General features: G+C 68.4%; 44 protein-coding genes and 3 pseudogenes (2 of these 47 cut by a window edge). 19 read left to right on the top strand and 28 right to left on the bottom strand.

All coding sequences use genetic code 11. The features are described from left to right. The 13 genes from ACSQ9E_RS04745 to ahpC form a co-directional block, all read right to left on the bottom strand. Positions 1-1,054: the beginning of an efflux RND transporter permease subunit gene (locus ACSQ9E_RS04745; protein ID WP_436217037.1), read on the bottom strand. The gene continues 2,066 nt to the left of window position 1, outside the view; the window shows 1,054 of its 3,120 coding nt (coding positions 1-1,054); its start codon is at positions 1,052-1,054; its stop codon lies off the left edge, out of view. A 10-nt stretch (positions 1,055-1,064) separates the two neighbouring features. Continuing rightward, positions 1,065-2,186, bottom strand: coding sequence for an efflux RND transporter periplasmic adaptor subunit (locus ACSQ9E_RS04740; protein WP_436217036.1), 1,122 nt, complete (start codon positions 2,184-2,186; stop codon positions 1,065-1,067). Then, positions 2,183-2,731, bottom strand: a complete 549-nt coding sequence (locus ACSQ9E_RS04735; RefSeq protein ID WP_436217035.1) for a hypothetical protein — start codon at positions 2,729-2,731, stop codon at positions 2,183-2,185. The genes ACSQ9E_RS04740 and ACSQ9E_RS04735 overlap by 4 nt, the downstream gene beginning before the upstream one ends. 35 nt (positions 2,732-2,766) lie before the next feature. Then, entirely contained in the window at positions 2,767-3,975 is a 1,209-nt protein-coding gene (locus ACSQ9E_RS04730) for a TolC family protein (protein ID WP_436217034.1), read from the bottom strand. A gap of 183 nt (positions 3,976-4,158) precedes the next feature. Then, a complete protein-coding gene (locus tag ACSQ9E_RS04725) occupies positions 4,159-4,536 on the bottom strand; it encodes a hypothetical protein (protein WP_436217033.1) in 378 nt (125 codons plus the stop codon). Between the two features lie 115 nt (positions 4,537-4,651). Then, positions 4,652-5,464, bottom strand: coding sequence for a heme ABC transporter ATP-binding protein (locus ACSQ9E_RS04720; protein WP_436217032.1), 813 nt, complete (start codon positions 5,462-5,464; stop codon positions 4,652-4,654). Next, positions 5,461-6,546: a FecCD family ABC transporter permease gene (locus ACSQ9E_RS04715; RefSeq protein ID WP_436217031.1), complete on the bottom strand. Its 1,086-nt coding sequence runs from the start codon at positions 6,544-6,546 to the stop codon at positions 5,461-5,463. The genes ACSQ9E_RS04720 and ACSQ9E_RS04715 overlap by 4 nt, the downstream gene beginning before the upstream one ends. Beyond that, a complete protein-coding gene (locus ACSQ9E_RS04710; RefSeq protein WP_436217030.1) occupies positions 6,543-7,418 on the bottom strand; it encodes a heme/hemin ABC transporter substrate-binding protein in 876 nt (291 codons plus the stop codon). Before ACSQ9E_RS04710 ends, ACSQ9E_RS04715 begins: the two co-directional genes overlap by 4 nt. After that, positions 7,408-8,538 (bottom strand): hemin-degrading factor, encoded by a 1,131-nt coding sequence (locus ACSQ9E_RS04705; RefSeq protein ID WP_436217029.1) that lies wholly within the window; start codon positions 8,536-8,538, stop codon positions 7,408-7,410. Before ACSQ9E_RS04705 ends, ACSQ9E_RS04710 begins: the two co-directional genes overlap by 11 nt. Next, on the bottom strand, positions 8,535-8,891 hold the full coding sequence (locus tag ACSQ9E_RS04700) for a hypothetical protein (protein WP_436217028.1): 357 nt from the start codon (positions 8,889-8,891) through the stop codon (positions 8,535-8,537). Before ACSQ9E_RS04700 ends, ACSQ9E_RS04705 begins: the two co-directional genes overlap by 4 nt. Positions 8,892-8,928: 37 nt before the next feature. Continuing rightward, positions 8,929-11,166 carry a TonB-dependent hemoglobin/transferrin/lactoferrin family receptor gene (locus ACSQ9E_RS04695; RefSeq protein ID WP_436217027.1) on the bottom strand — a complete coding sequence of 746 codons (2,238 nt, stop codon included), beginning with the start codon at positions 11,164-11,166 and terminating at the stop codon, positions 8,929-8,931. A 204-nt stretch (positions 11,167-11,370) separates the two neighbouring features. Next, the gene (gene ahpF, locus ACSQ9E_RS04690) at positions 11,371-12,978 is read right to left on the bottom strand and encodes an alkyl hydroperoxide reductase subunit F (protein ID WP_436217026.1); all 1,608 of its coding nucleotides are present in this window, start codon (positions 12,976-12,978) and stop codon (positions 11,371-11,373) included. 182 nt (positions 12,979-13,160) lie between these two features. Beyond that, the gene (ahpC, locus tag ACSQ9E_RS04685) at positions 13,161-13,736 is read right to left on the bottom strand and encodes an alkyl hydroperoxide reductase subunit C (RefSeq protein ID WP_007854684.1); all 576 of its coding nucleotides are present in this window, start codon (positions 13,734-13,736) and stop codon (positions 13,161-13,163) included. A gap of 359 nt (positions 13,737-14,095) precedes the next feature. On the opposite strand from ahpC, the gene bfr reads away from it, so the two are divergent. The 14 genes and pseudogenes from bfr to ACSQ9E_RS04615 all read left to right on the top strand — a co-directional run bounded on the left by bfr (position 14,096) and on the right by ACSQ9E_RS04615 (position 32,004). Then, the gene (bfr, locus tag ACSQ9E_RS04680; RefSeq protein ID WP_436217025.1) at positions 14,096-14,572 is read left to right on the top strand and encodes a bacterioferritin; all 477 of its coding nucleotides are present in this window, start codon (positions 14,096-14,098) and stop codon (positions 14,570-14,572) included. Between the two features lie 607 nt (positions 14,573-15,179). After that, complete coding sequence (locus tag ACSQ9E_RS04675; protein ID WP_436217024.1) at positions 15,180-15,488, top strand: DUF3649 domain-containing protein; 309 nt, start codon at positions 15,180-15,182, stop codon at positions 15,486-15,488. Then, positions 15,485-17,206, top strand: coding sequence for a PepSY-associated TM helix domain-containing protein (locus ACSQ9E_RS04670; RefSeq protein WP_436217023.1), 1,722 nt, complete (start codon positions 15,485-15,487; stop codon positions 17,204-17,206). The genes ACSQ9E_RS04675 and ACSQ9E_RS04670 overlap by 4 nt, the downstream gene beginning before the upstream one ends. A gap of 10 nt (positions 17,207-17,216) precedes the next feature. Further along, the gene (locus ACSQ9E_RS04665; RefSeq protein WP_436217022.1) at positions 17,217-17,549 is read left to right on the top strand and encodes a DUF3325 domain-containing protein; all 333 of its coding nucleotides are present in this window, start codon (positions 17,217-17,219) and stop codon (positions 17,547-17,549) included. 74 nt (positions 17,550-17,623) lie between these two features. Beyond that, positions 17,624-19,786 carry a TonB-dependent receptor gene (locus ACSQ9E_RS04660; protein ID WP_436217021.1) on the top strand — a complete coding sequence of 721 codons (2,163 nt, stop codon included), beginning with the start codon at positions 17,624-17,626 and terminating at the stop codon, positions 19,784-19,786. Positions 19,787-19,892: 106 nt separating this feature from the next. Next, complete coding sequence (locus ACSQ9E_RS04655; RefSeq protein WP_436217020.1) at positions 19,893-21,977, top strand: TonB-dependent siderophore receptor; 2,085 nt, start codon at positions 19,893-19,895, stop codon at positions 21,975-21,977. A 212-nt stretch (positions 21,978-22,189) separates the two neighbouring features. Next, positions 22,190-23,377 (top strand): PepSY-associated TM helix domain-containing protein, encoded by a 1,188-nt coding sequence (locus tag ACSQ9E_RS04650; RefSeq protein ID WP_436217019.1) that lies wholly within the window; start codon positions 22,190-22,192, stop codon positions 23,375-23,377. Beyond that, a complete protein-coding gene (locus tag ACSQ9E_RS04645) occupies positions 23,374-23,607 on the top strand; it encodes a hypothetical protein (RefSeq protein ID WP_436217018.1) in 234 nt (77 codons plus the stop codon). Before ACSQ9E_RS04650 ends, ACSQ9E_RS04645 begins: the two co-directional genes overlap by 4 nt. Before the next feature lie 28 nt (positions 23,608-23,635). Continuing rightward, the gene (locus ACSQ9E_RS04640; RefSeq protein ID WP_436217017.1) at positions 23,636-25,861 is read left to right on the top strand and encodes a TonB-dependent receptor; all 2,226 of its coding nucleotides are present in this window, start codon (positions 23,636-23,638) and stop codon (positions 25,859-25,861) included. Between the two features lie 154 nt (positions 25,862-26,015). Further along, a complete protein-coding gene (locus ACSQ9E_RS04635) occupies positions 26,016-26,732 on the top strand; it encodes a TonB-dependent receptor (protein WP_057202324.1) in 717 nt (238 codons plus the stop codon). 282 nt (positions 26,733-27,014) lie between these two features. After that, a pseudogene (locus ACSQ9E_RS04630) lies at positions 27,015-27,485 on the top strand (TonB-dependent receptor plug domain-containing protein); the annotation flags it as partial. Positions 27,486-27,749: 264 nt separating this feature from the next. Further along, positions 27,750-29,393 (top strand): annotated as a pseudogene (locus ACSQ9E_RS04625) (TonB-dependent siderophore receptor); the annotation flags it as partial. A gap of 334 nt (positions 29,394-29,727) precedes the next feature. Next, positions 29,728-29,817 (top strand): annotated as a pseudogene (locus ACSQ9E_RS04620) (MHYT domain-containing protein); the annotation flags it as partial. Further along, positions 29,809-32,004 (top strand): diguanylate cyclase domain-containing protein, encoded by a 2,196-nt coding sequence (locus ACSQ9E_RS04615; RefSeq protein WP_436220184.1) that lies wholly within the window; start codon positions 29,809-29,811, stop codon positions 32,002-32,004. The pseudogene ACSQ9E_RS04620 and the gene ACSQ9E_RS04615, both read left to right, overlap by 9 nt. Before the next feature lie 46 nt (positions 32,005-32,050). On the opposite strand, the gene ACSQ9E_RS04610 is transcribed toward ACSQ9E_RS04615, so the two are convergent. From ACSQ9E_RS04610 to ACSQ9E_RS04580, 7 genes are all read right to left on the bottom strand, one after another. After that, complete coding sequence (locus tag ACSQ9E_RS04610) at positions 32,051-32,725, bottom strand: GNAT family N-acetyltransferase (RefSeq protein ID WP_436217016.1); 675 nt, start codon at positions 32,723-32,725, stop codon at positions 32,051-32,053. Next, positions 32,722-33,243, bottom strand: coding sequence for a MarR family winged helix-turn-helix transcriptional regulator (locus ACSQ9E_RS04605; RefSeq protein ID WP_436217015.1), 522 nt, complete (start codon positions 33,241-33,243; stop codon positions 32,722-32,724). Before ACSQ9E_RS04605 ends, ACSQ9E_RS04610 begins: the two co-directional genes overlap by 4 nt. A gap of 171 nt (positions 33,244-33,414) precedes the next feature. After that, positions 33,415-34,851 carry an NAD-dependent succinate-semialdehyde dehydrogenase gene (locus tag ACSQ9E_RS04600; RefSeq protein ID WP_057202313.1) on the bottom strand — a complete coding sequence of 479 codons (1,437 nt, stop codon included), beginning with the start codon at positions 34,849-34,851 and terminating at the stop codon, positions 33,415-33,417. A gap of 153 nt (positions 34,852-35,004) precedes the next feature. Then, on the bottom strand, positions 35,005-36,489 hold the full coding sequence (locus ACSQ9E_RS04595; protein WP_436217014.1) for an efflux transporter outer membrane subunit: 1,485 nt from the start codon (positions 36,487-36,489) through the stop codon (positions 35,005-35,007). A gap of 19 nt (positions 36,490-36,508) precedes the next feature. After that, complete coding sequence (locus ACSQ9E_RS04590; RefSeq protein WP_436217013.1) at positions 36,509-39,742, bottom strand: efflux RND transporter permease subunit; 3,234 nt, start codon at positions 39,740-39,742, stop codon at positions 36,509-36,511. 52 nt (positions 39,743-39,794) lie between these two features. Continuing rightward, the gene (locus ACSQ9E_RS04585; RefSeq protein ID WP_157422057.1) at positions 39,795-41,036 is read right to left on the bottom strand and encodes an efflux RND transporter periplasmic adaptor subunit; all 1,242 of its coding nucleotides are present in this window, start codon (positions 41,034-41,036) and stop codon (positions 39,795-39,797) included. A 439-nt stretch (positions 41,037-41,475) separates the two neighbouring features. Beyond that, positions 41,476-42,357 carry an alpha/beta hydrolase gene (locus ACSQ9E_RS04580; RefSeq protein ID WP_235516173.1) on the bottom strand — a complete coding sequence of 294 codons (882 nt, stop codon included), beginning with the start codon at positions 42,355-42,357 and terminating at the stop codon, positions 41,476-41,478. A gap of 173 nt (positions 42,358-42,530) precedes the next feature. On the opposite strand from ACSQ9E_RS04580, the gene ACSQ9E_RS04575 reads away from it, so the two are divergent. Together ACSQ9E_RS04575 and ACSQ9E_RS04570 are read left to right on the top strand one after the other, a co-directional pair. Continuing rightward, on the top strand, positions 42,531-43,448 hold the full coding sequence (locus tag ACSQ9E_RS04575; RefSeq protein ID WP_436217012.1) for a LysR family transcriptional regulator: 918 nt from the start codon (positions 42,531-42,533) through the stop codon (positions 43,446-43,448). 45 nt (positions 43,449-43,493) lie between these two features. Beyond that, on the top strand, positions 43,494-43,796 hold the full coding sequence (locus tag ACSQ9E_RS04570) for a VF530 family DNA-binding protein (protein WP_057202303.1): 303 nt from the start codon (positions 43,494-43,496) through the stop codon (positions 43,794-43,796). Between the two features lie 2 nt (positions 43,797-43,798). On the opposite strand, the gene ACSQ9E_RS04565 is transcribed toward ACSQ9E_RS04570, so the two are convergent. After that, positions 43,799-44,416, bottom strand: a complete 618-nt coding sequence (locus ACSQ9E_RS04565) for a DJ-1/PfpI family protein (RefSeq protein WP_436217011.1) — start codon at positions 44,414-44,416, stop codon at positions 43,799-43,801. 89 nt (positions 44,417-44,505) lie between these two features. Between ACSQ9E_RS04565 and ACSQ9E_RS04560 the strand changes: the two genes are divergently transcribed. Continuing rightward, positions 44,506-45,837: a PLP-dependent aminotransferase family protein gene (locus ACSQ9E_RS04560; protein WP_436217010.1), complete on the top strand. Its 1,332-nt coding sequence runs from the start codon at positions 44,506-44,508 to the stop codon at positions 45,835-45,837. On the opposite strand, the gene ACSQ9E_RS04555 is transcribed toward ACSQ9E_RS04560, so the two are convergent. Next, positions 45,834-46,757: a carbon-nitrogen hydrolase family protein gene (locus ACSQ9E_RS04555; RefSeq protein WP_436217009.1), complete on the bottom strand. Its 924-nt coding sequence runs from the start codon at positions 46,755-46,757 to the stop codon at positions 45,834-45,836. The two genes, ACSQ9E_RS04560 and ACSQ9E_RS04555, sit on opposite strands and share 4 nt — an antisense overlap. 82 nt (positions 46,758-46,839) lie before the next feature. Here ACSQ9E_RS04555 and ACSQ9E_RS04550 point away from each other — a divergent pair, with 82 nt between their 5' ends. Beyond that, positions 46,840-47,772, top strand: coding sequence for a LysR family transcriptional regulator (locus ACSQ9E_RS04550; protein WP_436217008.1), 933 nt, complete (start codon positions 46,840-46,842; stop codon positions 47,770-47,772). A gap of 42 nt (positions 47,773-47,814) precedes the next feature. Here ACSQ9E_RS04550 and ACSQ9E_RS04545 read toward each other — a convergent pair whose 3' ends face one another. The 3 genes from ACSQ9E_RS04545 to ACSQ9E_RS04535 form a co-directional block, all read right to left on the bottom strand. Next, a complete protein-coding gene (locus tag ACSQ9E_RS04545) occupies positions 47,815-48,774 on the bottom strand; it encodes an alpha-E domain-containing protein (protein WP_057202295.1) in 960 nt (319 codons plus the stop codon). Next, entirely contained in the window at positions 48,774-50,231 is a 1,458-nt protein-coding gene (locus ACSQ9E_RS04540; RefSeq protein ID WP_007854621.1) for a circularly permuted type 2 ATP-grasp protein, read from the bottom strand. Before ACSQ9E_RS04540 ends, ACSQ9E_RS04545 begins: the two co-directional genes overlap by 1 nt. A 92-nt stretch (positions 50,232-50,323) precedes the next feature. Further along, complete coding sequence (locus ACSQ9E_RS04535; RefSeq protein WP_436217007.1) at positions 50,324-52,891, bottom strand: DNA internalization-related competence protein ComEC/Rec2; 2,568 nt, start codon at positions 52,889-52,891, stop codon at positions 50,324-50,326. A gap of 147 nt (positions 52,892-53,038) precedes the next feature. On the opposite strand from ACSQ9E_RS04535, the gene ACSQ9E_RS04530 reads away from it, so the two are divergent. Then, positions 53,039-53,497, top strand: coding sequence for a RidA family protein (locus tag ACSQ9E_RS04530; protein ID WP_305745779.1), 459 nt, complete (start codon positions 53,039-53,041; stop codon positions 53,495-53,497). A gap of 40 nt (positions 53,498-53,537) precedes the next feature. Here ACSQ9E_RS04530 and ACSQ9E_RS04525 read toward each other — a convergent pair whose 3' ends face one another. The 3 genes from ACSQ9E_RS04525 to parC form a co-directional block, all read right to left on the bottom strand. Next, positions 53,538-55,289 carry a methyl-accepting chemotaxis protein gene (locus ACSQ9E_RS04525; RefSeq protein ID WP_057268200.1) on the bottom strand — a complete coding sequence of 584 codons (1,752 nt, stop codon included), beginning with the start codon at positions 55,287-55,289 and terminating at the stop codon, positions 53,538-53,540. A gap of 189 nt (positions 55,290-55,478) precedes the next feature. Further along, the gene (locus ACSQ9E_RS04520) at positions 55,479-56,780 is read right to left on the bottom strand and encodes an IS4 family transposase (protein WP_436220183.1); all 1,302 of its coding nucleotides are present in this window, start codon (positions 56,778-56,780) and stop codon (positions 55,479-55,481) included. A gap of 131 nt (positions 56,781-56,911) precedes the next feature. Next, a protein-coding gene (gene parC, locus ACSQ9E_RS04515; protein WP_436179315.1) for a DNA topoisomerase IV subunit A crosses the window boundary here: on the bottom strand, positions 56,912-57,671 show its 3' end. The gene runs 1,595 nt beyond the window's last position; only the last 760 of its 2,355 coding nucleotides appear in the window; its start codon lies beyond the right edge, outside the window — the gene reads right to left on this strand; its stop codon occupies positions 56,912-56,914.

Genomic DNA, 57,671 nt, shown 5'->3' with positions numbered 1-57,671 from the left:
AAATCACCGCCACGAACACCGATGCGCCCATGAGCTTGCCCTGTAAGGTGGTGACCGAGGCCTCGATGAAGCTGGCCTGGCGGAAGGTGACGCGCGGCGCCTCCATGCCTGCGGGCAACGACTTCTTCAAGTCCCCAAGTGCTGCCTCGATGCTGCGCGTGAGCGCAATCGTGTCGGCCGTGGGCTGCTTCTGGATACCCAGGATCACGGCCGGCTTGCCCTCGAAGCCCGCGTCGCCGCGCTTGAGTGCGGCGGCAAACGTCACCTCGGCCACCTGGCGCAGCAGCACGGGCTGGCCGTTCTTCGCGGTGAGCGCCAGGTTCTGCAGGTCTTCCAGGCGCGAGGTGCGGCCCAGGTGGCGGATCAGGTACTCGCGCCCGTTGAGCTCCAGAAAGCCCCCCGAGGTATTGGCCGAGAAACCCTTGAGCGCACCCGTGAGCTGATCGTGCGTGATGCCCAGCTCGGCCATGCGCGCCGTCTGCGGCTGCACCTGGAACTGGCGCACCTCGCCGCCGATGGGTATCACCTGCGCCACGCCGGCAATCGCCAGCAGGCGCGGGCGCAGCACCCAGTCGGCGTACTCGCGCACGGCCATGGGCGTGGTGCGCTGCACGTCGATGGGGATCGCCACCTGCATGATCTCGCCCATGATGGAGCTGATGGGCCCCATGCGCGGCGTCACGCCCACGGGCAGCCCCTCCTCCATGGACGACAGGCGCTCGGACACCATTTGGCGCGCACGGAAGATGTCCGTGCTCCAGTCGAAGGTGACGTAGATGAAGGACAGGCCGGCACTGGAGGTGGAGCGCACGCTTTCCACGCCGGGCAGCCCGTTCATCGTGGTTTCCAGCGGGAAGGTGATGAGCTGCTCCACCTCCTCGGCGGCCATGCCGCCGGCCTCGGTCATCAGGGTGACAGTGGGTTTGTTGAGGTCGGGGAACACGTCCACCGGGGTGCGCGAGAGCGTGAAGGCGCCATAGGCCATGAGCACGCCGGCGGCGATGAGCACCAGCAGCCGGTTGGCCAGGCTGTTTTCGAGTAGCCACTTGAACATCGGGTGGCTCCTAGCGGACCTGGTTGATCAGCGTGGCGCCCTGCGTGGCCACGCGGTCACCGGCCTTGAGGCCCGAGGTCACGGCCACCGAGGCACCGTCGAGCGGCACGAAGGTGACCACCCGGGGCGCGAAGCGCTCGGGCGACTCCTTGACCCAGACGATGGTCTGGTTCGCGGGGTTGCGCAGCAGCGAGGCCACGGGCACCTGCACACCGGCGGCCTGCTCGGTGGACTGCACGAACACGCGCACGGGCTGGCCCAGGGCCAAAGTGCCGAGCACCGCCGAGTCGCCCGCAAACTGCAGCGGCAGCGCCTGGTCGCGCAGGCTGCGCGCCGCGCCCAGAAAGCGCAGCGGCACGCGCTGCCCGCCCACGGCAAGCGCGGCACCGGCCACGCTGTGGGCCTGCGCCGTGTCGTAGGCCAGGGCTTCGACGCGCAAGCGCGAAGGGTCCACCACCTCGAACAGCAGTTCGCGCGCATCCACCACCTGCCCTGCCACGGCGTTGGCCGAGGCGATCACGCCCGAAACAGGCGCCACCAGCGCATCGCGCGTGGACAGACCCGCCCCCACGGCGCCCAGGCGCTGGGTGAAGCTTTGCAGCTCGCTCTCGGCCGCCTCGATGTCCTTGCGCGGCACGGTGTCCGCCAAGTCCTTCAAACGTGCCACGCGGCGTGCAGCCAGGTCGCGCGCAGCGCGCAGCTCGGCCTGCTGGGCCAACTGGTTGGAGCGCTCGATGGCTCCCGCCGTAGGCACCACATAGGCCAGCACCTCGCCCTTGCGCACCGCCTGGCCCACGCCGGGCAGGCCCTTGGGCCCCGCCTCCAGCCGGCCGGCCAGCGCGGCCTGCACCTTGCCACCGGCATTGGGGTCCATCACCACCGTGCCGGCCAGCTCGAAGGCCTTGGGGTGCCGGCCCTCGGCCGCCACCAGGGTGCGCACGCCCAGCTGGCGCTGCGCGGGCTTGGGTAAAAAAACGCTGCCATCGGGCTGGCGCTTGGGGCCGTTGCCCTCGGCGGCCGGTGGGGCGTCGCCATGGTCATGGCCTTCGCCAGCCACTGCGCCCAGCGGGGCGTACAGGCCGGCGGCCACCAGCAAGGCCGCCAGGGCGCGGGTTGGAAGTGAGTGCTTCATGCTGCACCTCCCACGCGGGCAGCGCGGCTGCGCCGCAGACCCCATACGGCGGCCAGGGCCAGCAGCACGGCAGCCACGGCACCCGCCACCAGCGCATAGCGCCGGCCCGCGGGCTCGGCATGGGCATGCGCTGCGGCGTGCACATCGATCTCGCCGGCCAGCAGGTCGGTCTCAGTGCCGGCCACCACGGTGGCGGTGACAGGGCTCACGCCCTCGGCCAGCGGTGCCGCCAGCGCAGCCTGGAACTCGCCCTCAGCGACGCGGGTGACAGGCACGCGCGTGCCGGCAATGTCCAGCTCCAGCTGGGCCTCCTTCACGGGGCGGTTGTCACCCGCATGGTCGAGGTAGAGCGCCAGCTTTTGCCCATCGAGCACGCCCACGAGCTCGAACAGGTCGGAGGTGGCGGCAAAGCGCGGCAGGGCGAGGCCCGCGGCGGCGGCGGGGGCTTCGCCATGGTCATGGCCGGCATCGGCATGGACTGCTGGCGGCAGCAGGCCCAGCACAAGGGCCAGCCCCAGCGTGGAAAAGAGAGAAAGGAATTGCATGGTGATCACAAAAATTAAGGGGATAGGCGGGGCGCTCACTGCGGCAGCAGGCCCAGGGCCTGGCGCAGGGTGGAAACGGCGGCGGCGGCATCGATGCGGGCACGTGCGCGCTGGCGCTCGGCCTGCACGGCTTCGAGCTCCACGCGCAGACGCGTGGGCCAGTCGGCTTCGCCCAGGCGGAAGGCCTTGTCGATGAAGCCGCGCGTGTCACGCGCCAGTACCGCATGGCGGTCCATGGCCTCGCGCTGGGCCTGGGTGGCCTTCACGCGCGCCATGGCGGCGGCCACGTCGGCGGCCAACCGGTCCTGCTCCACGCGGGCGCGCACCTCGGCATCGAGTGCGTCGGCACGTGAGGCGGTCTCCTTGGCCCGCGCCCGGTCGCCACCGCCCAGGGGAACGCGCAGGCCGACGGTGAAGCTTTGCAGGTAGCGTTCGCCCGCCTGCTCACGCCCGCGCGTGGCGGCCACGGTCAGTTCGGGGTTGGCACGGGTCTGCACGGCGGCCAGGTCGGCGGCGCGGCGCGCCACCTCGGCCTGGTCCTGCCAGTCGGCCACGGCGGGGTGGTCGGCGGGCAGGCCGGCGCCGGGCAAGGCCTCGGGCTCTGCCCCGTCGGCCAGCTCCACGCCACCACCCCAGACAGCCAGGGCCGTCTGCGCCACATCGCGCGCTCCGGTGGCTTCGGCTAAGGCGGCTTCGGACTGGGCCACGGCGCCGTCGGCCTGGGTCTGGTCGGCACGCGACATGTCGCCGGCCTGGAAGCGCCGGGCCACGTCGGCCGCCAGGCGCTGGGCGTTCTGCAACCGGTCCTGGGCCAGGCCCATTTCCGCCTGCGCACGCTGCAGGGCCCACCAGGCCTCGCGCACGCTGGCGGCCAATTGCAGCTGCGCGGCCAGCCGGCGGCTCTCCACGGCCTTGATCTCGGCATCCCCGAGTGCGGCCTTGCGCGAGCGCTCGCCGGGCAGCCACAGCGGCAGGGCCACGCCCACCTCCACTTCGCGGTTGCCCTGGTTGCTACCGGGGCGGTCGGTCCTGGTGGACAGCTCCAGCGCGGCGGGCTCGGCCGTAAAGGACGATGCGCCGCTGCGCGCGGCCTGCGCCGATTCGCGCCGCAGCGCCGCCGACTGTGCCTCAGGCTGGCGCTCCCAGGCCCTGTCGAACAAGGCCTTGAGCGTGAGCGGCGGCGGCGACTGGGCCAGCGCCGCACTGCCGGCCAGCGCCCACGCCAGGGCGACCGCGGCTGCCATGCACAGCCGTGGGGTGTGATTGGTTCTTCTCGTTCGTTGCATTCGATTCCTCTGCAGTGGCCGAAGGCCACATGGTTGAAATCGGCAAGGCACGATGCCCGGCACGCAAGCGCGCACCGCTGCGGCCCGCCAGGGCCGCGAGGAATCGTCAGGAAGGGGCTACCCGGTACCCCGCCTCGCCGCTCAGGCGAGGACGGACCAATTGGGGCGTTCGGGGCGGGGGAGGGGTGGGTGGACCCAGGCTGGCGCCGCCTGGGACGCAGGGCGGCCCACCGACACCACGATGGCCTGGGCGCTGGCGCTCAGCGCCATGCCGCTGCCCGCGCCGTGGCAGGCGTGGCAATCCATGTCGGCCGTGCCAGAGGTGGCAAGGCCCCTATGGTCGGGCGTTTCACTGGTCTGGGATGGCGCGGCTTGCTCATCGGCCTGGTGCTCGTGCACATGGTGGCCAAAATGCGAGGCCTGCGGCGCTGCCTCGTGCCCGCAATACGGCGATGCCGCCGCCCAGATGGACTGGAGCGGCATGAACAGCAGCAGGAATGCGAGGAGCAGGCGGCGCATGGTGGTGTGCGCGCATTCTAGTGACAAGATGGCGCGGCGCAGCATGCGCCACTGCGCATATCCCCATGGGCCCAAGGACAAGGCCCCGCCAGATGACCGAATCGTCATCTGCGCTTCATCCCGCCGCCACCAGGAACTGCGGCACACCGTCGCTGGCGCGCACTTCGGAGCATTCCACTCCCCACACGCGCGCAATGGCCGCAGCATCCAGTGTCTTACCCGTGGGCCCCACGTCACTGCGCCCCGCGCCCATCAGCACAGTGTCGTGCGCATAGCGCAGCGCCAGGTTCAGGTCGTGCAGCACGGCCACCACGCCGATGCCCTGCTCCACGGCCCAGCGGCGCACCAGGGCCATGGCCTGGTGCTGGTGGGCGAGGTCGAGCGCGGCCGTGGGCTCGTCGAGCAGCAGCCAGCGCGTGGCGCCATCGGGCCGCGGCTCCCAGATCTGGGCCAGTGCCCGGGCGAGGTGGGCGCGTGCCCGCTCGCCGCCCGAGAGGGTGTTGACGCCACGCGTGGCCAGGTGGCCCACGCCGGTGGCCTGCATCGCATCGTGGGCAATGCGCGCCTCCTGCCGACTGGGCAACTGGCGGTGGGGGAAACGCCCCATCTCCACCACCTCCTGCACCGTGAAGTCGAAGGCCACGGCCGTCTCCTGCGGCAGCACGGCGCGCAGGCGCGCCAGTTCGGGCGCGGCAATGGCCGAGAGCGCCCTGCCCCCCAGACTCACCGAGCCCGAGCGCGGCGCGCGCTGGCCCGAGAGCATGGACAGCAGCGTGGACTTGCCCGCCCCGTTGGGCCCGAGGATGGCGGTGAAACGGCCAGGCGCCAGGCGTGCATGCACGGTGGCCAGCAGCGGCCGGCCAGGCAAGCCGACCCCCAGTTGATCGCACACCAGCGGATCGCCGGAATGGAGAGGGTTCGCGCTCAAACTTTGCTCCGGAACTGGCGCAGCATGGCCAGAAACAGCGGCACGCCGATGAAGGCCGTGAGCACGCCGAGCGGCAGCTCGGCCGGCTTGACGATGGTGCGCGCCACCACGTCGGCCACCAGCACCAGCGTGGCGCCCAGCAGTGCCGAGCAGGGCAGCACCACGCGGTGGTCCGGTCCGGCCACGAGCCGCACCCAGTGCGGTGCCACCAGGCCGATGAAACCGATGATGCCGGTGGCAGCCGTCACGGCACCCACCGCCAGCGCCGTCACCAGCACGGCCAGGCGCTTGGTGCGCTCCACCGGCACGCCGAGCAGCGCGGCCTGCGCCTCGCCCAGGGCAATGGCATTGAGCGGGCGCGCCAGCGCCAGGCCCAGGCCGCAGGCCACCGCGACCAAACTGCCCACCAGGGCCACGGCGCTCCAGCGCGCCCCGCCCAGGCTGCCCAACAGCCACATCTGGATGTTGCGCAACTGCTCGTCGGTGGAGATGAAATTGAGGTAGCCGATCCCCGCCAACGCCAGCGCATTGACGGCCACGCCGGCCAGCAGCATCAGCCCCATGCGCGTGCCGCCATCGGCCTGCGCCAGGCCGTAGATGAGCGCGGTGACCAGCAGGCCGCCGCCAAAGGCCATGAGCACCAGGGTCCAGCTGCCCAGGGTGCGCGGCAGATCGGGCAGAAAGTGGCTGCCCAGCACGATGGCCAGGGCCGCCGCCAGCGCGGCACCGCTGCTCACGCCGATGAGGCCGGGGTCGGCCAGCGGGTTGCGGAACAGCCCCTGCATCAGCGCACCGGCCAGGCCCAGGCCGGCCCCAGCGGCCACGCCCATCAGCAGGCGCGGCAGGCGGATGTTGATGAACACCAGGTACTCGGGCGCATGCTCGGGGGCGGGCACTGCACCCACGGCCTGCAGCAGCACCTGCCACAGCTGGGCGGTCGTGATCGCATAGGCGCCCTGCGTGCTGCCCCAGACAAAGGCCCACAGCACCAGGGCCAGGCCCAGCGCCAGCGCAGCGCGCGGGGACAGGCGCCCAGGCGCACGCTGCGGGAGGTGCTGCACGGCGGCTGCCAACCCGCTCACGCGGTGATCGCCTGCATGCGCGCCTGGATCTCCCGCACGGTGCCAGGCAGGCGCGGCCCGAAGCCGAGCAGTTGGCTGGCCTCCATCGTCACCAGGGCCTTGCGGCGGAAGGCTGGGGTAAGCGCCAACTCGGGCCGCTGCCAGAACGCCGCCTCGCCGCCCAGCGCCTCGATGCCCTGGGTGCTGTTGAGCAGCACCTCGGGTGCGGCGCTGGCCATGGCTTCGGCCGTGAGCGGCCGGTAGCCAGCGAACTGGGTGATGGCGTTGGTGCCGCCGGCAAAGCGGATCAGCGCATCGGCCGCCGTGCCGGTACCGGCCACCATGGGGCTGCCACTGTGCGAGAGGATGAAGAGCGCGCGCGGGCGCCGTGCGGCAGCGGCCACGCTTTTCTGCACGCCGGCCCACTGGGCATCGAGCTCGGCCTGCAGGGCCTGGGCCTCGCGTTCGCGGCCCGCCACGCGGCCCACGGCAGCCACCTTGCGCTGCACCTCGTCCCAGGTGTGGTCGGCCTTGACCAGCTCCACGCGCACACCGGCGTTGCGCACCTGGTCCAGCACCACGGGCGGGCCCGCCTCGGTGGTGCCCACCACCGCATCGGGCCTGAGGGACAGCAGCCCTTCGGCCGAGAGCTGGCGCATGTAGCCGACCTTGGCGGTCTTGAGCGCGGCCTCGGGAAACAGGCTCGTCGTGTCCGTGCCCACGAGCTGGCTCTGCGCGCCCAGCAGGTAGACCACCTCGGTCAGCGCGCCGCCCAGCGAGACGATGCGGGCAGCCCCTGCGGCATAGACCTGGCCCAGCGCGAAGGACAGCGGCAACGCCGCAGCACCCCGCAGCAGATGGCGGCGTTCGATCCAACGGGTATCAAGCGGCATGGGCCAGCTCCTGCAATCGTGGCAGGCGTGCCGCCAGATCGCGCCAACCCTGCAGCTCGGGCTTGCCGGGCTTGCGCGCACCAAAGAACATGGCCATCAATTCGCCCGCAGGGTCGAAGGCCTCGACCGAAGTCACCACGCCGTCGGCCGTGGGCTTTTCCACCAGCCACACGCTGGCCACCATGTCGGTGCGCAGGTGCAGGTTGAAGCCGGGGTCGAGCACATTGATCCACTGCGCTCCGGGTGTGTCCAGTGGTTTGATGTTGTTCACGGGGCCGGTATGGATCTGAATGCAACCGCCGCTGCTGACGAAGACCATGATGGGCAGACCGCTTGCCGCCGCGCCCTGCAGCAGCGTCGTTACGGACTCCTTCGCCAGGCGCCAGGCAAACTGCCCCTCGACCAGGCGAAAGCTCTGCTGGCGCTCCACCGTGAACTTCTTCGTGAGGCCGAAGAACTCGTGCGTGTCCTGCATCCCGGCCCAGGCCTCGCGCAGGCCGGCGGCGTCAATCTCGGTGTCGGGTCGCAGCACTTCGGCCAGCGGTTCGGCACCGAACACATAGCCCGCGCTCGGCTGGGCAAAGCGCTGCACCACGGCATCGAGCGCGGCCAGGTCGGTGGCTTCGCGCACGAACACCTTGTGCACCGCACGCCCGTGGGCGTTGAAGAACTGCAGGCTGCGCTGGGGCGCGCGTGCCGGATCGCTGGCGGCCTCGGTCACGGCAAAGCCGGCATGCCACTGGGCGAAGAAGAGGCGCAGGTCGATGTCCTCGCCCAGCGCCAGGCCCAGCGGGCCGGTGGCCGAAATCTTGGTGTAGATACCGGTCTTCTCGTGCACCACGCCTTCATTGCGCGTCAGCGCCATCAGCGGGCCGCAAACTTCCAGCGACTGCAGCAATTGCAGCCACGAGCCCTGCAGCGGCACGGCCTTGAGCGGGTATTCATGCTCGCCCGCATGGGCCGCGATGGCCGCGCCCTCGGACAGGCCCAGGGCTTCGGCCGCGTCCTTGGCGCGCTTGCCCGTGGCCCGCACGGCGGCGAACTGCTCGCGGATGGAGGGCGCCGTCTGCAGGCGCATGCCGTTCGGGTCGGCGTTGTTCGTCATCGGTACATCGCTCATTGCACGGTCTCCGGTGCGGTCAGCCACAGCGCGCGGCGCTGCTCGGCGGCCGACAGGGCGGCGCTGGCGGCATCGCCCCCCTGCCCTGCACCCTGCTGGGCCCAGCGGCCCTGCAGGCTCCAGACCACGGTGCGAAAGTGCGGCGTGAAGCCCTCGGCGTCGGCCAGCATCTGCAGGTTGGCGGTGATCTTGCGGCCCATCGCATCGCGGTGGCTGTCGCAGCAGGCCTGCACATAGCCCGTCATCAGGGCCAGGGTGCCGGCCAGAAGCGCCTCGGCGCAGGGCAGGCTGTATTCCTCGTCGCAGTGGGCGCCGGAGGCTGGGGTATCCGGCGTATCGTTGGCGTGGCTCATGGTCTGTCTCCTTCCGCGATAGATTTGAGAAAGTGGCTCAGAAGTCCGCCACCAGCGAGACGCGCACAGCGCGGCCCGGCTGGCTGTAGGCGTCGATGAAGCTGGCGTTGGCGGCCAGGCCGCGCACGTCGGCCCAGCGCCAGTGCTTCTTGTCGGTCAGGTTGTAGATGCCGGCGTTCAAGCGCAGGTCCTTGCGGATGCGCCACTGGCCCGACAGGTCGAGCACCGTGTACGAGGGCGTGAGGTACTGCGTGCTGCCCGTGGCCAGGGTCACGTCCTCGGCCTTCTTGGCGGCGGCGTGCGTCAGGTCCAGGCGGGCCATCCATGCGCTGGTGTCGTAGCGCAGGCCGGCCGTCAGGCGCGAGGGGTCCACGGTGTTCACCGGCTTGCCGGTGGCGGTGTCGCGGCCGCGCGTCTGGCCGTAGGCGAACGGCGTGCTCAGCTGGCCGCCGGCGATGCTGCCCCAGCGCATGTCGCCCTTGACCTCGAAGCCATTGAGCTTGACGCGGCCGATGTTGACCGACTGGAACACCAGCGGGTTGCCCGGCGCGCCCGTGCCGCCGACCTGGCGCAGGTCCTCGATGAAGTCCTTGTAGCGGCCGGTGAAGGCCGCTGCCTCGATGGACAGCGCGTCCATGCGGCCGCGCACGCCGAGCTCGAAGTTCTGGCTCTTCTCGGGCTTGAGGTTGCCGTTGGGCACCGTCTTGTAGTTGCTGACCGGGTTCTCGAAGAAGGCGTTGACCTGGCCGGCGTTGGGCGCACGGAAGCCCGCAGCGTAGTTGCCGAACACGCTCCAGGCATCGGTGGCGCGGTACAGCACGCCGAGCTTGGGCGAGGTGGCGTTGCCCGACAGCGACACCGCCTGCGCGCCGAAGCCGCTCTGGTCGGCCTTGATGCGGAAGGTGTCGAAGCGCACGCCGGGCGTCACGCTCCAGGGGCCGCTCATGATCTCGTCCTGCACATACAGGGCGGTGCTGGTCTCGTTGGTGTCGGGAAAACGCTTGAGCGGGAAGGTCTCGCCCACGGGCGGCGTCACGCCGTCCTGCAGGTTGGTGACCTTGGCGGACGAATGGTCGATGCCATAGGTGATCTTCTGCACCCAGTTGCCGCCCGTGCGCAGCAGCTTGCTGCCCTGCACATTGGCCTGCCAGCTGCGCTCGTCGTAGGTCACGTCGCGCACCCGGTCGGCCGCGGTGTTGCGGTCCTCGAAGGCGTACTCGCGCGAATGTGCGTCCTGGAAGCTCAGGGTGGCCTTCACGTCGTCGGCAAAGCCGGTGTTCAGGCGCCAGCGGCCCTCCCACGTGGCGCGCGTGCGCTGCATGTCGGTGGAGGAGTTGGACGACAGCGTGGACGTGGCCGCCAGCGGCGGCTTGGAGCGCGCGGTCAGCAGCTCGTAGTCGGAGGTCTTATCCACGTGCTCCACCGTGAAGGCGTGGCGCTGGCCGCCGCCGGGGGTGAGCACCACCTTGGCCAGCAGCGCGCCGCCCTGGTCTTTTTGCGGGTTGGGCAGGGTGCGGTCGGCGTTGGCCGAGTCGTTGGTGCCCATGTTGTCGAGCTCGCGCGCACGGTTCACGCTGCCACTGACCAGCCACTGCACTGTGTCGTTGACGCGGCCGGCCACCGTGGCGCCCAGGCGCTTGCCATGGTCGTCGCCGTCGTAGCCCGCGCTCACCTGGCCGCCCAGGGTCTTGCCGTCCTTGAGAAAGTTCTCGGGGTCTACGGTGATGAAGTTCACCAGGCCGGCCATGCCGTCCGAGCCGTACAGCGCCGAAGTGGCACCGCGCACCACCTCGATGCGCTGCAGCAGGCCCATGTCCAGGTAGTCGCGGCCAAAGGCGTTGGCGCTGAACACATAGCTGCGCGGCAGGCGGATGCCGTCCACCATCATCAGCACGCGGTTGCCATCCAACCCGCGGATGTTGAAGCCCGCGTTTTGCTCGCGGCCCGTGGAGCCGCTGGCCAGCGAGAAGCGCGCGGGCGAGCGCGTGACCGACACGTTGGGCAGCTCGCGCACCGCATCGCGGATGTCGCGCACCTGGCCCTCTTCGAGCGCGCGGGCGTTGATCACGTCGATGCTCATCGGCAGGTCGTCAGGGTTCTGCTCGCTGCGTGAGCCGCTGATCACCACCTCCTTGAGCGCGGGACCGGCCGCCACGAGCTGTGCGTCGGCCGTGGCCTGCGCATGGGCGCCGGTGAGGGAGGCACACGCCAGCGCGGCCAGCAAGGCCAGCGGACGGAGTGTGAAACGGGGGGATTGGTCGATTGGTTGCGCCACGGCAGGAAACCCTTTTTCTCTGAGACGGATGGAAACAGAGCTGGCTTCGGACGCCGGAAGACCCTTTCAACGGGCTGGCAGTGGCTGGCTACAGATGCATTATATGAGAATAGTTATCAATACACATTGGCCCTGCCAATGCCAAGCCCAAAAGCAGAAACGGGAGCCCGAAGGCTCCCGTTCATCACCAATGGGCGTGCAAGGTCACGCAGCCACGGCTTCCGGAACCGCTTCGGCCGTGGCCTTGGCCACCACCGGCATGCGGATCAGGTGGTCGAAGGCGGCAAGGGCGGCCTTGGAGCCATCGCCTGCGGCAATCACGATCTGCTTGAACGGCACCGTGGTGCAGTCGCCGGCGGCAAACACGCCAGGCAGGTTGGTGCGGCCATGCGAGTCGACGATGACCTCGCCGAACCTGGACAGCTCCACCGTGCCCTTGAGCCATTCGGTGTTGGGCACCAGGCCGATCTGCACAAACACGCCTTCGAGCGCTACCAGGTGCTCTTCGCCCGTGGCGCGGTCCTTGTACTTCAGGCCGTTGACCTTGCCGTCGGCACCGGTGATCTCGGTGGTCTGCGCGTTGGTGTGGATGCTCACGTTGGGCAGGCTCTTGAGCTTGTTGACCAGCACGGCGTCGGCCTTGAGCTGGTCGGCGAACTCGACCAGCGTGACATGGGCCACCAGGCCGGCCAGGTCGATGGCGGCCTCGACACCCGAGTTGCCGCCGCCGATCACGGCCGTGCGCTTGCCCTTGAACAGCGGGCCGTCGCAGTGCGGGCAGTAGGCCACGCCCTTGTTTTTGTACTCGGCTTCGCCGGGCACGTTGACGTTGCGCCAGCGCGCGCCGGTGGACAGAATCACCGTCTTGGAATGCAGCGTGGCACCGTTGGCCAGTTGCACGCCGATCAGGCCGCCAGGTTCGCTGGCCGGGATCAGCTTGTCGGCGCGCTGCAGGTTCATGATGTCCACGTCGTAGGCACGGGTGTGGGCTTCCAGGGCAGCGGCGAACTTGGGGCCGTCCGTCTCCAGCACCGAGATGTAGTTCTCGATGGCCAGCGTGTCGTTCACCTGGCCGCCGAAGCGCTCGGCCGCCACGCCGGTGCGGATGCCCTTGCGGGCGGCGTACACGGCGGCTGCGGCGCCGGCAGGGCCGCCGCCGACGATCAACACGTCATAAGGTGCCTTGGCCGACAGCTTGGCTGCGTCGCGGGCCGCCGCGCCGGTGTCGAGCTTGGCGATGATCTCCTCGACCGACATGCGGCCCGAGGCGAAGACCTTGCCATTCATGAACACCATGGGCACGGCCATGATCTCGCGGTCGGCCACTTCCTGCTGGAAGGCACCGCCTTCGACCACGGTGGTCTTGATCTTGGGGTTGAAGATGGACATCAGCGACAGCGCCTGCACCACGTCCGGGCAGTTGTGGCAGGTCAAGCTCATGTAGACGTCGAACTCGAAGTCGCCATCCAGCGCGGCGATCTGCTCGATCACCTCGGGCTCGACCTTGGGTGGGTGGCCGCCGGTCCACAGCAGGGCCAGCACCAGCGAGGTGAACTCATGGCCCAGGGGCAGGCCGGCAAAGCGCAGCGAATTAGTGCTGCCCACGCGCTGCAGGCTGAACGAGGGCTTGCGTGAGTCCTGGCCATCGGTGCGCAGGCTGATCTTGTCGCTGCGCAGGGACTGGATGGTGGTCAACAGTTCCAGCATCTCGCGCGAGGTCGCGCTGTCGTCCAGGGAGGCCACCAGTTCGAACGGCTGCGTCACGCGCTCCAGGTAGGCGGCAAGCTGGGTCTTGAGTTGGTCGTCGAGCATGGTGGTGTCCTTTCGAGTTCTGGCTTATAGGGTGGGGGCCAAGGCCGCTTGTGGCAAGCCTGGGTCCGCAACAGAGCGTAAAAAATGGGCGAAAAAAAGCCGGACGGCATGGCGCACGCGCGCCATGACGCTGTCCGGCTGGGGAGCGGCCCCAAGGCCGCTCTGCCGATGCAATCAGCCGATCAGATCTTGCCGACCAGGTCCAGCGAAGGAGCCAGGGTCTTGGCGCCGTCGTTCCACTTGGCGGGGCACACTTCACCGGGGTGGGCGGCGGTGTACTGGGCGGCCTTGAGCTTGCGCACGGTTTCCTTGACGTCGCGGGCGATTTCGTTGGAATGCACTTCGGCGGTCTTGATGATGCCGTCGGGGTTGATCACGAAAGTGCCGCGCAGTGCCAGGCCTTCTTCAGGGATGTGCACGCCGAAGGCATTGGTCAACTGGTGCGTTGGGTCGCCAACCAGGGGGAACTTGGCCTTGCCCACGGCGGGCGAGGTTTCGTGCCAGACCTTGTGCGAGAAATGCGTGTCGGTGGTGACGATGTAGACCTCGGTGCCAGCCTTCTGGAATTCGGGGTAATTGTCGGCCGCGTCTTCGATTTCGGTGGGGCAGTTGAAGGTGAAGGCGGCAGGCATGAAGATCAGCACGGACCACTTGCCTTTGAGATCGGCTTCGGTCAGGTCGATGAACTCGCCCTTGCCATTGCGGTTGACGAAAGCGGTGGTCTTGAAGGGTTGAACTTGCGTGTTGATCAGGGACATTGCTGTTTCCTTAAGGGTGGTTGAACTGACTACGGAATGAAGTTTAGGCCTTCTGAGGCCATCAATCCAATTAATTGATTTGATTGAATCAATTGCCTGTGACTATACTTAGAAACCCGGCCCTGCGTCTGTTGCGGGTTGAAAGCGGCTGTTTCAGGCGCCTGGGTCCCCGGCATGACTGTGGGCAGCTTCTGTGAATTTTTGGCGAAAACCCCTGGCCGAGGCACCGCGAAGAGCACCGAACGCGAACACAACTCAGCATCACACGCAGCCAATGCAAAGGTACGGGGGCTTGCCTTGCGTGCGGCGCCCGCGCTCACGACAATCAGCGGCGAATCACATAACAAGGAGGTCTCCCCATGCAAGGCGACGCACAGGTCATCGGCCATCTGCAGGCCCAGCTCAAGAACGAGCTCACCGCCATCAACCAGTACTTCCTGCACTACCGCATGCTCAAGCACTGGGGCTTCGACAAGCTGGCCAAGAAGGAATACCAGGAGTCGATCGGCGAGATGAAGCACGCCGACGTGCTCATGGACCGCATCTTCATGCTCGACGGCCTGCCCAACCTGCAGGACCTGGCCAAGCTGCAGGTCGGTGAGGACGTGCCGGAGATCCTGGCCTGCGACCTGAGCTCCGAAAAAGGCGCCCAGGCCACCATCAAGGAGGGCATTGCCCACTGCGAGACTGTGCGCGACTACGTCTCGCGCGACATCCTGCAGAAGATCCTCGACGACACCGAAGAGCACATCGACTTTCTGGAAACCCAGATCGAGCTGGTGGCCAAGGTCGGCCTGCAGAACTACCTGCAGTCGCAGATGAGCGAAGAAGACTGAGCTTTCCCCATTCACGAGTCGCCCCACGAAGACAGTAGAAGAAGCAGACTCGACCATAAAAAGACTGACAAACCAGCGCCAACGACAAGTACCCCACACCTTCCACAACGGGCCTCGGCCCGTTTTTTTATGTCCGCTCGCCGGACAACAGTGGCCCGATGGCGCCAACGTTGTTGCAAACGCACACAAATTGTAAACAAATAATGAGAACTGTTCGCAATTAGGTAAACTACGGCCCCAGCCAGCAGCTCGTCTCCACAGCGCGCGCCCAGCACCGGGGTGCGTTCGTTCACGCACCCTCTCCTGCCAGCCAACCATGAATTCCGGGATGCCCCCGCATCCCGCGCCGCGCCTGTGCGCGGCTTTCATCCGTTGGCTGCGCACCGTCGTCATGGCGCCGCCGCCTTCGGATACCACGCCTTGGGTGTCGCCGTGCCTGCCATGCAGGCACTACCAACACCCCTGGCCGCAAGCAACCACAGAACGCGACACCAGGAAGTACCGACATGCACCGCCGCTTGCCCCACCAGCACGACCGCCACCGCCTGGCTCGGTGCACCGCCTCGCCCACACGGCGCGACGGCTTCTGAGGCAGGGAGGCTCGGCCATGAAAGCGATCCATCCCGGCTGGCGCTACCGCCTGGCCATCACCTCGCGCGCCCTGGCCGCCACGGCGGGCGGGTATGCGCTGGCCGCCGCCTTCACCGCCGCCCTGTCCCTCGCCCTGGCCCAGGCCATGCCGCGCGTGGAAGCGGTGCTCACCGCCACCATGCTGGCCTGGCTGGTCTACGCGGGCGCCGCAGGCTGGGCCTTCTACGCCCGCACGGCCTGGGGCGCCTGGGGCGGCACCCTGCTGCCCGCGCTGGTGCTGGGCGCCTGCGCCATGGCGCCGCGCTGGCTGGAGACATTGCAATGACCGATACCACCACCCCTGCTTCCCCCGCGCCGCGCGCAGCGCGCGAACAGGCCCGCGAGGGCTTTCGCCAGGCCATGTCGTGGCTGCACACCTGGGCCGGGCTCGTCCTGGGCTGGCTGCTGTTTGCCATCTTCCTCACGGGCACGCTGTCGTTCTTCAAGACCGAGCTGAACCTGTGGATGCGGCCCGAGCTGCACGGCATGCCGCCCGCCACCGCCGACGTGGCCGAGCGCGCCGTGGCCGCCATGAACCGCAAGGTGCCCGACGTCACACAGTGGATCCTGCGCATGCCCGACGAGCGCCAGAATGCCGTCACGCTGCTGTGGCGCGACACGGGCAATGGCCGCTTCGAGACCCTGCTCATGAACCCGCAGACCGGCGAGACGGTGGACGCGCGCAAGACCATGGGCGGCGAGTTCTTCTACCGCTTCCACTACGAGTTGCGCACCGCGCAGAAAAGCCGTTGGGCCATCGAAGGCCGCTGGGTGGTGGGCGTGGCCACCATGCTGATGTTCATCGCCCTGCTCACTGGCGTGGTCACGCACCGGCGCATCTTCAAGGACTTCTTCACCTTCCGCCCCGCCAAGGGCGGGCAGCGCGCCTGGCTTGACGCGCACAACGTCACCGGCGTGCTGGTGCTGCCGTTCTACCTGATGATCACCTTCAGCGGGCTGATGATCTTCCACACGCTTTACATGCCCTCGGGCATCGCTGCGGCCTACCAGGGCCCCAAGGGCGTGGATTCGCAGACCTACTTCGCCGACCTGCAGGGCGAAAAGCCCGAGCGCCGCGTGCGCCGCAACCCCGGCGACAAGGTGGAACCGCTGCCCGCAGCCATGCCGCTTGCCGCCATCCTGGAAACCGCGCGCCAGCGCTGGGAGGGCGGGCGCATCGGGGGCATCCAGGCGCGGCGCGACGCGCAGGGCACTCCCGTCGTGGAGGTCACGCGCCACGAAGGCGACCGCCTGCAGTACCGGCCCGAGCGCATGCTGTTCCACGGCACCACCGGCGCCGTGCTGGAACAGACCGACGCCACCACGCCCGCCGCCGTGACCTATGGCGTGCTCTATGGCCTGCACCTGGGGCGCTTTGCCGGCCCGGGCATGCGCTGGGTGCTGGTGGGCTTTGGCCTCTTGGGCAGCCTGATGATCGCCACCGGCATGGTGCTGTGGTCGGTCAAGCGCAGCGCGCAGGACCAGCGCAAGGGCAGCGCTGCAGCCGACGGGCCGCTGCGCCTGCCATTCGGCCAGCGCCTGGTGGCCAGCCTCAACATCGCCTCGCTCGCGGGCCTGCCACTGGCCTGCGCCGTGTACATGGCGTCCAACCGGCTGATTCCACTGGACGCGCCCGAACGGCCCGATGCCGAGCTGTCGTACTTCTTCGGCGCCTGGGGCGTGGCCCTGCTCTGGGGGGTGCTGTTCCCCAACCGGCGCGGCTGGTCGCTGGTGCTGGCCCTAGCCGGCGCCGCCTGGGCAGCGCTGCCGCTGCTCAACGCGCTGACCACGTCCACCCACCTGGGCATCAGCCTGCCTGCGGGCGACTGGCTGTGGGCCGGCATGGACCTCAGCTTCCTGGCCACCGGTGCGCTGCTCTCCTGGCTCGCCTGGCGCCTGCGCCCGGGCCGGCCGCTGCCGGGCAAGGCAGGCCGCAAGGCCGAGGTACCCACCCGCGCCGCAGCCATGGCCACACCCGATGCCCTGCCGGCCTCCCAGGCCTGAACGAGTCGCCATGTCCGCCTTTTTCTTCTGCTTTGCCGCCTGGTCTGCCATTGCTCTGGGCATGGACCGCCACCACGAGGATGCCCTGGGCCGCGAGACCGCCACACCCCGCCTGGCGCAACTGCGTCGCGTGGGCTGGCTGCTGCTGGCCCTCTCGCTGTGGCTGGCCGCGCGGCCCCACTCGGGCACCCCCTCATCGCTGGGTCTGACGGCCTGGACCATCGCACTGTCGGTGGCCGCCGTGGCCGTCACCGCAGTGATGACCTGGCAGCCCCGTCGCGCGCCAACGCTGGCCGGCGCAGCCCTGCTGGCCGGGCTGGCCGCCTGGGCCGCCGGGTGGTGATGGGCTATCCATCCCCGCCCGCCCCCTCTCCGGTTTCGTTTTCTTCCATCGCTGTGTCCCGCCCAAGGTATCCCATGCCCCTGCATCCCCTGCTCTCTGACGTACGCACGCCTGTGGCTGCGGCCCTGATCGCCGCCTTCGGCACCCCTGTTCTGGCCCAGTCCGTCCCCGCGCCCCGCGCGCCCCAGACGCTGGGCGAGGTCACCATCAAGTCGGGCGCTGCGGACGACGCCTACGCCCCCGCTGCCAGCACCACGGCCACCAAGGGCAGCGCCCCGCTGCGCGATGTGCCCCAGGCCGTCAACGTGGTCCCCGGGCAACTGCTGCGCGACCAGGGCGCGCGCTCCATGGAAGACGCGCTGCGCAACGTGCCCGGCGTGGCCATGAGCCATGGCGACGGCCAGCGCGACCAGGTGGTGATCCGCGGCTTCACGGCCATCGCCGACCAGTTCGTCGATGGCGTGCGCGATGACGCGCTGTACTTCCGCGACCTGGCCGACATCGAGCGCATCGAGGTGCTCAAGGGCCCCGCCGCCGTGCTCTACGGGCGCGGCTCGTCGGGCGGGCTCATCAACCGCGTGACCAAGAAGCCCGTCTTCGGCACCACCTTTGGCGAAGCCACCCTGGGCCTGGGCAGCCACGACTACCGCCGCGCCACGGCCGATGTGAACCTGGGCATCAACGATGCCGCCGCCTTGCGCCTGAATCTGGCGGGCGAGGATTCGGGCAGCTACCGCGACCAGCAGTTCGTCAAACGCCACAACTTCGCCCCCTCGCTGGCGCTCAAGCTCGCACCCGAGACCCAGTTGCTGCTGCAGTACACCAACGCCCGCGACCAGCGGCTCACGGACTTCGGCATCCCCGCGCTCAACGGCCGCCCCGTCAACGTGCCGGCCGGCACCTACTACGGCTCGGGCACGGCGCTGAAGGACGACATCAGCACCAGCAACGTCCAGTCCTTCACGGCCACCCTCAACCACCGCTTCAACGACGACTGGTCGGTGCGCAACGTCACCCGCGTGTACGACTACACGCTGGACCGCTACAACACCCTGCCCAGCGGCACCACCGACCCGGTCACGATGACCGTGGGCCGCACCCGCAGCCTGGTCTTTCGCGACGAGAGCGGCGTGTTCAACCAGACCGACGTGACCTGGCGCAACCACCTGGGCGGGCTGCGCCAGGAATGGCTGATGGGCATGGAGCTGGGCCAGCAGAAAAAGCGCGCCGAATCCATCTCGGGTGGCGTGGTGGACCGCGTGAGCATCCTGAACCCCGGCAACGTGCCTACGCCTGCCATTCCCGCCAGCGCCTACACCGCCACCGGCGCCATCCCCAGCCACACCGAACAGGGCACCATGGGCCTGTACCTGCAGGACCAGATCACCCTGGCACCGCAGTGGAAGGCCCTGGTAGGCGCGCGCTACGACGTCTTCAAGCAGGACACCCGCTTTGACCGCACCCTGGCCAGCCTTGAGCGCACCGACAGGAAGTTCAGTCCGCGCGCTGGCCTGGTGTGGCAGCCCAGCGAACAGGTGTCGTACTACGTGTCGTACAGCAAGTCCTTCCAGCCCTCGGGCGAGACCTTCGCACTGGCGGCCAACAACACGGACAACGAGCCCGAGATCACGCAGAACAAGGAGATCGGCGTCAAGCTCGACCTGCTGGATGGCCGCCTCAACCTCACTGGTGCGCTCTTCAATCTGGAACGCACCAACATCAAGAACACCGACCCGTCCAACCCTGCGCGGCAGATCAACGTGGGCACGCAGCGCACCAACGGGCTGGAGCTCACCGGCAGCGGCCGGCTGTCCGGCTGGGACGTGAGCGCAGGCTATGCCTACCTCAATGGCCGCATGACCAAGTCCCTGGCCACGGCCGCCAGCAGCCAGTTGCCCACGGTGAACGTGCCCTCGCAGGGCAAGGTGGCCGCGCTCACGCCCCGCAACTCGGCTTTCCTGTGGGCCATGAAGGATGTGGGCCACGGCCTGCGCCTGGGCGGCGGCGTGAGCCACGTGGGCGAGCGCTACACGTCGCTGACCAACCTGGTCACCCTGCCCGCCTACACCACGGTGGACGCCGCCCTGCAGTACACGCTGGGCCAGTGGGGCCTGGACGTGAACGTGAAGAACCTCACCAATCGCAAGTACTACGTGTCGGCCCATGGCAGCAACGACAACCTGATCCTGCCCGGCTCGCCACGTGCGCTGCAGGTCACGCTGCGCACGCGCTTCTGAGTCTTTTATTTCAACCGTCACCCACCGTGCCCATGCCATGACACAACGCCGCCTTTCCACCCACCACCTTCGCGCATCCAAAGTGCCCTCATTTCCACTGACCACCATGGCCCGGATGGCCGCCTGCAGCTGCCTGATAGCCGCCACCGCCCATGCGCAGGATGCCGCCCTGCCCGAGGTGAAGGTGACCAACTCCATCGACACCACCGAAGGCACGGGCCAGTACACGGCCCGCAAGCTCAGCGTGGGCAAAATGGAGCAGGCGCCGCGCGAGATTCCGCAGTCCATCAGCGTCATCACGCGCCAGCAGCTCGATGACCGCAACGTCACCAAGGTGGAAGACGCGGTCAAGTTCAGCACCGGCATCAACGTGACCCGCTTCGATGGCGCGGGCAACTACAACACCTTCCAGTCGCGCGGCTTCGACGTGGGCTCCATCCAGCTCGACGGTGTGCCCATCCCGCAGGGCAACTACAGCACGCTGGACGCCGCCATGTACGACCGCATCGAGGTGCTGCGCGGCCCCGCCGGCATGCTGCAGGGCGGCAGCGAGCCGGGCGGCACGGTGAACCTGGTGCGCAAGCGCGCGCCGGGCAAGCTGATGCTCAACGCCGATGCGTCCGTAGGCTCCTTCGGCCTGCGCCGCGGCGAGGTGGACGTGGGCGGAGCCCTCAACGCCAGCGGCACAGTGCGCGCCCGCGCAGTGGCCGTGGCCGAAGACCGCGATAGCCATGTCGACACGCTGTTCAACAACAAGCGCATGGGCTACGGCACTCTGGAATGGGACATTGCCCCGTCCACCACGCTGTCCATCGGCGGCGCGCAGCAGCGCGTGCGCGCCTCCATCGATCAGGGCCTGCCCACCTACGCCGATGGCCGCCTGGCCAGCCTGCCGCGCAGCGCCTTCTCGGGCTTGGCCTCCAACCGCCAGGACCTGGAAACCACCGACCTCTTCGCCGAGCTGGAGCACCGCCTCTCGGGCGGCGGCACGGTGCGCCTGTCGGCCCGCGATGTGGACCGCACCGCCTTCTACAGTGCCGCCCGCGCCAACAGCGCCCTCGCCCCCAACGGCAACTTCACCATGGAAATGGTGGATGGCCTGACCCATGTGAAGACACGCAACTACGACCTGTTCGCCAGCCTGCCGGTCGACATGGCGGGCCGCACCCACCGCCTGCTGGTGGGCGCCAGCCGCAACGAGGGCAAAAGCTACGACAACAACTTCGTCTACGGCACCCCAACCCAGGCCAACCTGCTCTCACCCAACTACAGCGCCCCCTACCCGGCGCTTGTGCTGCCCGGCTACACGGCCATCACCACGCGCACCGAGAACGCGCTGTACGGCCAGGCGCAGGTCAGCGTGGCGGACGCCGTCAAGGTCCTGGCCGGCGGGCGCCTGAGCTGGGCCGACGCGGTGACGCGCAGCACCAGCACCGGCGCCGCCACGAGCGTGGCCGACCCGGGCCGCCAGTTCGTGCCTTCGGTGGCGGTGCTGTACGACTTCCACCCGCAGTACACGGCCTATGCGGGCTACTCCGAGACCTTCGTGGTACAGAGCCAGCTCGACATCGACAAACAGCTGCTCGATCCCCGCACCGGCAAGCAGGTGGAAGTGGGCGTGAAGGGCGAGTTCCTGGACAAGCGCCTGCAGGCGCATGCCGCCATCTTCCGCATCATCGACGAAGACCGTGCCATCGCCGACTCCCGGTTGGCTGGCGCCTTCTACGCCGGCGGCAAGGTGCGCTCGCAAGGCTTCGAAGCCGAGGTCAGCGGCCAGCCCCAGCCCGGCTGGGACGTGGTGGCCGGCTACGCCTACAACGACACGCTCTACCTCAAGGCACCGGTGGCCCAGCAGGGCCAGGTGTTCAGCCCCGTCACGCCGCGCCACAGCGTGAACCTGTTCACGCGCTATGCCTTCACCTCGCCCGCGCTGCGCGGCTTCAGCATCGGTGGCGGCATCTCCTACCGCAGCGAGTTCTATGTGCAAAGCGGCGCGCTTCGCATCACCTCGGGTGACTATGTGCTGGCCAGCGCCCAGGTGGGTTACCAGATCAACGACCAGTTGGCGCTGAACCTCTCGGTGGACAACCTGTTCGACAAGACCTACTACGAGAAGGTCTCGGGCGTCGGGCGCCAGAATTTCTACGGCGAGCCGCGCCGCGTGACGCTGGCGCTCAAGGCAAGGTACTGATCACGCCCACCCTGCGGCGTTGGCAAAACCCGGCGCTCCCCAGGGACGCCGGGCTTTTTTTGGGCATCAAAACAACAAGTCAAAGACAACGCAAAAACAAATCATTCTTACTTGCATTGTAAAATTCGGGCCCAAATGCCGTCTCGGCCCTGCAGCCGTGGCGGCCCTCGTCCATCGACATGACCCAAAGGGGGTCCACCGAGCCCCGAACCATGCTGTCACCCACCGCCATCCGCCGCTGGTCCTGGACCCACAAGTGGTCCAGCCTGGTCTGCACCATCTTCATGCTGCTGCTGTGCCTCACGGGCCTGCCGCTGATCTTCCACCACGAAATCGGCCACCTGCTGGGCACGGAGGTCGAGGCGCCCGCCATGCCCGAGGGCACGCCACGCGCCAACCTGGATACTGTGATCGCTGCCGCCCGGGCCGTGCACCCCGGGCGCATGGTGCAGTTCGTCTCGCAAGCCGAGGACGACGACAAGGTCTGGTTCGTCACCCTCACCCACACGCCCGACCCGACCGAGGACTTCAAGTCCGTGGCGGTGGATGCGCGCACCGCCAAGGTGCTGTCCGACATTCCCACCAACCAGGGCTTCATGAACCTGATGTTCCGCCTGCACGTGGACCTGTTCGCGGGCCTGCCGGGCAAGCTGTTCCTCGGTTTCATGGGCCTGTTGCTGCTGGTGGCCATCGTCACCGGCGTGGTGCTGTATGCGCCCTTCATGCGCAAGCTGCAGTTCGGCGACGTGCGGCGCGAGCGCTCCACACGCGTGAAGTGGCTTGATCTGCACAACCTGCTGGGCGTCGTCACCCTGGTCTGGGCCCTTGTGGTGGGCGCTACCGGCATGATCAACACCTGGGCCGACCTGATGATCAAGTACTGGCAGTACGACCAGCTGTCGACCCTGCTGGCGCCCTACAAGGGCAAGCCCGTGATCGCCATGGACCAGCGCGGGCCGCTGCAGCAGGCAGTGGACGCCGCGCGCACGCACGCGCCAGGCAACAAACTGTCGTTCATCGCCTTCCCCGGAACCTCGTTCTCAAGCCCGCACCACAACACCGTGTTCCTGCGCGGCGCCGAGCCCCTGACCTCGCGCCTGCTGCAACCGGTGCTGGTCGACGCGCACAGCGGCCAGGTCACCGCCGCGCCGCAGTTGCCGTGGTACCTCACGGCGCTGCTGGTCTCGCAGCCGCTGCACTTCGGCGACTACGGCGGCATGCCCATGAAGATTCTCTGGGCGCTGCTCGACATTGCCACCATCGTCGTGCTGGGCAGCGGCCTGTACCTGTGGCTGCGCCGCAGGGCGCCTGCTTCGGCTGCCGCGCCTGCAACCGCCACGGCCACCGGCCTGCCCGCCGGCGCCACGGCCACCATGGCCCGCCCGGAGCAGTCCGCATGAAAAACGCACCCACGCCGTTTCGCACCCTGTGGGGCTGGCCCATCGTGCTGGGGCTGCTCACCGCAAGCGGCCTGGCCACTGCGCTCATCTCGGATACCTGGGGCGACTGGTGGTCCTGGGTCGGGCTGGGCGTGCCCGTTGCCGTGATGGGCTGGTTCACCTGGCGGCCAACGCCGGCCGCAGACCCTGCGGATCCTGACCCCGGCAATGACTCTGCCACCCCTTTCTGACCCTTCTTTCCTCTTACCGCCGACCACCATGCACCACAACGCCATCACGCCCCGGGGCCCGTCCCGTACCCAGTTCCCGCACACACCGGCGGCCCTTGCTGCCGCTCTGCTGTGCATGCTGACCCTGCCCGCCGTGCACGCCCAGACCAGCGCCGGCAGCGACAAGGCGCTCTCCACCGTCACCGTGAACGCCAGTGCCGACGCATCGGCGCAAGGCCTGTCGCCCGCCTATGCCGGCGGCCAGGTGGCACGCGGCGGCCGCGTCGGCATCCTGGGCACGCGCGATGCCATGGAGACGCCGTTCTCCGCCATCAGCTATACCAATGAACTGATTCAGGATCGCCACGCCCGCAGCGTGGGCGACGTGCTGCAGAACGACCCCACGGTGCGCGTGGCCCGGGGCTTCGGCAACTTCCAGGAGTCGTACTTCATCCGCGGCTTCATCCTGGGCTCGGACGACACGGCCTACAACGGCCTCTACGGCCTGCTGCCGCGCCAGTACATTGCCACCGAGCTGTTCGAGCGCGTGGAAGTGCTGCGCGGCGCATCGTCCTTCCTCAACGGCGCCAACCCCGGCGGTGGCGGCCTGGGCGGCGCCATCAACCTGCTGCCCAAGCGCGCGCCCAACGAGCCCCTGAGCCGGGTGAGCGTGGGCGTCGGCAGCGGCGGCCACAGTGACGTGGCAGCCGACATCGCCCGCCGCTTCGGCCCCGATGGCAGTGCCGGCATCCGCGTCAACGTGGCCTCGCACAATGGCGGCACCGCCGTCGACGACGAGAAGGCCAAGCTCGGCTTGGCCGCCGTGGGCCTGGACTGGCGCAGCCGCGACGTGCGCCTGTCGGGCGACATCGGCTGGCAGGACCACAAGCTCAACCGCACCCGCACCAACGTCACGCTGGGCGCAGTGACCGCTGTGCCGACCGCACCCGACGGCAACACCAACTTCGCCCAGCCCTGGGCCTTCTCCAACGAGCGCGACACCTTCGGCACGCTGCGCGGCGAATGGGACATCAACCCGAACGTCACGGCCTGGGCCGCTGCCGGCGCGCGCAGCGGCACCGAATCGAACTCGCTGGCCAACCTCTCGGTGGCCAATGCGGCCACCGGCGCCGGCACCACCTACCGCTTCGACAACAACCGCAAGGACAACGTGAACACCGGCGAGCTGGGCCTGCGCGGCAAGCTGCAGACCGGCAGCATCGGACACGAGTGGGTGCTGGCAGCCTCCTCGTTCAGCCTGGACAAGAAGAACGCCTATGTCATGGACTTCGGCAATACCCAGGCCACCAACCTCTACAACCCGTTGTACACCGCCACGCCGGCCTACAGCGGCAGCGCGCTGCGCGGCGGGGTGATGAACAACCCGCTGACCACAGGCCGCATCAAACTGAGCAGCGTGGCGCTGGGTGACACGCTGTCGATGCTGGACAAGCGCCTGCTCGTGACGCTGGGCCTGCGCCACCAGAAGTTCGACATCGCCAATTTCGCCTACGCCACCGGCGCCCAGAGCGACCGCTATGACCAAAGCCGCACCAGCCCCCTGCTGGCTGCGTTGTACAAGCTGGACAAGAGCCTGTCGGTGTACGCCAACTACGCCGAGGGTCTGAGCCAGGGCGATACCGCCCCGTCGACCGCATCCAACCGGGGTGTGATGCTGGCACCCTACGTGTCCAAGCAAAAGGAAATCGGCGTGAAGTACGACGCCGGCCGCGTGGGCGGCAGCCTGGCGCTGTTCTCCACCGACAAGCCACGCTCCGTGGTTGATGCAGCGGGCATCTTCAGCGCGAGCGGCAAGGACCGCCACCAAGGTGTGGAACTGGCCATGCAGGGCGAGGCCGTGAGCGGCCTGCGCGTGCTCGGCGGTGCCACCTGGCTCGATGCCAAGCAACAGCGCACCGGCTCGGCCCTCACCGAAGGCCAGCGCGTGATCGGCGTGCCCAAGCTGCAGGCCAACCTGGGGCTGGAGTGGGACGTGCCCGGCGTGCGCGGGCTGGCCCTGGATGGCCGCCTGGTGCATACCGGATCGAGCTATGCCAACGGCACCAACACCTTGCGCGTGGCCGGCTGGAACCGCCTGGACCTGGGTGCCCGCTACCTGACCGAGATGGGCGGCAAGCTGGTCACTCTGCGCGCACGCATCGACAACGCGACCAACAAGAACTACTGGGCCTCGGTGGGCGGCTACCCAGGCTCGGGCTACCTGGTGGTGGGTGCTCCCCGCGCCTTCAGCCTGAGCGCCAGCGTCGATTTCTGATTTTCCGGTTCCCCGCCTGCAGGGGGTCGGTCAGCCACTGCCACCGGCTGCGCCCGGCGCAGCGAGCCACATACCCCGTCCCCGCTTCGGCAGGGGTGGAGCGATTGTTCGAGTCCGTTTTTTTCTGCATCCAACTCTTGAAAGGAAGACTTCCATGACATCCTCCCTGAAACCCCTGCTGGCCGCCGCCCTGCTGATCGCCGGCGCCACCACGGCCCAGGCCCACCAAGTGTGGCTCGAAAACGCCGGCGGCCAAGCCCGCCTGCACTTCGGCGAGTTCAATGACAACCTGCGCGAAACATCCCCCGGCTCGCTGGACAAGTTCAAGGGTGTGCCCGTGCTAGAGCAGCGCGCCGGCACCGCCAGCCAGAAGGTCGAGGGCAAGCTCACCAAGGACGCCTTCGCCTACACCGTGACCGGCAATGCCGACACGCTGTTCGCCGCCGCCACGTACCCGCTGATCGACCGCAGCAAGCGCAACCTGCCCGCCATGTACTGGCAGCCCTCGGCCCGCTGGGTCGCCAGCCTGGCACAACCGGTAACCCCCGGCCAGACGCTGGACCTGGTGCCCACCGGCAAGCCCGGTCAGCTCAAGGTCGTGTTCAACGGCAACCCCCTGCCCAAGGCCAAGGTACAGCTGGTCTCGCCCGCCGGCTGGAGCCGCGAAGCCGAGTCCGCCGCCGACGGCACCGTGGAGTTCCTGACCCCCTGGAAGGGCCAGTACGTGGCCGAAGTGCATCACACCGACAAGACCCCGGGCGAAGCGCAGGGCGAAAAGTACGGTGAAGCCAGCTACGTCACCACGCTGAGCTTCGTGCAGGCCGAGGGCGCCGTATCGCCACCGCTGCCACCCGCACCCGAGAAGCACTGACAACCCGCGCCCGCAAGGGCGCCAACCCCCGACACAGGTGGCTGCAGGGCCATCGAGCCTGGTAGGGGGATTTCCAGGGCATCCGGACCTGCACCCGGCCCTTTTCCTTTCGCCAGCCACTGCCACCGGCAGCCTTCACGGCGCCGGTCGTGCACCGCCATCCCCCAGCCAACCCGCCTTCGCTGCCGCATGGCCGCAGGCTTTACCACTGCATCGACGACCATGCCATCCCATTGCCTCGCGCGGCTTCCGCGCACTGCCATTGCACACGCCGCGTTCCTGATGGTCTGCAGCACCTGTGCACAGGCCCAGACCGCCACGCCCCCCGCCGCTGAAGCCACCCTCGCCCCCGTGACCGTGCAATCCGGCGCAGAGCGGGAGAACCCCACGGCGCCGGTCTCCGGCTTCGTGGCCAAACGCGCCCTGAGCGCCACCAAGACCGACACGCCGCTGCTCGAAACACCGCAGGCCATCAGCGTGGTGACGCGCGACCAGATGGAGGCCCAGGGCGTGCAGACGCTGCGCCAGGTCACGGCCTACACCGCAGGCGCGGTCTCCAACTACTTCGACAGCCGCGTGGACAGCTTCAGCGCGCGCGGCGCCAATGTGTCCCAGTACCAGGACGGCCTGCTGCGCACCTACGGCACCTACAACAGCAGCCGGCCCGACCCGTACACGCTGGAGCGCGTGGAATTTTTGCGCGGCCCGACCTCGGTGCTCTATGGCCAGGGCAGCGTGGGCGGCGTGCTGAATCCTAGAACGTGACTACGATCTATCCGGGGTCGCGTTGGGGCGCAATCGGGATGAGTGGATGCTTCGGATGCGCCGCATGGGCTCGTGCCCATGCAAGCAGCCGGGGCGTCCAATCGCCCGATTTCGCCCCAACCCTTCGGGCAAGTGCCTTGCCGGGCGGTCTGCGGCGTTGCGGCGCTTGTTGATAGCTGGGCTATCAACTGCGCACCGCGCCTTGCATCCCATCCCGACAAGGGACTTGCGCGACCCCGGATAGATCGTAGCCACGTTCTTAGCAAGCGCCCCCAGGCCGAAACTGCGCGCGAAGTGCAGGTGCAGGTGGGCAGCCATGCACGCAAGCAGATCGCCGCCGACCTGACCGGCGCGCTCGATGCCAATGGCCAGTGGCTGTACCGCTTGGTGGCCGTGGGCCGCGACAGCGATACCCAGGTCAACCACGTGGCCGATGACCGCACTGTGCTGGCGCCCTCGCTGACCTGGCGCCCCAGTGCGGACACCTCGCTCACGCTGCAGGGCCTGTACCAGAAGGACAAGAGCGGATCGCTGATCGGCTTCTTCCCCTGGCAGGGCACGCAACTACCGAGCCCCTACGGCCAGATCCCGCGCTCGGCCTTCATCAGCGAGCCGGGCTGGGATGCCTTCAACACCGAGAACAGCTCCTGGGGCTACCTGTTCAGCCACCGCCTGAACGATGCCTGGACCGTGCGCCAGAACCTGCGCCGCACCGTGACCGAGGTGGACTACCGCACCATCTACACCAGCTTCGCCGCCAATGCCGCCACGGGCCGCCCAGCGCGCCCGGTGTTCAACAGCGACAACCGCAGCGTGGTGCGCGATGCCTCCTGGAACCTCAACACCGGCCGCATGCTGCTCATCGACACCCAGCTCGAGGGCAAGCTCAATGCGGGCGCCACGCAACACACGCTGCTGGCAGGCCTGGACATGCAGCGCAACCACTCGGGCCAGTCGGCCTGGCGTGCGCTGGCCCCGTCCATCGACGTGTACAACCCCGTCTACGGCAATTTCACAGCCCCCAATGCATCGGCCCTGGTGCGCCAGCCCGGCGTGGCGCAGCGCCAGCTCGGCTTCTATGCCCAGGACCAGATCACCTGGGGTCGATGGACGGCCACGCTGGGCCTGCGCCACGACAGCGCCAAGACCGACACCGAAGGCCGCCCCGTGGCCGCCGTGGACGACAAGGCCTGGACCAAGCGCGCCGGCGCCACCTACCAGATGGATGGTGGCTGGGCCCCGTACGTGGGTTACTCCGAGTCCTTCCAGCCGCTGGGCGGCGTGGACGTGTACGGCACACCCTACAAGCCCACGCGCGGCAAGCAGTGGGAGGCCGGCGTGAAGTGGCAGCCACCAGGCCAGGGCATCTCGGCCTTTGTCGCTGCCTACCAGCTGCGCGAGACCAACCGCAAGACCAATGACCCGGCAGACCCGCTCAACAGCCTGCAGATCGGCGAGGTCAAGGTCACCGGGCTGGAGGCCGAGATCACCGCCAGCCTGGCCAGCCACTGGGACGCCACCCTGGCCTACGGCTACACCGATGCCAAGATTTCTCGCAGCAACGCTGGCGACCAGGGCCTGCCCGTGGCCAGCGTGCCCAAGCACACGGCATCGGCCTGGCTGTCGCACCGCTTTGCCTCCGAAGGGCGCGGCGGCTGGACCGTCGGCGCCGGCGTGCGCTACACCGGCTCGCAGTGGAGCGGCACGTCTGCCATCACCACCCCTTCGGCCACGCTGGCAGATGCCCTGCTGGCCTACGACGCGGGCGACTGGCGCCTGGCCTTCAACGTGACCAACCTGGCCGACAAGGTGCACATCACTCAGTGCCTGGCGCGGGGCGACTGCTTCTATGGGCAGGGGCGCACCTACGCACTGACCTCGACCTACCGGTTCTGAGAGACTGAGAATCTTTCGTCCACGCCCGCCTTGCACGCCAAAACACCCCGGATCGTCGTTGCAAATGCTCGCCATAGCCCGAGCTATGGCTGTGCTTTACGCCTAGATCCGAGGCGTTGTGGCGCGCACTTCGGACACGGCCAAAAAATTCCCAGCCTCTGAGGCACCGGTCCAGCCGCTGCTGCTGCGGCGGCGGCGTGCAAAGCAAAGCTTTCAGCCGCCGCAGGGAACCGCTAGCATGGTTGTCCGAGGAGGATGTCCACGCGTTTCCCAGGGGAGGTGTCGATGAGTCTGCGCATGCCAGCCGCCCCGCACAGGGGCCGGATCCCGGGCGCCCATGCAGGGTAGCTACGACCTGGTGCTGGTGCTGCTGTCGGTCGCGACGGCGGTGGTGGCATCGTTCGTGGCGCTGGACATGGCCTCGCGGGTGGCAGCAGCCATCGGCAATGCGCGCCGCGCACTGCTGTGGCTCGGGTGCGGCGCCCTGGCCATGGGGACCGGCATCTGGTCCATGCATTTCGTGGGCATGCTGGCCTTTTCGCTGCCGGTGCCACTGGCCTACGACGCCGGCACCACGCTGGCATCCTGGCTGGTCGCCGTGCTGTCCTCGGCATTGGCCCTGCACACGGTCAGTCGGCGGCACCTGGGCTGGCAACGCTTGCTGGTTGCGGGCACGCTCATGGGCCTGGGTATCGCCGCCATGCACTACCTGGGCATGGAAGCGATGCAGATGCGCCCGCGCATCGCCTACGATCCCTGGCTGTTTGGCCTCTCGGTGCTCGTCGCCATCGCTGCCTCGAGCGCTGCGCTGCTGATCTGCTTTCGCCTGCGCCACGAAACCGTGCTGACGGGCTTTCGCAAGAAAACTGCCAGCGCACTGGTCATGGGGGCGGCCATCGCCGGCATGCACTACACGGGCATGGCGGCCGCCAACTTCGCCCCCGGCAGCGTCTGCGGCGCAGGGCCGGCCGGCATCGGTGGCAGCTGGCTGGGCTTCATCATCAGCGGGCTGGTGGCGCTGTTCCTGGTCACCACGCTGCTGATTTCTGTCTATGGCGCCATGCCACCGACCATCCGCTCGCGCCTGGTGTTCCTGGTGGTGGCGGCCAGCCTGCCCGTGTCCCTGATGGCCGTGGTGGTCATGGTCTACGACTACCAGCGCCTGCGCGAGCAACAAGCCAGGGCGCTGGTGGTCACGGCCCGCGCCATCATTGCCACCGTGGACAAGGACCTCGCCGGTGTCGAGTCGGGGCTCAGGGTGCTGTCCACGTCCCGGTCGCTGCTGGACGGCAACCTGCCCGCCTTCCAGTTGCAGGCCGAAGATGCGCTCGGCCACCTGCATGTGGCGGCCCTCGTTCTGGAGGACGGCCATGGCAGCGTGCTGATGGACACCCGTCTGCCGCTAGGCATCCCCTCCCCCAACCCCCGCCCCACCCCCTCCTTCTCGAAAGCGGCCTTTCTGCAGACCCGCTTCGAGAATGAGACCACCGTCACCATCGCGGTGCCCGTAACGCCAGGAAACGCCGGCAAGGTCCCTGCTGCAGACCAGGTGCTGAGGGCCAGCCTGTGGCCCGAACGGCTGACCCAGTTGCTGAACAACCAGCATCTGGCCAGGGACTGGATCGTCTCCATCTACGACGCCGAGGGGAGCATCGTCGCGCGCAGCCACGAGATGCGGCGGTTTGTCGGGGCCAAGGGAGCACCTCTGATACTGGAGCGGCTGACCCAGGTGGATGAAGACTCGGTGGATGCCGTGACCCTGGAAGGCATTCCCGTGCTCTCGGCCTTCAGCCGCTCACCCGCCACGGGCTGGGCGGTTTCCATCGGCATTCCAAGCAGCAGCCTCAGCACCCCGCTGCTGAGCACGGTTGCGTGGCTGATGGCAGGCCTGGTGCTGATGCTGACCGCCAGCCTGCTCCTGGCCTGGCGCATCGGCGGCTCCATCGCCAACGCCGTGCAGGCCTTGACCGGGCCGGCGTTGGCCCTGGGTTCGGGCGCCCCCATCGTGGTGCCGCCCCTGGGCCTGACGGAGGCCGACAAGGTTGGCCACGCACTGCGCCAAGCCGCTCACCTGCTGGACACGGCGAAACACGAGGCCCACCATGACATGCTGACCGGCCTGGCCAACCGGTCGCTGTTCCGGCAGATCGTGCAGCAGCAACTGGCGCAGGCCCACCGCAACGGCGGCAACGTCTCCATCCTGTTCGTCGATCTCGATGGCTTCAAGGCCATCAACGACGCCCACGGCCACGCGGTCGGCGACGCCCTGTTGCAGCAGGCCGCCCAATGCCTGTTGCTGGAGGTGCGGGGCGGTGACCTGGTTGCACGGCTGGGGGGCGACGAATTCGCCGTGGCACTGGTGCAGCCGGGCTTGCGGGGCACGGCCAAGGTGGCTGGCAAACTGGTGGAAAGCCTGGCATCCCCGTTCCTGATCGAGGGCCTGGTGCTGCAGATTTCCGCCAGCATCGGCGGTGCCAGCTACGGCCCGCATGCCACCACCGGCCTGGCCAGTTGCGAGGCCCTGCTGCAGCAGGCCGACAACGCCATGTACCGGGCCAAGGAGGCTGGGAAACGGCGCTTCGTCATGGCCGAGCCCCTGCATTCCAGGTGAGGCCGGCGTGGCCCGGGCAAGCGTTTGCAGGCAACCTCGCCCGGGACTACCGCGCCAGCACGGCCACCTGCACCTCCGTGCGGGTCTGGAAACCCAGGCTTTCATAGAGCGCGATGGCCGCGTGGTTGGTGGTCCAGGCATGCAGGAACGCCTGGTCGCCACGCTGCTGGATGGCATGCGCCACCACCGACGACAGCCGGCGCGCCAGGCCGCGCCCCCGGAAGTCGGGATGCGTGCAGACCCCGCTGACCTCCGTGGCGCCCGTGAAATGCATGCGCTCGCCAGCCATGGCGGCCAGGCGCCCCTGTATACGCACACCGAAGAAGCGGCCCATCGTGTGCGTGCGCGCCAGGAAAGGGCCGGGCTCGGTCAGTTGCGCCAGAGCCAGCATCTCGGGCGCATCCTCATCGGTAAGCGCCAGAACGCTCTCTTCACCATCCAGGGGAGCCACGGGCCGCATGGCGAGCATCTGCACGCCCTGGGCACGGCGCACGGCCTGCAGACCCGCAGGCACCTCGATGGGCGGGACCTGCAGCACGAAGATGGACTCGCCGCCCTCCACGAGGCCGGCCAGCGCTGCCAGGCTCGCGCCATCGTCGTCCCGCGCGGACGCGAACAGGTGCACATCGCGGCGGTAGCGTCTGGCGAGGTCCCCGCCTTCGGCGAGCTGCGGCGCATGCAGCAGAGAGGCCCACACAGGGCGGTCGAGGTGGCTGTTCATCGGGGTGTCTTTCCTTGGGATTGCTCGGGCTGTGCCGCGATGGACACTGCGGCACGCTGCAGCAGCGAGGTGTGTTCCAGGCCCGCCTCCAGCGCGGCCAGTTGTTCCAGCAGCGGGCCTTCGAGCGGCGCGCAGATCTGGGCCACAGAGGCCTCGATCACCGGCCAGACCTCGCGCCGGGCACGCTCGACCAACACCTGCCCGGCCTCGCTGAGTTGCACCTTGCGGATGCGCCGGTCGTCCTTCAGGGAGCGGGATTCCACCAGCCCGCTGGCCTCGAGCCCCCGCAGTGAGCGCGTGACCACCGGCTGGCTGACACCGACCGCTGTGCTCAGTTCCCCCACGCCCAGCGGGCCATGCCGGTCCAGCGCCGCAAGCAACGGGAAATGGGCCGCAGGCATGTCGATGCCATGCCGGGCCATGAGCGCCTGGGTCTGCGCCTGCAGGGATTCGCCGATCCGGCGAAAGCGGGTGCCGAGCGTGAGGAACCCCAACTCTCTGACGATGTCGTGGACCATGATATTAATCCTTAGGTATATATCATGATATATATTTGACCGACCAAGGTCAAATGGTTTGTGGGACGCAGGTCAGATGGGCAGACCAGACACCCGTCCGATCTGCCACTGAATGGCCGCCCATCCACCCGGCCTGCACTGCGGTGCCAGCCGGGGGACAAGGCGCAGGCCTCAAACGTTCATGATCGAGACCAGGCGCGTGTTCAGGTGCGCCTCGACGGCTTCGGAGCCGCCTTCGGAGCCATAGCCCGAGTCCTTCAAGCCGCCGAAGGGCAGCTCGGCCGCTGGCGCCGCGGCCTGGTTGATCCACAGCATGCCCACTTCCAGGCGCTGGGACAGCAGGTGGGCGTTCTTGAGCGAGCGCGTGAAGGCATAGCCGGCCAGGCCGAAGGGCAGGCGGTTGGCTTCGGCAATGGCGTCCTCGATCTTCTCGAAACCGCGCACGGCAGCCACGGGGCCGAAGGGCTCTTCGTTGAAGATGCGGGCCGACAGCGGCACGTTGTCGAGCACGGTGGGCTGGAAGAAATTGCCTTCGCTGCCGATGCGCTCGCCGCCGGCGGACAGTTGGGCGCCCTGCTGCACGGCGTCGGCCAGCAGGTCGGCCATGGCGGTGATGCGGCGCGGGTTGGCCAGCGGGCCCATCTGCGTGCCCTGGACCATGCCGTCGCCGACCTTCAGGCCCTGGGCGTGGCTGGTGAGCGCGGCCACGAACTCGGCGCGGATGCTTTCATGCACCAGAAAGCGCGTGGGCGAGATGCAGACCTGGCCCGCATTGCGGAACTTGGCGCCACCGGCGGCCTTGATGGCCAGGGCGACATCGGCGTCCTCGGCCACGATCACGGGGGCGTGGCCGCCGAGCTCCATGGTCACGCGCTTCATGTGCTTGCCGGCCAGGGCCGCGAGCTGCTTGCCCACCGGCGTGGAGCCGGTGAACGTGACCTTGCGGATGATGGGGTGCGGGATCAGGTAGTTGGAGATCTCGGCCGGGTCGCCATAGACCAGGCCCACGGTGCCGGCGGGCACGCCGGCATCGGCGAAGGCACGGATCAGCTCGGCCGGGCTGGCCGGGGTTTCCTCAGGCGCCTTGACGAGGATGGAGCAACCGGCCGACAGCGCGGCTGCGAGCTTGCGCACCACCTGGTTGATCGGGAAGTTCCAGGGCGTGAACGCCGCCACGGGGCCCACGGGGTCCTTGATGACCAGTTGCTGGGCCTTGAGGTTGCGCGAAGGCACGATGCGGCCGTAGACGCGCATGGATTCGTCGGCGAACCATTCGATGATGTCGGCCGAGGCCATGGTCTCGACCTTGGCTTCGGCCAGGGGCTTGCCCTGCTCCTGCACCATGATGGCGGCGATCGCGTCCACACGCTCGCGCATCAGCACGGCAGCGCGGCGCATGGTCTTGGCGCGGTCTGCCGCGGGGATGTCGCGCCAGGCCTCGAAGCCCTTCTGGGCGGCTTCGAGCGCACGGTCCAGGTCGGCCTTGCCGGCATGGGCCACACGGCCGATTTCCTTGCCGGTGGCGGGGTTGTGCACGGCGATGGTCTTGCCATCGGCGGCGTCCTGCCACTGGCCGGCGATGAAGAGGCGGGTATCGGGATAACTCATGCGGATGCTCCTGCGTGCAAGGGAAGTGAGGGGGATGGCCGCAAAACCAACCCATCGGTCGAGCGGCGGCACCCGGCACTATAGGCCCCTTGCAGCAGGCCGGGGCGGGCACCCCGGAAAGCCCCTGTCAAGCCCGCCCGCGACAACGACCGCTCAACGGGCGGGTGCCTGCGCCAGGGCTGCGCCCTTGCCATCGCCCCAGCCACCGCCCAGCGCGCGGATCAGGCCCACGGTGGCCGTGTACTGCGCGGTGCGCACCTGCAGGGCCTGGCGGCGGTTGCGCAGCTCGCTGCGGCGCGCGTCCAGCAGTTCGAGCTGGCTCACCAGGCCGTTGCGGTAGCGCGAGTCCGACAGCTGCGTGGCGCGCACGGCCGATTGCACGGCACGGCTTTGCGCCTCGGACTGGCCGGCCAGCAGGCGCAGTGCGCTCAGTTGGTCCTCCACCTCGCGAAAGGCCACCAGCACCTGGCCACGGTGGGCGGCCATGGCCGCCTCCAGCCGGGCGCGGGCGCCCTCTTCCTGCGCCTTGCGCTGGCCACCGTCGAAGATCGGCAGCGACAGCAGCGCACCGATGCCCCAGGAGCGGGCCGACCACTTGAACAGGTCACCGAGCTCGGGCGAGGCCTGGCCGGCATTGCCGGTGAGCGTGATGGCCGGGAACCAGGCCGCCTCGGCCACGCCCACGCGCGCCTGCGCCGCCAGCACCGAGGCCTGGGCGGCCGACACGTCGGGCCGGCGCGCCAGCACCGTGCCGGGCACGCCGGCCGGGATCACGGGCAGGGCCGCATCGCTGGTGGCCGGTGCCACGGCAAAGCCGGTGGCCACGTCGCCCACCAGCACCGCCAGGGCGTTGGACAGCAGCGCCTGCTGGCGCTCCAGCGCCAGGGCCTCGGACTCGGTGGCCGCCACTTCGGTCTGCACGCGCGCCACGTCGAGCTCGGCCACGTCGCCGGCCTGAAAGCGCCGCTGCGTCAGGCGCAGCGTGTCGCGGTAGGCCGACAGGCTGCCCTGCAGCAGCAGTTGCTCGGCCTGCACCGAGCGCAGTTGCAGGTAGGTCTGCGCCACATCGGCCTGCACCATGAGGCGCGTGCTCTGCAGCAGCGCATCGCGGGCCTGGGCATCGAGGCGCGCGGCATCGCTGGCCTTGGACAGGCGCCCGAACAGGTCGAGCTCGTACGAGACGTTGAGGCCGGCCGTGGTCAGCGTGGACGCCTGCGTGCTGCCCGTGGTACCGGCACCGGCCTGGCGCGAAGCACCGGCCGAGGCACCCACCTGCGGGGCACGCGCGGCGTCGGCCGAGCGCAGCAGCGAGCGCGCCTCGGCCAGGCGGGCCGCCGCCTCCTGCACGCTGGTGTTGCCGCTGGCTGCGCGCTCGACCAGGCTGCTGAGCACCGGGTCCTGGAAGCCCAGCCACCATTCGCCGCGCGGCTGCGCCTCGGCAGGGGCGGCGGTGGTCCAGGCCGGTGCGCCATCGGCCACGCTGAAGCTGGCGGGCACGGCCACGCCGGCATGCTCGGGCTGCGGTGCGATGGGTGTGCCCATGCAGCCGGCGAGCACCAGGGCCGCGACCAGCGGCGCCAGGCGCGCCGCGCGCCGCACGGTCAGGGAAGGGTCGGAAAAAATCGTAGTGGCATTCATTGCAAAGGCTCCTTTGCGCTCATTCGTCATGGCCGCGCGGTGCAGCCAATATGGGGTGGGCCACGGCGCCAGGGCCGGAGGCATCCGTCAGCGGCGCGACATGGCTGCCGTGCTGCTGCAGGGGGCGGTTGCCCGCCAGGCGGCGCAGCACCACGTAGAACACGGGCGTGAGGAACAGGCCGAAGGCCGTCACCCCGATCATCCCGGCGAACACCGCCACGCCCATGGCGCTGCGCATCTCGGCGCCGGCACCGGTGGAGAGCACCAGGGGCAGCACGCCCATCACGAAGGCCAGCGAGGTCATCAGGATGGGGCGCAGCCGCAGGCGGCTGGCCTCGATGGCGGCCTGCACGGGTGTGCGCCCGGCAAACTCCAGCTCGCGGGCGAACTCCACGATCAGGATCGCGTTCTTCGCCGATAGCCCCACCAGCACTATGAGCCCGATCTGGGTGAACACGTTGTTGTCCCCCTTGCTGAGCCACACGCCGGTCATCGCGGCCAGCAGGCCCATGGGCACGATCAGGATGATGGCGATCGGCAGGGTCAGGCTTTCGTACTGCGCTGCCAGCACCAGAAACACCAGCAGGATGGCGATGGGGAACACCAGCATGGCGGAATTGCCGGCCAGGATTTCCTGGTAGGTCAGCTCGGTCCACTCGAAGCCGATGCCCTTGGGCAGCGTTTCGGCGGCAATGCGCTCAATGGCGTCCTGGGCCTGGCCCGACGAGAAGCCGGGACCGGGCTGGCCGTTCACGTCGGCGGCCAGAAAGCCGTTGTAGCGCATGGCACGCTCGGGGCCGAAGCTCGGCTCAAGCTTCATCAGCGCCGACAGCGGAACCATCTCGCCGGTGGTGGAACGCACCTTGAGCAGGCCCACGTTGTCGCTGCGGGCACGGAAGGCCGCATCGGCCTGAACGCGCACGCTGTAGGTGCGGCCGAACTGGTTGAAGTCGTTGGCGTACAGGCTGCCCAGGTAGATCTGCAGCGTCTCGAAGATGTCCGTCACCGGCACGCCGAGCTGGCGCGCCTTGGTGCGGTCGATGTTCGCGTACAGCTGCGGCACGTTGACCTGCCAGCTCGTGAACAGGCCGGCCAGCTCGGGCGTCTGGTAGGCCTTGGCCATGAAGGCCTTCACGGCGCCGTCCATGGCTTCGTAGCCCAGCGATGCGCGGTCTTCGATCTGCAGCTTGAAGCCGCCCGTGGTACCCAGGCCCGCCACCGGTGGCGGCGGAAACATGGCGATGAAGGCCTCCTGGATGGCACCGAACGACTGGTTCAGCTGGCCGGCCACGGCGCCGCCGCTCTGGTCGGCGCGCTTGCGCTCGGCAAAGGGCTTGAGCGTGGCGAAGACGATGCCGGAGTTGGAGCTGTTGGTGAAGCCGTTGATCGACAGACCAGGGAAGGCGATGGCGTCTTCCACATTGGGGTTCTTCTTCATGATGTCGCCCATGCGGCGGATCACGTCCTCGGTGCGGTCCAGCGTGGCACCGTCGGGCAACTGGGCAAAGCCGATCAGGTACTGCTTGTCCTGGCCGGGCACGAAGCCACTCGGGACCAGCTTGAACAGGCCGAAGGTCGCACCCACCAGCACCAGGTAGATCACCAGCATCAGTGCCTTGCGGCCGATGACGCGCTTGACGCCGCCGCTGTATGCTTCGGAGCCGCGGTGGAACACGCGGTTGAACCCGCGGAACACGCCGCCCAGCACCTTGTCCATGCCGCGCGTGAGTGCGTCCTTGGGCTCGTTGTGGCCCTTGAGCAGCAGCGCGCTGAGCGCAGGCGACAGGGTCAGCGAGTTGATGGCCGAGATCACCGTCGAGATGGCGATGGTGACCGCAAACTGGCGGTAGAACTGGCCCGTGAGCCCGCTGATGAAGGCCAGCGGCACGAACACCGCCACCAGCACCAGCGCAATGGCGATGATGGGGCCGGAGACTTCGCGCATGGCGCGGTAGGTGGCCTCGCGCGGGGTCAGGCCGGCCTCGATGTTGCGCTCCACGTTCTCTACCACCACGATGGCGTCGTCCACCACGATGCCGATGGCCAGCACCAGGCCGAACAGGCTCAGCGCATTGATCGAAAAGCCCAGCAGGTGCAGCACGGCAAAGGTGCCCACCACCGACACCGGCACGGCCAGCAGCGGGATGATGGAGGCGCGCCAGGTCTGCAGGAACAGAATCACCACCACCACCACCAGCGCAATGGCCTCGAGCAGGGTCTGGATCACGGACTTGATCGATGCGCGCACGAACTGCGTCGGGTCGTAGGCGATGCGGAACTCCACGCCTTCAGGCATGTTCTTCTGCAGCTCGTCCATGGTCTTGCGCACGTTGGCCGAGATGTCCAGGGCATTGGAGCCCGGGGCCTGGAACACGCCCATGCCGACGGCAGGGTCGTTGTTGAGCAGCGAGCGCAGCGAATAGTCGGCCGCGCCCAGCTCCAGGCGGGCGATGTCACGCAGGCGCGTCACCGCGCCGTCGGCGCCGGTCTTGACGATGATGTCGCCGAAGTCGTCTTCGGTCTGCAGGCGGCCCTGGGCGTTGATGGACAGTTGCAGGTCCACGCCGGGCAGACCGGGCGATGCGCCGACCACGCCGGCAGCGGCCTGCACGTTCTGGCCACGGATGGAAGCCACCACGTCGCTGGCCGAGAGGCCGCGCTGCGCGACCTTCTGCGGGTCGAGCCAGACGCGCATGGAGTAGTCGCCACCGCCGAAGATCTGCACCTGGCCCACGCCCTGGATGCGCGCGAGGCGGTCCTTGACGTTGAGCACGGCATAGTTGCGCAGGTAGTCGATGTCATAGCGGCCGTTGGGCGAGACCATGTGCACGACCATGGTCAGGTCGGGCGCGCTCTTGACCGTGGTGACGCCCAGGCGGCGCACTTCCTCGGGCAGGCGCGGCTCGGCCTGCGAGACGCGGTTCTGCACCAGTTGCTGGGCCTTGTCGGGGTCGGTGCCCAGGGCGAAGGTCACGGTCAGCGTCATCACGCCGTCGGTCGTGGCCTGGCTGCCCATGTAGAGCATGCCTTCCACGCCGTTGATGGATTCCTCCAGCGGCGTGGCCACGGTTTCGGCGATGACCTTGGGGTTGGCGCCCGGGTACTGGGCGCGCACCACCACGGAGGGCGGGGCCACTTCGGGGTATTCAGAGATCGGCAGGCTGCGCAGCGCGATCAGCCCCCCGAGGAAGATGAGCACCGACAGCACCCCGGCGAAGATGGGGCGGTCGATGAAGAAGCGGGACAGATTCATGGCAGGTCTTTCAGCATGGCGTGGTGTTCACGTGTGCGCTGGTGTGTCTTCTTCATGCGGCGGGCGACTTGGCGGCACGGGCTTCCTTGCGGTCTGCAGGGATCTCGGCCTTGGCGGTCATGGGGACGGATTGCGGGGCGACGACAGCGCCGGGGCGCACGCGCTGCAGGCCGTTGACGATGATGGTCTCGCCGGCCTTCAGGCCCGAGGTGACCACGCGCAGACCTTCGACGGGCGCGCCCAGCGTGATTTCGCGGTACTCGGCCTTGTTGCCCTCGCCCACCACCAGCACGAACTTCTTGCTCTGGTCGGTGCCCACGGCGCGCTCGTTGATCAGGATGGCCTGCGAGCTGCGCGACTGGCCCATGCGGATGCGCGCGAACTGGCCGGGGATGAGTTCACCGTCGGCGTTGTCGAACACGGCGCGCACGCGCACCGTGCCGCTCTTGGCATCGACCTGGTTGTCGATGAGCTGCAGCTTGCCCACGTGCGGCGTGCCGCCCGAGGTGCCGGTGCCCATCTGCACGGGGATGCGTTCGATCAGGGTGCGCGCGCTGCTGCCGGACTTGAGGTCCTGCAGCGCCTTCACCACGATCTGCTCGTCGGAGTCGAAGCTCGCGTAGATCGGGCTCACCGAGACCAGCGTGGTCAGCACCGGCGCGCCAGCGCCCGAGGCCACCAGGTTGCCCACGGTGACTTCGATGCGGCCCACCCGGCCCGCTACGGGGGCCCGCACCTGGGTGTAGCCGAGGTTCAGGCGCGCGGCCTGCAGAGCCGCCTGGGCGGCACGCAGGTTGGCATCGGCCTCGCGCTGGGCGTTCTGGCGTTCGTCGTGCTCGCGCTGGGCGATGGCGCTTTCCTGCAGCAGGCGCGTGGCGCGCTCCATTTCGCTGCGGGTGTAGGAGACGCGGGCCTGCGCTGCGGCGACCTGGGCGTCGGCACGGTCCACCTCGGCGGCGTAGGGGGCCGGGTCGACGGTGATCAGCAGGTCGCCCTGCTTGACCAGCGAGCCTTCACGGAAGTGCACGGCCTGCACGGCGCCCGAGACGCGCGGGCGGATGTCCACGCGCTGCACGGCTTCGAGCCGGCCCGAGAACTCGTCCCACAGGGCGATGTCCTGCTGCAGCACGGCGGCCACCGAGACGGGCACGGCCTGGGGCTGCGCTGCGCCGTCAGTCGCCTGGGCGGAAGGAGACTGGAACACCAGCACGGACGAAGCCACCACGGCGGTGACAGCGGTGGCCAGCGTGGCCAGGCCCAGGGGGCGCTTGGGGAAGGGAAGATGGAAGTTCATGGTGACTTTCAGTGGCGGGGCAGTTCTCGTGGAACACGCCCCGTTGCGGTTTTCAAGATCGGGTGGAATGGATGCGGAGGAAGTCTGGGCACTGACACCGTGGCAAGGTCAACACCGGCTACACAAGACGGCAACTGGCGTATCGGCAGTGGCAGTGCTCCCGGGTGCAGCCGCCTGCAGGTGGATAACGTTCATGGGTGATTCCTCCGTGTCGTTGATATGGGCAAAACAGATCGTCAAAAAGCGCGGGCAACAGCCGGCCCGTACCGCTCGCAGACGGCACTTGCACCAGCTCTTGGCCAGTCACAGGCAAAGCCTCTCCCCGCCGGCACCAATGGCCGGAAATTACGGGGTGAGCCTTGCTCGGTTGTTGTGGGTGGCGGGAGTACCGAACCTCAACTTAAGTTGAGGTCAACCACATCCTACAAACCCTGGGGTCTCAGGTGGGGGCCGGACATCGGGTGTCCTCGAAAAACTGCCGGATCTGCACCAGCGCGCCTTCGGCGCAGGGGCATTCGCGCAGCCCCGACTCCAGGGCTTCGGGCATCTCACCGGCTTTGGGAAACACATGGCGCCGCACCAGCAGGCCGGCGGACTCCAGGCGCGCGGCATAGGCCAGCGCCTCGTCGTGCATGGGGTCGGTGTCGCCCACCATCACCAGCGTGGACGGCAGGCCGGCCAGGCGGTGCGCGGTGGCAGGCACGGCATAGGGGTGCTCGGCATCGCGAGGACAGCGCAGGAAGTTGCGCCAGCCCTCGGTCCATTTGCAGCCGGTGGCATCGCCCGTGGCTTCGCGCACCGACGCGGTGCCGACACAGGGGTCGAGCATGGGCGACAGCAAAATCTGCCCGGCCAGCGGCGGGTGCGACTGGTCGCGCGCCATCACCGAGACGGCTGCGGCCAGGTTGCCACCGGCCTCTTCGCCGGCCAGGTAGATCTGCGCGCCCTGGCCGCCGAGCTTGACGCGGTTGCGAAACGCCCACTGCAGCACACCGTAGCCGGTGTTCACGGGCTGGGGGAAGGGTGTGAGCGGGTAGGCCACCGACACCACCACGGCGCCGGCGCGTTCGAGCAGGTCGGCCACGGTACATCCGGTATCCAGGTCACCCGTGGTGAACGCGCCGCCGTGGAAATGCACCACCAGCGGCGAAGGCTTGCCGGGCTGCTTGCGGCCGTAGACGCGCACCGCCACCTCTTCGCCCTTGGCCACCTCAATGGTGGCATCGCTGCGCTGGGGGGCGCCCACTGCGGCGCCAGGGGCCTTGGAGGAGGCTCCGGCACGGGTGGGCGACGATGTGGGGGACGGACGATCGGGCTGCATGACATGGACCCATTTGATTGACGATGGATGAAATGTAGTACCTTGCCGCTTTCGGATAAACAGGCCAAACACCACTGCACTGTTTCCAAAAGCTCAACAATCGAGCGCAGGCCGCGTGTGAGAATTGCCCTGCACCCACTGGTGGGTGCAAGTACAAAGTACAAGGAGAGCCCATGGACCAGATACAGGCCATGCGCATATTCGTGCGGGTGGTGGAGGCCGGCACGTTCACCAGGGCAGCGGATTCGCTTTCGCTGCCCAAGGCCACGGTCACCAAGCATGTGCAATCGCTGGAGGAGCGCCTGCGCGTGAAGCTGCTCAACCGCACCACGCGCCGCGTCACCGTGACCGCCGACGGCGCTGCCTACTACGAGCGCACCATTCGCCTGCTCACCGACCTCGATGACATCGAGGCGAGCATGACCAACGCCCGCTCCAACCCGCGCGGACGCCTGCGCGTAGACGTGGGCACCTCGATGGCACAACTGCTCATCCTGCCCAACCTGGCCGAGTTCCATGCGCGCTACCCCGACATCCAGGTGGACCTGGGCGTGAGCGACCGCATGGTGGACCTGATCAGCGACAACGTGGACTGCGTGATCCGCGGGGGCGAGCTGACCGACCAGTCGCTGGTGGCGCGGCGCATTGGCAACCTGGAATTCATCACCGTGGCCTCGCCCGAGTACCTGGAGCGCCACGGCACGCCCACGCACCCGCTGGAGATCGAGGAAAAACACTCCATCGTGGTCTATTTCTCGCCCCAGAGCGGGCGCCACTACCCGCTGGAGTTCCGCAAGGGCGAGGAGTCCGTGGACATCACCGGCCCCTACCAGGTCAGCGTGAACGAGACCAATGCCTATGTGACGGCGGTGGTGTCGGGCCTGGGCATCGGGCAGATCACCAGCTTCCAGGCCACGCGCCACTTCGAGAACGGCACGCTGGTGCGCCTGCTGCCCGAATGGACGCAGGCGCTCCTGCCGATCTACGTGGTCTACCCGCCCAACCGCCACCTGAGCGCCAAGGTGCGTGCCTTCGTGGACTGGACGGCCGAATTGGTCCAACGCAACTCGCACCTGCAGCGCACGACCTGACTCCCCGGAGCCGCTGCGCGCCATCCCCCAAGGTATGCTTGGGACATGAGCGACGCCCCCGACACCCCGACGCCCGAACCAGGGACCCCGCCAGAAGCCACGCCCGCCAAACCCGCCCAGCCGCGCAACCCGCTGCACGGCGTGACGCTGGAGGCCATGGTGACGGCCCTGGTCGAATACTTCGGCTGGGACGAACTGGGGCAGCGCATTCCCGTGCGCTGCTTCCAGAGCGACCCCAGCGTGGCCTCGAGCCTCAAGTTCCTGCGCAAGACGCCCTGGGCGCGCGAGAAGGTCGAAAGCCTGTACCTGTACATGCTGCGCGACTACCGGCGCAATACCAAGGAATAAGGTCAGGCCAGCTCTGCCACCGGCAGATAGCGTTCGATATGGCCCATGGCGCGGGCCACGTACTCTTCCTTCTCGCCCACCGGGGCGAAGTAATGCAGGGCGGCCGCCGCCTCTGCCACGCCCGCCAGGCGGGCGATCACCCAGCCGGCCAGGTACGACGATGCCAGGCAGCCCCCCGCCGTGGCGACGTTGCCATGGGCAAACAGCGGCTGGTCGAGTACCGTAACGCCCGCCGCCTGCACCCAGGGTTTGGTGGTCAGGTCGGTGCAGGCCGGCACGCCATCGAGCAGCCCGAGTTTTGCCAGCACCAGCGCACCCGAGCACTGCGCGCCCAGCAGTTGGCGACTGGGGTCGAACTGCAGCTCTCCCATCAGCGCCACGTCTTCCACCACCTCGCGGGTTTGGATGCCGCTGCCCACAAGCACCGCATCGGCGCCCTGGGCCCAGGCCAGCGAGGCATGGTGCGGCTCGACCACGATGCCGTTCATGGAGCGCACGCGGGCCTGGGGGCAGACCAGCGCCACCTCCCAGCCGGGGCGCTTGACCCGGTTGAGGATGCCCAGGGCAATCAGGGAGTCGAGTTCATTGAAGCCGTCGAAGGCGAGCAGGGCGATGCGCATGGGGGTTCCGTTGGAGGGGGATGGAGCCGCCATCGTAGGCAAAGCACTTAGTACAATCAAAGAATTGTCATAGATACATCGGGATGGCCATGGGTGTGGTTCGGTACAAGCAGGTGGTCGATGCGCTCGCAGCCGACATCCGCGCCGGCCGGCTGCGGCCTGCCACCCGGCTGCCCACGCACCGTGAACTGGCCACCAGGCACGGCTTGGCGTTGGGCACGGCCAGCCGGGTGTACGCGGAGCTGGAGGCCATCGGCCTGGTGGTGGGCGAAACCGGGCGCGGCACCTTCGTGCGCGACCCCTCGTACCCGCGGCCGGGGGCCGACCTCACCACGCCACAGGCCAGCACCATCGACCTGTCGTTCAACAACCCCAGCGTGCCCGGGCAGACCGAGCAGTTGCGCGAGGCGCTGCGCCAACTCGCGGCCTCGGGCGACCTGGAGTCGCTGCTGCACTACCAGCCCTATGGCGGGCGCCTGCACGAGCGCGCAACCGTGGCGCGGCACCTGGAGTCCAGGCTGCTCAAGGTCAGCGGCGAGCAGGTGCTCATCGTCAACGGCGCGCAGCACGGCATGGCCATTGCGGCGCTGGGCCTGCTCAACCCCGGCGACATCGTGGCCGTGGATGCACTCACCTACCCCGGCTTTCGCGTGCTGGCCGAGCGCCTGCGGCTGGACCTGGCCCCCGTGCCCATCGGCCCCGAAGGGACCGACCTCGACGCCCTGCAGCGCCTGTGCCATGCACGGCCCGTGCGCGCCATCTACACCATGCCCACCTTGCACAACCCGCTGGGCTGCGTGATGCCGGCGCGCGCACGCGGGCGGCTGGCGATGATTGCGCGCCAGCACGACCTGCTGGTGATCGAGGACGCGCCCTATGCCTACCTGGCAGGCGACGCGCTGGTGCCCATCGCCGCGCTCGCGCCGGAGCGCACGGTGTACGTGTCCAGCCTGTCCAAAAACGTGGCCACCGGCCTGCGCTTCGGCTTTGTCGCAGCAGCGCCCGCGCTGATCGCACCGCTGGAGCGCGCCATCCGCGCCACCTCGTGGAACACGGCCGGCGTGCTCACGGCGATTGCCTGCGCCTGGATCGAGGACGGCACCGTGGCCCGGCTGGAGGCCGAAAAGCGCGCCGACACTGCGCAGCGCCAGGCCCTGGTGACCAGCGCGCTGCGCGGCCTGCCGATGGTGCGCCACCCGCGCTCCTACTTCGTCTGGCTGCCGCTCGGCGATGACCAGCGTGCCGACCGCATCGCGGCCACGCTGCTGCAGCGCGGCGTGACCGTCTCCACTGCCGAAGGCTTTGCCACCACGACCCACGTGCCCCAGGCGCTGCGCGTGGCCTTGGGCTCGGTGGCGCTGGAGGACCTGCCCCACGCCCTGGCGCTGGTGCGGCAGGCCGTGGAGCAGGACTCCTCCTAGTCGGTAAAGGCCACCGTCTGGCGTGCGCGCCGGTCCACGTGCAGGCTGAAGATATCGGGCCGTGCGTAGTGGCCCACCACATCGAAGTCGTAGCGCGCCCGCACCAGTTCGGCCGTGTCGATCTGCGCGGTGAGCAAGCCCGTCTTGCCCTGCAGCGGGCCGGCCAGCACATCGCCCAGCGGCCCCACGATGACGCTGTTGCCGCGGATCAGCGGGCGGTCGGCGTCCCAGCCGGGGGCATCCACGCCCAGCTCGCGCGGCGAGGGCTGCACCTGGCAGGCGCTGATGACAAAGCAGCGCCCTTCGTGCGCGATGTGGCGCATGGAGCATTGCCAGATATCGCGCTCGTCCACCGTGGGCGCGCACCAGATCTGCACGCCCTGCGCATACATCGCAGTGCGCAGCAGGGGCATGTGGTTCTCCCAGCAGATCACGCCACCCACGCGGCCGGCGGCGGACTCGACCACCGGCAGGGTGGAGCCGTCGCCCTGGCCCCAAATCAGGCGCTCGGTGCCCGTAGGCATGAGTTTGCGGTGCTTGGCTACCAGGCCCTTTTCGGGGTCGAAGTACAGCGCCGTGCAGTACAGCGTGCTGCCTGCGCGCTCGATCACGCCGAGCACCAGGGTGGCCCCCGTGCGCTGCGCCAGGCCGGCCAGGGCTTCGGTCTCGGGCCCGGGCACGTCGATGGCACTGGAGTGGTAGCGTGCATAGGCCTCGCGCCCCTCGGGCAGGCGGTAGCCCAGGCGGGTGCCGAAGATCTCGCCCTTGGGGTAGCCGCCCAGCAGCGCCTCGGGCATGACGACGAGGCGGGCCCCCGCGGCCTTGATCTCGCCCTCGAAGGCGAGCACGTTGGCCAGGGTCTGGGCGGTGCCCTCGGGGGACGATCCTATTTGCAGGGCGGCGACGGTGGAAACAGCCATGGTGTGGGTCCGGTGGATGGAAGACAAGCGCAGTGTTGCCAAAGCCCTAAGATGAATCAATGCCTCTCCATTGCTGATTGATATGAACAAGATTGATATCGGGTTCGACCTGAACGTGCTGCGCGTGTTCGAGGCGCTGTACGAAGAGGGTGGCGCCACCCGCGCCGCACTGCGCCTGTCGCTCACGCAGTCCGCCGTGAGTGCGGCGCTGGGCCGGCTGCGCAAGGTCTACGGCGACCCGCTGTTCACGCGCACGGGGCGGGGCCTGGCGCCCACGCTGCGCGCGCAGGAGCTCAAGCCCGTGATCGGCGAGGCACTCAACAAATGCCGCGAGAGCCTGGCCCTGGGCACCTCGCCCGCAGCGCGCTACCAGGGCCGCTCGGTGGTGCTGGGCCTGTCGGACGATTTCGAGATCGCCATGGGTCCGTGGCTGGTGCAGCTGCTGGCGCAGCATGCGCCGGGCCTGCGCCTGGCCTTTCGCCAGACACACAGCCACATCGTGGCCGAGATGCTGATGGCGCGTGAAGTCGACCTGGCCATCACGGCGGGAGGTTTTGCCACGCGCTGGCTCAGCCACCAGTCGCTTGGAGAAGGCGGCTATGCCTGCGTGGTCGACGCACCCACCGGCCGGCGCAAGGCGCCGCTGCGCCTGACGGTAGAGGACTACGTGGCGCGCGACCACATCCTCATTTCATCGGGCGGCTTCATCGGCGTGGTGGACGAGGTGCTGGCCGCCCTGGGCCACAAGCGGCGTGTGGTGGCATCGACCACGCACTTCGCCGCCCTGCCCTACCTGCTCAAGGGCACCCAGGCCGTGGCCACGGTGCCCGTGCATGCAGCCCATGCGATGGCACGCCTTGCCGGCCTGACCGTACTGCCCTGCCCCGTGGCAATGCCGCGCTATGCAGTGGAGCTGGGCTGGCGCACCGATGGGCTGCGCGACTCGGCCGTGGCACAGGTGCGGTCGGTGGTGGCCGGGCAATGGGGGCGCATGACCACACCCTCGGCAGAATGACGGCACCCGCATCCGCCGTGCGGCAGATGCGGGGCCAGGGCCTCAGTCCCCGTTGGCGACCAGAAAGTTGCGGCTGATGCCGCCACCCAGGTCGTTCACGCGGTCCAGGAACTGCGTGAGGAAGGCGTGCAACCCGGTCGACAGGATCTCGTCGATGCGGCCGTACTGCAGGTCGGCCAGCAGGCGGCCGGCGCGGCGCTGGGTCTCGGACGAATGGTCGTTGGCCAGCACGGCCAGGTTGTCCACCACCTCGCGCATGCTGGCGTGCAGCGAGCGCGGCATGTCGCGGCGCAGGATCAGCAGGTCCGCCACGCGGCCCGGCGTGATCACGTCGCGGTAGACCTTGCGGTAGACCTCGAAGGCCGAGACGCTGCGCAGGATGGCGCTCCAGTGGTAGAAGTCGTTCTCCTGGTTGCGCTCGCTGGCGCGGCCGAAGAAGTCCTTCTTCACCGCATGGAACTTCACGTCCAGCAGGCGCGCGGTGTTGTCCGAGCGCTCGAGGAAGGTGCCCATGCGCAGGAAGTGGAAGGCCTCGTCCTGCAGCATGGTGCCCAGCGTCACGCCGCGCGACAGGTGCGAGCGGTACTTGACCCATTCGAAGAACTGGCCCGGATCACGCTCGTAGGCATCGCCCTTGAGCAGGCGCTGCAGCTCCAGCCAGGTCTGGTTCTGGGTTTCCCAGATCTCGGTGGTCAGCGCGCCGCGCACGGCGCGGGCGTTCTCGCGTGCAGCGCGCAGGCAGGAGACGATGGACGAGGGGTTCTCGCCATCGCGCACCATGAAGTGCAGCACGCGCTCGGGCGTCACTTCGCCATGCTTGGCGGTGTAGGCAGGGATCAGCTCGCTGATGGACAAGAGGCCCTCCCAGCCCTCCTGCGCCACGGCAGCAGACTGGGGCAAGAGCGAGGTCTCGTAGCTCACATTCAACATGCGGGCGGTGTTCTCTGCCCGCTCGGTGTAGCGGGACATCCAGAACAGGTGGTCGGCGGTACGGCTGAGCATTATGGGGTCCCTCCTTCTCCGAGAACCCAGGTGTCCTTGGTGCCCCCGCCTTGTGATGAGTTGACGACCAGCGAGCCCTCCTGCAGGGCCACGCGGGTCAGGCCGCCGGCGACCATCTGCACCTCGCGCCCGCTGAGCACGAAGGGGCGCAGGTCGATGTGGCGAGGGGCGATGCCGCTTTCCACATAGGTGGGGCAGCTCGACAGGCTGAGCGTGGGCTGGCCGATGTAGCCGGCCGGATTGGCCAGCAGCGCACGGCGAAAGTCCTCGATCTCGGCCTTGGTGGCGGCCGGGCCGATGAGCATGCCGTAGCCGCCCGCGCCGTGCACTTCCTTGACCACCAGCTCGTGCAGGTGGTCCAGCACGTACTGCAGGTCGTCCTGCTTGCGGCACATCCAGGTGGGCACGTTCTTCAGGATGGGCTCCTGGCCCAGGTAGAAGCGGATCATCTCGGGCACATAGGGGTAGACCGACTTGTCGTCGGCCACGCCCGTGCCCACTGCGTTGCAGATGCCCACGTTGCCCGCGCGGTAGGCCTCCATCAGGCCCGCGCAGCCCAGCGTGGAGGTGCGGCGGAACACCTGCGGGTCGAGGAAGTCGTCGTCCACGCGGCGGTAGATCACGTCCACACGCTGCAGGCCGCGCGTGGTGCGCATGTAGACGAAGCGGTCCTTGACCACCAGGTCCTGGCCTTCGACCAGCTCCACCCCCATCTGCTGGGCGAGGAAGGCATGCTCGAAGTAGGCGCTGTTGTGCATGCCCGGCGTGAGCACCACCACCGTGGGCTCGTCGGCCGTGGCAGGGGCGCTGGCGCGCAGGGTTTCGAGCAGCATGTCGGGGTAGTGGGCCACAGGCGCCACCTTGTGCATGCTGAACAGGTCGGGAAACAGCCGCATCATCATCTTGCGGTTTTCCAGCATGTAGCTCACGCCGCTGGGCACGCGCAGGTTGTCCTCGAGCACGTAGTACTCGCCCTCGCCCTGGGCGTTGGGGGCGCGCACGATGTCGATGCCGGCAATGTGCGCGTAGATGTTCTGTGGCACCTGCACACCCGCCATCTCAGGGCGGTACTGGGCGTTGTTGAGCACCAGGTCGGCCGGCACGATGCCGGCGCGGATGATGTCCTGCCCGTGGTACACGTCGTGGATGAAGCGGTTGAGCGCCGTGACCCGCTGCACCAGCCCCTGCTGCATGCTGGCCCACTCGTGCGAGGGGATGATGCGGGGTATCAGGTCGAAGGGGATGAGGCGCTCGTTGCCGGCACCGTCCTCGTCCTTGGCGCCATAGACGGCAAAGGTGATCCCCACGCGGCGAAAGATCATCTCCGCCTCGGCCCGGCGGGCCTGCATCACGTCCACCGGCTGCCTGGACAGCCATTGCGCGTAGCGCTTGTAGTGTTCTCGCACGTCGCTGCCGTCAAAAGGCAGCATGGCGTACATCTCATCAAATTTCTGCATGAACTGGCCTCCTGCTTGCAGGATAGCAAGTTGTGCGCCCAGTTTCCCGAATCGGCCTACCAAGGCACTGTGCCATCACCGGCCCTCAAGACTCAGCGCGGCAAAGCTGGCACCATGCTGTGCTGCCAATACCGCTGGCCGGATTCGCGCTGGCAGGCCACTCTCTGCGGTTGGGCCGACGACCAGGCGGCGGCTCCGCAGCGCGCCGACTCCATCACGGCAATCCCCCGCGCCTGGTAGCGCGCGACCACCTCGGACGCCGGATGGCCAAAGCGGTTGCGGTAGCCGGCCTGCACCAAAGCGGTGCGAGGTGCCACGGCATCCAGGAAGCCGCCGGTCGACGAGGTCTTGCTGCCGTGGTGCGGCACCAGCAGAACATCGGCCTTGAGCGGCACGCCACGCGCCACCAGGGCCTGCTCCTGCCCGGTCTCGATGTCGCCCGCCAGCAGCGCCGCGGGCGCCTGCGCACCAGCCGCCACGATGCGCAGCACACAGCTGATGTGGTTGGCGCGCACGGCCGCGCCCGCATCCCCAGGCGCCGGGTGCAGCACCTCGAAGGCCACGCCATCCCACTCCCAGCGCTGGCCCGCCAGGCAGGGCGTGGCCGGGCGTAGCGCCTGCAGCTCGTGCCCGGCTTCGATGGAGCCGGTGAGCCTGGCGCCCGGCTGCTGGGCCAGCACGGCGGCGGCGCCACCCGTGTGGTCGGCATCGCGGTGGCTGAGCATGAGCACGTCCACCCGCTCGCCCAGGGCGCGCAGCAGCGGCACCAGCACGCGGTGGCCGGCGTCGCTCTCCAGGCTGAAGCGCGGGCCCGCGTCGTACAGCAGCGTGTGGGTTGCGGTGCGCACCAGCACCGCATTGCCCTGGCCGATGTCGGCGGCCAGCAGCTCGAACTGGCCGGGCGCGGGCCGCCCCGGCTGCCACCACAGCACCGGCAGCACCAGCGGCAGGGCCAGCAGGCGCAGCCGCCACGGCAGGCGCATGGCCAGCAGCACGCCACCAGCCAAGGCCGCCGCGCCGGCCCACAGTGGCGCCACGGGCAGGTACAGCACGGCCATGGGCCAGGTGGCGAGCCACTGCAACAGGGCCGCCAGAGGCTGCAGGCTCCACAGCGCCAGATTCCACAGGGGCACGCAGAGCACCCCGCCCAGCGCCAGCGGCGTGACGACGAGCGTGACCCACGGGATCGCCACCAGATTGGCCACAAAACCCACCAGCGACACCTGGCCGAACAGCAGCAGGGACAGCGGCGTGAGTGCCAGCGTGACCACCCACTGCTCGCGCAGCAACGCCAGCACACGCGCCCGGCCCTTGGGGGGCGCGCCGCCCACGGCCCGCGTGTCGGTGGCGAACAGCACCGCCACCGCCACGAAGCTGAGCCAGAAGCCCGCCTGGTACAGCGCCCACGGGTCCACCCAGACCACGGCCGCGCAGGCCAGCAGCCACACCTGGGGCCAGGGCCAGCGGCGGCCCGAGAGCTGCAGCAGGGCCACCGTGGCCAGCATGGTCACCGTGCGCTGCGCCGGCACGCCCCAGCCGCTGAAAAGGGCATAGGCCGCCGCCAGCAGCACCCCGGCCACCAGCGCAGCTGTGGGCGCTGGCACCGCCAGGCACAGGCGCAGCGAGCGGCGCCACAGGGCACCCACCAACAGCGCCGCGAGCCAGGCGAAGAGCGTAATGTGGAGCCCGGAGATGCTCATCAGATGCGCCACGCCGGTCGCGCGGAACACATCCCAATCGGCCCGGTCGATGGCCCGCTGGTCGCCCGTGACCAGGGCTGCCACCACGCCGGCCATGCGCGCGCGTCCCGGGTCATCGGGGTCCAGGCCCGGTGCCAGGCGCGCCAGGATGGCATCGCGCACGGACTGGCGCGCCTGCTCCACGGGGTACTGCCAAGTGCTGGCCAGCCGCACAGGCGCCAGGTCCTTGGGACCCGTGCGAACGGTGCCTGTCGCCTGCACGCCCTGCTCCCAGGTCCAGAGTTCGTAGTCGAAGCCGTGCGGGTTGCTCAGGCCATGCGGCGCGCGAGGGCGGATGGTCATTTCCCAGCGCTCGCCCGCATGCAGGGCTGGGGGCCGGCGCTGCGGCTCCAGGGGCCTGACGGTCGTGGTCGCACTGGTGGCGCCGAAGAAGAAGCCGCCGTACCAGGAGACATCCATGCGTTCTGGCAACTGCACAGGCTGGCGCGCCGACCCCGCAGCTTCGCCCGGCAACCAGGCCGATTCCACATCCAGGCGCAGGCGCACTCCCGCCTCGCTGACCTGGGGCATGGCGGCGATGGTGCCGATGACGCGGATGTTCTGGCCCTCCAACGCAGGGTCCAGCGCACCCTGCAGGTACACCGTGGCGCGCAGGCCGGTGGAGGCAAAGAGCAGACCGGCGCCCGCACAGGCCACGAGCAGTTGGCACAGCCAGCGGCGCGCGCCGCCGGACCGGGCCAGCAGGCCCGACAAGCCCCACAGAGCGACCGCACACGCCAGCACCAGTGCATAGCCATGCCAGTGCCACAGCACCGGCTGCTGCAGCTGCAGCGCCGCGCCCAGCAGGCTGCCCGCCAGCAACGCGGGCAGGCGCCACTGGGCCGGCGCATGGCTGCGCGCAACGGCCACCGGAGTCCCCGTGGCGGTTGCAGCTATCACAGTGGCGTGCAGCTCCGGCATGCGCCGATGCTAAACCGCGAAGACAGCAGGCCTTCGCCAGGCACGCCGCGCGGGTATGTAACACTCAGGTGCTGCCCTGACCAAGCCCGGCGCAGCGCGCCGCCCCAGGCCAATGTCAACCACCACCTCCACCGAAGGACAACGACCATGAGCGTTTACGACAAGCTTTCCGAACTGAACATCACCCTGCCACCGGTGTCGGTGCCCGCGGCCGCCTACGTGCCCTACGTGCAGACCGGCAACCTGGTGTTCCTCTCCGGCCACATCGCGCGCAAGGACGGCAAGCCCTGGGTGGCCCAGTTCGGCAAGAACATCAGCACCGAAGAAGGCAAGACCGCCGCACGCGCCGTGGCCGTGGACCTGTTGGGCACGCTGCATGCGGCCACCGGCGGCGACCTGAACCGCATCAAGCGCATCGTGAAGGTGATGAGCCTGGTGAACTCGACCGGTGACTTCACCGAGCAGCACCTGGTGACGAATGGCGCGAGCGAGCTGTTCGGCCAGGTGTTCGGCGACAAGGGTGTGCACGCACGCAGCGCCTTCGGCGTGGCGCAGATCCCCATGGGTGCCTGCGTCGAAATCGAGCTGATCGCAGAGCTGGCCTGAAGCACCTGCCGACCAGGCCCGACCGATAAGGACCACCTGGTCAGAACGACTCCCAGTCCTCCTCGGCCCCCTGGGCCAGGGCTGGTGAGCGTGCCGGCGCCGCCTTGGCTGGCGCAGCGGCCTTCGTCGCCGGCTTGCTGGCCGCCTGGGTGATGCGGGGAGCGGTGGACTTTGCTGCGGCTGCGGGCTTGGCCGGCGCTGCGGGCTTGTGCGCCGCACGCATCGGCGGCGCCACGCCGCCATAGGCGGCCCCGTTGACCTTGAACACCGAGACCACCTGCGCCAGGTGCTCGGCCTGCTCGCGCAGGCTCTGGGCTGCGGCGGCGCTCTCTTCCACCAAGGCGGCGTTCTGCTGCGTCATCTGATCGAGGTTGCCCACGGCCTGGTTGACCTGGTTGATGCCCAGGCTCTGCTCGGACGATGCGGAGGTGATCTCGCCGATCATGTCGGTCACGCTCTGCACCGAGCGCACGATGTCGGTCATGGTGCTGCCTGCATCGGCCACCAGGCGGCTGCCGGTTTCCACCTTTTCCACCGAGGCGCTGATCAGCGCCTTGATCTCCTTGGCCGCCTCGGCGCTGCGCTGGGCGAGGCTGCGCACCTCGCTGGCCACCACGGCAAAGCCCCGGCCCTGCTCGCCGGCACGCGCGGCCTCCACGGCCGCATTCAGCGCCAGGATGTTGGTCTGAAAGGCAATGCCATCGATGGTGCCGATGATGTCAGAGATCTTCTTGCTGCTGTGGTTGATGTCTTCCATGGTGGAGACCACCTGGGTCACGACCGAGCCACCGCGCTCGGCCACGCCCGTGGCGCTGGCGGCCAGGGTGCTGGCCTGGCGCGCGCTTGTCGCGCTCTGCGCGATGGTGCTGGTGAACTGCTCCATGGCCGCCGCCGTCTCCTGCAGGTTGCTCGACGTCTGCTCGGTGCGTGCCGACAGGTCGTGGTTGCCGGTGGCGATCTCGGCGCTCGCAATGGCGATGCTGTCCGTGCTCTGGCGCACCTGGTGCACCATGCGCCCGAGCGAATCGCTCATCGCGTACTGCGAGCGCAGCAGGTCGCCGAACTCGTCGCCGCGCGTGACGGAACCCTGCTCGCTCAAATCGCCCGCCGCGATCTTGGCCGCGAGGTCATTGGCCTGCGCCAGGGGCCGCTGGATATGGCCGATCAGGTAGTAGGCCCCGGCGATGATGGCCAGCAGCAAGGCGCTCACTGCCACGGCGGCGATCTTCACCGTGAGCATGCGCGAGGCCGCCATCTCGGCCAGCCGGGTCTGGGCGGTCTTTTGCTGCAGCTCCACAAAGTCGCGCAAGGTGGTGAGGTAGGCCGCCACCGCCGGGTTGTAGGTCTGCTTGACCAGGGTCACGGCTTCCTCCGCCTTGCCATCGGTCTTGAGCTGGCGGGCCTTGCCGCGCAAGTCGATCATGGTTTTGCGGGCGTCGGCGATCTTGGCCATCTGCGCCTTGTCCGCGTCGGACAGCGCCATGGCTTCGAGCGACTTCTGCACCTCGGTGATCTGCGCCGAGGTGGCGGTGATCACGTCCTTGAATTCGGCCTCCACCGCCGCATCGCTGCTGACGATGAGCGCCTGCGTGCGGGCCGCATTGGTCTCCGTGAGGCCGGCCCAGCGGATCGCAGCGCCGACACGGGTCTGCATTTCACTGGCAACTTCATCGGCCTCGGCCTGCACCTTGGCCGAACGGTAGGCCGAAAAACCCACCACGCCGGCCAGCATGACCACAATGAAGATGACGGCGAGCCACAGTTTCTGGGCAATGCGGATGCGTTGGAACATCATGGTCTCCTGTCGTTGTCGATTTTTTCAGGGCCTGCCCGCCACCACCGGGGCAAAACCCGCGCCTGGCGCCATTGCAGACACTTCTTTACATATGGTGCGCCCGTTCCAGGCTTTCGTCCAATCCGTAGCAACCCGTGGAGTGTTGCCATGCACCAAAAAAGAAGCCACCCGGGTGGGTAATGCCGTTCACTTAAAGCGAACTTGCCTGATTGGATAGCGCGCAGGCGGCTTTTTCACCACACGGGGGCATTGACGCCCCCGTCGCTGTTTTGACACCAGCAAATCCCCAAGACGCTGACGCAAACGCTGCAGATGCTTGGGCAAGGTGCCAGGGCTGCTGGTGGCCAGCCAGTGCCACTCGTAGCGCAAATAATGCAGCGCCACCGTAAAGCTCAGCTCGGTGGGCTCTACTCCTTCTTCTCGCGCAACCTCAGCCATCTCCAGACGCACCAGGTTGTAGGCCAGCAAGACTCCCCATACCTCCTGCCTGACGGTCTGGGGGTTGCCACTGCGCAGCGTCAACCCCGCCCCCAGCATCTCCTGCTTGAGTTCGCGGTAGCTGGTCTCGATGTGCCAGCGCTGCTCATACTGCAGCGCAATCTCTTTGGCTGGCCAGGCTTTTGCATCCAGCAGCGAGGTCAGCAAGATGCGCCGCTGGCCGTGGCGCGAGATGACCTCTATCGCCCTGGCCTCCCAGTACGCGGGCAGGCAGGAATTGGCCTTGCGCGCCTGGGGGGAGACTTTCATGCGCACCCGATAGTCTGTCGGATGCTTGTCCAGTTTCTCCCACTGGCTATTGCTCTTGGCGGGGATGAGCCAATGGCGCTGGGTGCCTGTTTGCTGGACCTGCAGCAAGATCTCTGCGCTCAGGAAGCCCCGATCAAAGACCGTGAGTGAGTGCTCGGGAATGGCCTCAATCAACTCTTTGGCATAGCGCATCTCGTTCTTGCCGTATTCGCCAAAGACCGCATCTCTGAGCAGGTGCGTTGCCAGCGATGTGAGTGTGAGCATGCGCAACTGCGGATAGCTGGCGACCACGCCCGATGCGTACTCCTGAGCGCCGAAGTGTTGACGGTTGTCCGTGGTGTCCTGCGTTCGCAAAGTGCTGCCATCGATGGCATAGCGGGCCAAGCCCCGCCAGCTTCTGCCGCGCTGGTGGCGCTCATCCCAAGCGCTGGCACACAGGCCAAAAAGTTGGGCCAAGGGCTCTTGGCCCAGTCGCTGGCGCGCCTGGGTCACGGCGCTGTTCGCAATGGCTGGATTGACCTCATCAGGCAGCACCAGATCGAGCTCGGCCACGACCTGTGCGATGGATTGGTGGCGGTACATCGCCAGCGCAATGACCAGCCAGACGACTTGCTCGGCCGGCAACTTACGCCGCCGAACGCTGGCTTTGCCAGTGAGGGCCAGGGCATGGGCGATCCATTGCGGATCAATGTGCTGGGACAGCGCGGTGAAATCGGGGAGGGTGGGAGTCTTGCCGACCATCAGAGCCAAGGTGGGTGAAGCAACTGGCTCTGAGTATGGGCTATGGGCAGACAGGAAAAATGCCGCTCACTGGCTTAAGTGAACGGCATTACACCCGGGTGGGTGGCTTCCTGGCAGTCGGGGGGTGACCGCTATTCGACGCGCGTCACCGACGCGGGCTTGAAGCCCAGGTCCGCCGCCTTGCCCTTGCGCCCGCGCGCGGCCCGGGCATTGTTGAGCGAGCGGATCTCCAGCGTTTCCTCGCGCTCCTTGCCGCCCCGGCCCATGCCTTCGATGCGGATGCTGCGCGTGTAGGCCGCAGCGCCGGCCAGCGTGTCCTTGGGCTCCAGGTCGATCAGCATCAGGCCGCGCCCGCCATTGGCCATGGTCTTGAGTTCGCTGATCTCGAAAGTCAGGATGCGCCCGCCAGCCGAGGCGCAGGCCACATGCGTGGCCGACACCAGCGGCTGGCCGCCGGTGCTGCCCGCCGCATGCGAGGGTGGGCACACGGTTTCGCCCTCGCCCAGCGTGAGGAAGGCCTTGCCGCCCTTCTGGCGCGAGACCATGTTCTCCACCGAGGCCAGGAAACCATAGCCCCCCGAGTTGGACAGCAGCAGGCTGGCGCTGGCAGGGCCGGCAAAGTAGTGCAGGAGCTGCGTGCCCGATTCGAGCTCGACCAGCGTGGTCACGGGCTGGCCGTCACCGCGAGCCCCCGGCAGCACCGACACCGGCACCGAGTACACCCGGCCATTGCTGCCAAAGGCCAGCAAGATGTCGACCGTGCGGCACTCGAAGGTGCGGTACAGCCCGTCGCCGGCCTTGAAGGCGAAGCTCCCTGCCTCGTGGCCATGGCCGGTGCGCGCGCGCACCCAGCCCTTTTGCGAAACCACCACGGTCACCGGCTCATCCACC

This window comes from Acidovorax sp. LjRoot118, assembly GCF_964253575.1.
GTDB lineage: Bacteria > Pseudomonadota > Gammaproteobacteria > Burkholderiales > Burkholderiaceae_C > Acidovorax.
Note: the sequence above shows the minus strand (reverse complement) of the source record. Positions and strands in the feature narration are given on the sequence as shown.

Coding starts and splice junctions, on each gene's coding strand:
- ACSQ9E_RS04740 (WP_436217036.1), bottom strand. CDS start 2,186: ATGAAGCACTCACTTCCAACCCGCGCCCTGGCGGCCTTGCTGGTGGCC.
- ACSQ9E_RS04735 (WP_436217035.1), bottom strand. CDS start 2,731: ATGCAATTCCTTTCTCTCTTTTCCACGCTGGGGCTGGCCCTTGTGCTG.
- ACSQ9E_RS04730 (WP_436217034.1), bottom strand. CDS start 3,975: ATGGCAGCCGCGGTCGCCCTGGCGTGGGCGCTGGCCGGCAGTGCGGCG.
- ACSQ9E_RS04725 (WP_436217033.1), bottom strand. CDS start 4,536: ATGCGCCGCCTGCTCCTCGCATTCCTGCTGCTGTTCATGCCGCTCCAG.
- ACSQ9E_RS04710 (WP_436217030.1), bottom strand. CDS start 7,418: ATGCCGCTTGATACCCGTTGGATCGAACGCCGCCATCTGCTGCGGGGT.
- ACSQ9E_RS04705 (WP_436217029.1), bottom strand. CDS start 8,538: ATGAGCGATGTACCGATGACGAACAACGCCGACCCGAACGGCATGCGC.
- ACSQ9E_RS04700 (WP_436217028.1), bottom strand. CDS start 8,891: ATGAGCCACGCCAACGATACGCCGGATACCCCAGCCTCCGGCGCCCAC.
- ahpF (WP_436217026.1), bottom strand. CDS start 12,978: ATGCTCGACGACCAACTCAAGACCCAGCTTGCCGCCTACCTGGAGCGC.
- ahpC (WP_007854684.1), bottom strand. CDS start 13,736: ATGTCCCTGATCAACACGCAAGTTCAACCCTTCAAGACCACCGCTTTC.
- bfr (WP_436217025.1), top strand. CDS start 14,096: ATGCAAGGCGACGCACAGGTCATCGGCCATCTGCAGGCCCAGCTCAAG.
- ACSQ9E_RS04675 (WP_436217024.1), top strand. CDS start 15,180: ATGAAAGCGATCCATCCCGGCTGGCGCTACCGCCTGGCCATCACCTCG.
- ACSQ9E_RS04670 (WP_436217023.1), top strand. CDS start 15,485: ATGACCGATACCACCACCCCTGCTTCCCCCGCGCCGCGCGCAGCGCGC.
- ACSQ9E_RS04665 (WP_436217022.1), top strand. CDS start 17,217: ATGTCCGCCTTTTTCTTCTGCTTTGCCGCCTGGTCTGCCATTGCTCTG.
- ACSQ9E_RS04660 (WP_436217021.1), top strand. CDS start 17,624: ATGCCCCTGCATCCCCTGCTCTCTGACGTACGCACGCCTGTGGCTGCG.
- ACSQ9E_RS04655 (WP_436217020.1), top strand. CDS start 19,893: ATGGCCCGGATGGCCGCCTGCAGCTGCCTGATAGCCGCCACCGCCCAT.
- ACSQ9E_RS04650 (WP_436217019.1), top strand. CDS start 22,190: ATGCTGTCACCCACCGCCATCCGCCGCTGGTCCTGGACCCACAAGTGG.
- ACSQ9E_RS04645 (WP_436217018.1), top strand. CDS start 23,374: ATGAAAAACGCACCCACGCCGTTTCGCACCCTGTGGGGCTGGCCCATC.
- ACSQ9E_RS04640 (WP_436217017.1), top strand. CDS start 23,636: ATGCACCACAACGCCATCACGCCCCGGGGCCCGTCCCGTACCCAGTTC.
- ACSQ9E_RS04635 (WP_057202324.1), top strand. CDS start 26,016: ATGACATCCTCCCTGAAACCCCTGCTGGCCGCCGCCCTGCTGATCGCC.
- ACSQ9E_RS04615 (WP_436220184.1), top strand. CDS start 29,809: ATGGCCTCGCGGGTGGCAGCAGCCATCGGCAATGCGCGCCGCGCACTG.
- ACSQ9E_RS04610 (WP_436217016.1), bottom strand. CDS start 32,725: ATGAACAGCCACCTCGACCGCCCTGTGTGGGCCTCTCTGCTGCATGCG.
- ACSQ9E_RS04605 (WP_436217015.1), bottom strand. CDS start 33,243: ATGGTCCACGACATCGTCAGAGAGTTGGGGTTCCTCACGCTCGGCACC.
- ACSQ9E_RS04600 (WP_057202313.1), bottom strand. CDS start 34,851: ATGAGTTATCCCGATACCCGCCTCTTCATCGCCGGCCAGTGGCAGGAC.
- ACSQ9E_RS04595 (WP_436217014.1), bottom strand. CDS start 36,489: ATGAATGCCACTACGATTTTTTCCGACCCTTCCCTGACCGTGCGGCGC.
- ACSQ9E_RS04590 (WP_436217013.1), bottom strand. CDS start 39,742: ATGAATCTGTCCCGCTTCTTCATCGACCGCCCCATCTTCGCCGGGGTG.
- ACSQ9E_RS04585 (WP_157422057.1), bottom strand. CDS start 41,036: ATGAACTTCCATCTTCCCTTCCCCAAGCGCCCCCTGGGCCTGGCCACG.
- ACSQ9E_RS04580 (WP_235516173.1), bottom strand. CDS start 42,357: ATGCAGCCCGATCGTCCGTCCCCCACATCGTCGCCCACCCGTGCCGGA.
- ACSQ9E_RS04575 (WP_436217012.1), top strand. CDS start 42,531: ATGGACCAGATACAGGCCATGCGCATATTCGTGCGGGTGGTGGAGGCC.
- ACSQ9E_RS04570 (WP_057202303.1), top strand. CDS start 43,494: ATGAGCGACGCCCCCGACACCCCGACGCCCGAACCAGGGACCCCGCCA.
- ACSQ9E_RS04565 (WP_436217011.1), bottom strand. CDS start 44,416: ATGCGCATCGCCCTGCTCGCCTTCGACGGCTTCAATGAACTCGACTCC.
- ACSQ9E_RS04560 (WP_436217010.1), top strand. CDS start 44,506: ATGGGTGTGGTTCGGTACAAGCAGGTGGTCGATGCGCTCGCAGCCGAC.
- ACSQ9E_RS04555 (WP_436217009.1), bottom strand. CDS start 46,757: ATGGCTGTTTCCACCGTCGCCGCCCTGCAAATAGGATCGTCCCCCGAG.
- ACSQ9E_RS04550 (WP_436217008.1), top strand. CDS start 46,840: ATGAACAAGATTGATATCGGGTTCGACCTGAACGTGCTGCGCGTGTTC.
- ACSQ9E_RS04545 (WP_057202295.1), bottom strand. CDS start 48,774: ATGCTCAGCCGTACCGCCGACCACCTGTTCTGGATGTCCCGCTACACC.
- ACSQ9E_RS04540 (WP_007854621.1), bottom strand. CDS start 50,231: ATGCAGAAATTTGATGAGATGTACGCCATGCTGCCTTTTGACGGCAGC.
- ACSQ9E_RS04535 (WP_436217007.1), bottom strand. CDS start 52,891: ATGCCGGAGCTGCACGCCACTGTGATAGCTGCAACCGCCACGGGGACT.
- ACSQ9E_RS04530 (WP_305745779.1), top strand. CDS start 53,039: ATGAGCGTTTACGACAAGCTTTCCGAACTGAACATCACCCTGCCACCG.
- ACSQ9E_RS04525 (WP_057268200.1), bottom strand. CDS start 55,289: ATGTTCCAACGCATCCGCATTGCCCAGAAACTGTGGCTCGCCGTCATC.
- ACSQ9E_RS04520 (WP_436220183.1), bottom strand. CDS start 56,780: ATGGTCGGCAAGACTCCCACCCTCCCCGATTTCACCGCGCTGTCCCAG.